This window comes from Pseudobacillus wudalianchiensis (assembly GCF_001685015.1).
Taxonomy (GTDB): domain Bacteria; phylum Bacillota; class Bacilli; order Bacillales; family Domibacillaceae; genus Pseudobacillus; species Pseudobacillus wudalianchiensis.
In genome coordinates, this window is record NZ_MAYT01000031.1 from 112396 (window position 1) to 168866 (window position 56471).

Here is a 56471-nt window from a genome sequence, read left to right on the forward strand (position 1 = left end):
ATCGGTGAAATGGACCAAACGAATGGAACATTGAAAAAAATTACCGGCCAATCTTCGGTCCTAGTTCGCGCTCCATTCGGCAGTTCTCCTTATTTAAAACAGCCTTTTCGTGATGCGATGGCTAAAAGAGGCTACAAGTTATGGGATTGGGATATAGATAGTGAGGACTGGAAGTATAATGCTAGTTCCAAAGCCCGAGTTTTACAAAATATCCAAGCTGGAATTGCTCAGCAAAAGAAGAGAGGCGACCAGCACGTTGTGATTTTATTGCACGAGAAAAAAATCACTGCAGAAATGCTTCCGCAAATTCTTGATTATTTAAAGAAGCAAGGCTATCAATTTCAAGCCTATTCCCCATCCGCTCATGTCGTACAAAACTTTTGGAAGGATACGAGATTATAAAAAAATTCTGAAAATACAGTTGATTTTACTGTGCATTCACGTATAATAGAATTAAATTGAATAGTTATAACTAGGGGAGTCCAATGAGCTGGGCTGAGAAAGAAACGCATTGAAGTTTCTTGACTCTTGGGACCTGATCTGGTTCATACCAGCGTGGGGAAGTTAGAACAATTTCTTGTGTAATGACTACTTCTGCATACATATTAGCCGGGTCCATCCATTTATTGGACACCGGCTTTTTTGTGTATGTACATCCATTACTTTTCCACATGTTATGCATCCATCTCGTCCTAAAACGATTAAAACGTTAAAAGGGAGAGATTTTTTTATGTCTACGTCTTCATTAAGCGAAAAAAACATTTCCATCATGTCTAGCTTTACCGGAAGCAAAAAAGTGTATATTCAAGGCTCACGTCCAGATGTAAGAGTGCCGATGCGTGAAATTGAATTAAGCCCAACGACTGGTACATTTGGAGAAGAGAAAAATCCGCCAATACGTGTCTATGATACGAGCGGTCCGTATACAGATCCTGATTATTCTATTGATATTACGAAAGGACTGCCAGCTATTCGCAGCCCGTGGATTCAAGAGCGTAATGACACCGAGGGGTATCGAGGAAGAGAGATTAAGCCCGAAGACAATGGCTACAAGGAGCAAAATGACCCGCGGGCTAATCATCAAGTGTTCCCTGGCTTAAAGCGTCAGCCGCTGCGCGCAAAGAAAGGAAAAAATGTCACACAGCTTCACTATGCTAAAAAGGGCATCATCACCCCTGAGATGGAGTTCATCGCTTTAAGGGAAAATATGTCACCTGAATTTGTGCGTCAAGAAGTAGCAAGAGGCCGGGCGATTATTCCGGCAAATATTAATCACCCTGAAATTGAACCAATGATTATCGGTCGTAATTTTCATGTGAAAATCAATGCAAATATTGGCAACTCTGCTGTTTCTTCTTCTATTGAAGAAGAAGTAGAGAAAATGACATGGGCGACTCGATGGGGAGCCGATAATATTATGGATCTGTCTACAGGGAAGAATATTCATACGACGCGTGAATGGATTATCCGTAATTCTCCTGTTCCGGTTGGAACCGTTCCTATTTACCAGGCACTTGAAAAAGTGAACGGTGTAGCAGAAGATCTCACGTGGGAAGTATACCGGGATACATTGATTGAGCAGGCAGAGCAGGGAGTAGATTATTTTACTATTCATGCAGGTGTTCTTTTACGTTACGTTCCGTTAACAGCTAAGCGTGTAACGGGTATTGTTTCCCGCGGTGGCTCTATCATGGCACAATGGTGTTTATATCACCACAAAGAAAACTTTTTATATACTCACTTTGAAGAGATTTGCGAGATTATGAAAACATACGATATTTCCTTCTCTTTAGGGGATGGATTGCGTCCGGGGTCCATCGCGGATGCGAATGATGAAGCGCAATTTGCTGAATTGGAGACACTCGGCGAGCTAACGAAAGTCGCTTGGGAGCATGATGTTCAAGTAATGGTAGAAGGTCCAGGTCACGTGCCTATGCACTTGATTAAAGAAAATATGGACAAGCAGCTTGAAGTTTGCCAGGAGGCTCCGTTTTATACATTGGGTCCATTGACGACTGATATTGCTCCTGGTTATGACCATATTACTTCTGCGATTGGAGCGGCCATGATTGGTTGGTACGGCACTGCCATGCTTTGCTATGTTACGCCAAAGGAGCATTTGGGATTGCCGAATCGGGATGACGTGCGCACGGGTGTAGTCACGTATAAGATTGCCGCACATGCTGCTGATCTAGCTAAAGGGCATCCAGGCGCTCGCAAGAGAGATGACGCTTTATCAAAGGCACGATTTGAGTTCCGCTGGAGAGACCAATTTAATTTATCTCTAGATCCAGAGCGAGCTTTGGAATATCATGACGAAACGCTGCCTGCGGAAGGGGCAAAAACGGCTCATTTCTGCTCGATGTGCGGGCCGAAGTTTTGCAGCATGAGAATTTCACAAGATATTCGCAATTATGCAAAGGAAAATGAATTGGATACAGCTGAAGCGATCACAAAAGGAATGAATGAGAAGGCGGAAGAATTCAAAAAAGCTGGCAGCCGCATTTATCAATAGCGATCAGGAGGGATAGAGATGAATATTCATAAAATTGAAGAGGAAATCGACCAACTAAAAGCAAAGCTTCTGTTCCTGCAAAATCGTGTAAGAGTGATTCAACAAAACTGTGATCATCGTTTTAAAGGCGATCAATATTATGAAACTTGTATGAAATGCAAGAAAGTGAATGTGCTGTATTATTAATAGTCTAGATGGAGAGGACAAATTTTTGAGCGGCCGGGTGATTCCGGTCGTTTTTTTAGGATGAGAGAAGACTTTATGAGAGGGGGCTATGCGGGTGGGCACCGCACAGCCGTGTGCATATTATTCTTTCTGATGAGAGAACAGCAACGGGACAAGTATGCTGCTCACGTATTCATCATATTTTAATTGAGAATGAATGTCAACTATAATTGATAATGATTTTCAAATTCAACAAGTGGATGATGGTTGAAAAAGGATATAATCTTTTGCTTAAATATTTTATTTTTAAAATATTTAGACTTTTATATTGTAATAATAGATGATAATGGCTTAATAAAAAACACTTCTACAAAGATGGTGGCAAGGTGAAAGTCAGTTTATTTATTACGTGTCTAGTAGATATATTCTACACAAATGTTGGAAAGAGCGTGGTACAGGTATTAGAGAGAGCCGGCTGCCAATTATCATTCCCCGAAGGGCAGGTATGCTGTGGACAGCCTGCTTATAACAGCGGATATGTGGAAGATTCGAAGGCTGCCATGAAAAATATGATCCACACATTTGAAGAAGCAGAATATGTAGTCGCGCCTTCAGGATCATGCGCGGCCATGTTTAAAGAGTATCCGCATATTCTTGGAGGCGATCCTTTTTGGGAATTGAAGGTAAGGGAGCTTGCGGCCAAAATCTATGAATTTACTGAATTTCTGGTAGATATATTAAAAGTGGAAAATATCGGAGCGAAACTAAATGGAAAAGCAACGTACCATCCTTCTTGTCATACCTGTATTAACTTTATAACGGGGCCAAGTAACTCTGCTGATATTGAAATGAACCTTGTCATCGGTGTACACAGACCTGTAAAAACCGCGTACATTCTGATCCATGATTGTTAAACGTTTAGAAAACTGCTGTTTGTTTAGTATGGGCAGCAGTTTTTGGATTTCTGTAATGAAGTTTGAAAATTTTAATTTTTCCCTTTTTTATCGTTGCACCAATTGAAAGGTTGGGTTATATTAGTAATAGAAATAATGAATGAGCATTCATTCAAAGATGTGAAGGGGGAAAATCATGTTGGTTCAGCATATTCAAAAAGCTGCCGTTTTAGGTTCAGGCGTAATGGGTTCAGGCATTGCTGCTCATTTGGCGAATATCGGCATTCCGACTTTATTATTAGATATTATTCCGCGAGAGCTCACAAAAGAAGAGGAAGCGAAAGGTTTTACGCTAAACGATCCAGAAATCAGAGATAAATACGCTGCCGGCGCTTTAAAAAAGCTGTTAAAACAAAAGCCTGCTCCGCTCACATCCAAGGAAAATCTACAGTTTATTACAGCGGGAAATTTAGAGGATGATCTAGAAAAGTTGAAGGACGTTGACTGGATCATCGAGGTTGTCATAGAAAATTTAAATGTGAAAAAGCAAGTGTTTGAAACGATAGAGAAACACCGTAAACCGGGCAGTATTATTAGCTCCAACACATCGGGTATATCCATCGAGGCGATGGCAGAAGGACGTTCAGAAGAGTTCCGCCGTCATTTTCTTGGTACACACTTCTTTAACCCGCCGCGTTACTTGAAGCTGCTCGAAATTATTCCAACGAAGGATACTGCTCCAGAAGTTCTCGAATATATGAAGGCATTTAGTGAAGATATTCTCGGCAAAGGAGTGGTCATCGCTAAAGATACTCCTAACTTTATTGCCAATCGGATTGGAACGTACGGCTTATTGAAAACGGTTCAAGAAATGACGACTTCGGGACTATCAGCCGGTGAAGTAGATTCGATTACCGGCCCATTGATTGGCCGTCCTAAAAGTGCGACATTCCGCACGCTCGATGTAGTCGGTCTTGACACTTTTATTCATGTGGCTAACAACGTCTATGAACAGGTGGAGGGCGAAGAAAAGCAAGTATTCGACGTACCTGAATTTATGAAGAAAATGTGTGATAACGGCTGGATTGGTGCTAAAAGTGGTCAAGGCTTCTTTAAAAAGGAAGGTAAAACAATTTTGGAGCTTAACCCGGAAACAATGGAGTACGGTGAGCGTAAAAAAATGAAAACGGCTTCAATCGAACTGGCGAAGCAGCAAAAAGGTTTATCAGCAAAATGGAAAACATTGATCTATAGCGATGACAAAGCTGGCCATTTCTTATGGAGGATTATCGCACCAGTATTAGTCTATTCAGCTCGTCTGACAGGTGAGATTGCTGATGATATTGTCTCCATTGACCGAGCGATGAAATGGGGATTTGGCTGGGAGCAAGGACCTTTTGAAATATGGGATGCGATCGGTTTACAGTCCTCCCTGCAGAAGATGGAAGCAGAAGGATTAGCTGTTCCATCCTGGGTGAAAGAAATGGCTGCAAGTGGCCATGTCTCATTCTATAAAGAAGAAAATGGTGAAACATACTTTTATCATAACGGCGACTATCAGAAAGTCCCAGTCAGTGAAAAAGTGATCGATTTAAAAAAGCTGAAGAAGCAAGGGAAAGTTCTTAAAAAGAACAGTGGAGCAAGCTTAATTGACATTGGGGACGACATTGTTCTACTAGAATTTCATTCACCGAACAATGCCATTGGAGCAGATATCGTTCAAATGATCAATTACGCGGTAGAGGAAACAGAGAAACATTATAAAGGCCTTGTCATTGGCAATCAAGGGAAGAACTTCTGTGTCGGCGCTAATCTAGCCATGATTTTGCTGGAGGCACAGGACGACAACCTTTGGGAAATAGAAATGGTCGTAAGAGGCTTCCAGCAGGCGATGATGAAGGTGAAGTATTCGAGTAAACCAGTCGTGGCGGCTCCGTTTTCTATGACGCTTGGCGGCGGTGCAGAGGTTTGTCTGCCGGCAGCACATATACAGGCAAGTTCAGAAACATACATGGGCCTTGTAGAAGTTGGAGTCGGACTTATCCCAGGCGGCGGTGGAAATAAGGAGCTGTACATTAAACATTTAGAGAAGATGGTGAATGGTGTGCAAGTTGATTTACAGGCAGTCGCCAACAAGGTATTTGAAACGATTGCCATGGCTAAAACGTCGACATCAGCGGCGGAAGCAAGAGAGAATAACTTTTTATCAAAAGCAGACGGTATCAGCACCAATAGTGACCACCTGCTTCATGATGCAAAACAGGCGGCTTTGTATCTCTATGAAAATGGTTATCGGGCGCCAAGAAGAAAGAAAGTCCCAGTTGTAGGGGAAACAGGCTATGCTGCTTTGCTTTTAGGAGCGCGTTCCATGTTGAAATCAGGCTTTATTTCCGAACATGACTTTAAAATTGCCTCCAAACTGGCCTATGTGATCGCTGGAGGAAAGCTGCCATTTGGAACAGAGGTGGAGGAAGACTATTTACTTGATCTTGAACGGGAAGCGTTCCTGAGCTTAATCGCCGAGTCGAAATCACAGCAGCGTATGCAGCATATGCTCGTTAAAGGCAAGCCATTGCGTAACTAATCAACTCTTTTATTCTATAGATGAAAAAGCAAAGGGGAGAAAGCTGATGAAAGAAGCGGTGATCGTTGCCGGTGCCAGAACACCGGTCGGGCGCGCAAAAAAAGGCACACTTGCCACGGTTCGCCCAGATGATTTAGGTGCGATTGCAGTGAAGGAAACCGTCAAGCGCGCAGGGAACTATGAAGGGGAAATTGATGACTTAATTATGGGTTGTTCCATGCCAGAAGCAGAGCAAGGGCTGAATATGGCGCGCAACATCGGGGCACTTGCTGGTCTTTCTTATACTGTGCCAGCTGTCACCATTAATCGTTATTGTTCCTCGGGATTGCAAGCTATTGCATATGCGTCAGAGCGGATTATGGTGGGGCAGGCAGAGACCATTATTGCGGGGGGAGCAGAATCTATGAGTCTCGTGCCGGTCATGGGTCACGTTGTCCGTCCGAATCTTCGCATCGCTGAAGAAATGCCCGAATATTATATGAGCATGGGGCATACAGCGGAAGAGGTAGCGAAGAAATATGGCATCACACGTGAAGAACAGGATGCTTTTGCTGTTCGAAGCCATCAACGTGCTGCACAGGCGATTGCAGAAGGGAAATTTGCTGATGAAACGGTTCCGGTAGAAGTAACGCTTCGCCACATAGGACCGGATCGTAAGCTTGTAGAAAAGAAGATACAGTTTATACAAGATGAAGGGGTTCGTCCGGGAACGAATATGGAGGTGCTGTCCAAACTGCGTCCGGCTTTCTCTGCAACAGGCACCGTTACCGCAGGGAACTCCTCGCAAACAAGCGATGGTGCAGCAGCCGTTATGGTAATGGAACGGGAAAAGGCAGAAGCGCTCGGCCTAAAGCCGATGGCGAAATTTCGATCATTTGCTGTTGGCGGCGTGCCGCCAGAAATCATGGGAGTCGGACCGGTGGTGGCTATTCCAAAAGCGTTGAAGTTTGCTGGCCTGATACTTTCTGATATTGGGCTCATTGAATTGAATGAAGCCTTTGCTTCACAGTCTATCCAAGTCATTAGGGAAATGGGGCTTGATGAAGAGAAGGTAAATGTCAACGGTGGGGCTATTGCTCTTGGACACCCGCTTGGCTGTTCGGGGGCCAAATTAACATTAACACTACTGCACGAAATGAAACGTCGTGGGGAACAGTTTGGGATGGTCTCCATGTGCATTGGCGGGGGTATGGGAGCAGCCGGCGTATTCGAGCTCTTATAAAAGAAACGAACAAAAGGGAATGGGAGGAATTATACATGGCAAAACAAACAGAAAGACAGGCCGTCAAAGGTGGAGCGTTTTTAATTGAAGATGTCACGTGTGATCAAGTATTTACACCAGAGGACTTTTCTGATGAGCAAAAAATGATTGCCAAAACAACGGAGGAATATGTAAATAACAGTGTGATGCCGCAAGTTCCTTATTTAGAGAAGCACGAATTTGACCGTTCTGTAAAGCTTTTGCAAGAAGCAGGAGAACTCGGGCTATTGAGTGCCGATGTTCCGGAAGAATACGGCGGATTGAACTTAGATAAAGTCAGCTCCGCTTTAATCGCCGAAAAAATGGCGGTTGCCGGCGGCTTCTCTATTACTCACGGAGCTCACGTTGGCATTGGTTCGCTGCCGATTGTGCTGTTCGGCAATGAAGAACAAAAGCAAAAATACTTGCCAGCATTAGCTACTGGTGAAAAAATTGCTGCCTACGCATTGACAGAACCAGGATCAGGTTCCGATGCACTCGGCGCTAAGACAACAGCTAAGTTAAATGAAGCAGGTACGCACTATGTATTAAATGGAGAAAAGCAATGGATTACGAACTCGGCTTTTGCGGATGTGTTTGTTGTCTATGCTAAAATCGACGGCGATAAATTCTCTGCTTTTATCGTAGAGAAAGATTTTCCGGGTGTGTCAACAGGGGCAGAGGAAGATAAAATGGGCATTAAAAGTTCATCAACGCGGACACTTATTTTACAGGATGCAGAAGTGCCGAAAGGGAACTTGCTTGGAGAAGCAGGCAGAGGCCATGTGATCGCATTTAACATTTTAAATATCGGCCGCTATAAATTGGGAGTCGGTACGGTAGGAAGTGCCAAACGAGCATTAGACATTTCACTAAAGTATGCAAATGGACGCCAACAGTTTAAGACACCAATTTCCTCTTTCAATCTCATTAAGGAAAAGTTTGCTAACATGGCTTCCAAAATTTATGCGAGTGAAAGTGCTATTTATCGCACAGTCGGATATTTTGAAGACCGGATGAGCCAGCTTTCAGAAGAAGAGCAAAAGGACGGCTTAGCCATTGCCGCTTCCATCGCTGAATATGCCATTGAATGTTCATTAGGAAAGTTCTTCGGCTCGGAAGTACTTGATTATGTAGTAGATGAAGGAGTGCAAATCCACGGCGGCTACGGTTTTATGGAAGAGTATGAAATTGCCAGAATGTATCGTGATTCCCGAATTAACCGCATCTTTGAGGGGACCAATGAAATTAATCGTTTACTCGTGCCAGGCACGTACGTCCGTAAAGCCTTTAAAGGTGAATTGCCGTTATTGGAAAAAGCACAGGAGCTGCAAAACGAGGTAATGATGCTGATGCCGGAAGAAGTTGGTACAGAAGCACTTGAACAGGAAAAGTATTTAGTCAAGAATGCTAAGAAAATTGGCTTGCTTGCCGCGGGCTTAGCCGTTCAAAAGTACGGAAAAGCGCTTGAGAAAGAACAGGAAGTACTCGCCAATATTGCTGATATTGTGAACAATATTTATGCAATGGAGTCGGCTGTTCTCCGCACGGAAAAAGCCATTGCCAAGGCTGGCGAAGCAAAAGCGAAGCAAAAGCTTCTATATACTCAAATTTTTTGCCAAGAAGCATTTAATCAAATTGAGGCTGATGCAAAAGAAACACTTATTGCCGTTGAAGAAGGCGATACGCTGCGTATGATGATCTCTGTTCTACGGAAATTAACGAGGCACACGCCGATTAATGTGATTGCGAAAAAGCGTGAAGCAGCCGATCGGTTGATTCAGACAGAGAAATATACAGTATAAGATATTATGGAACAGAGTGCCCTAAAAATTCTTTTTTAGGGCACTCTGCTATTTAAACTAGCTTGCTTAAGAAGAAAGAAGCAATTGAAAAGTAGACGACGAGTGAGAAGATGTCGTTGATCGTTGTGATCAGAGGTCCCGAAGCGACAGCAGGGTCAAGATTGAACTTATAAAGTACAAGCGGGACGATCGTGCCGGCGAGGGTGCCGAGGATGAGTGTAAGTAAAAGAGAGCTGCCGACAACAATTCCAAGATGCATATTCCCTTGCCAAATAAAGGCGATCAGCGAAATGAGCAGGCCGCATGTGACTCCAATTATTAAGCTGACACGAAACTCGCGGAAGATTAACCGTGTCACTACTTTTGGGTTAATATCTTGTTCCGCCAAACCCCTGACTACGACCGCCAAGGACTGGGTACCCGTATTACCGGTCATTCCGGCAATAAGCGGCATAAAGAAAGCGAGGGCCACTACTTTTTCAAGGGTGTCTTCAAATCCAGCGATAATGCTTCCAGACACAAGCCCAATAAAAAGAAGAGCAATCAGCCAAGGAAGCCGCCGTTTGGCAGCGGTGACAGGCTTTGTGTCAAAGTCGATTTCTTTATTTACAGCGGACAATTTACCGATATCTTCATTGGCCTCTTGAATGACGATTTGCATCATATCGTCAAACGTAATCACTCCCAGCAGCCTTTCTTGATCGTCTAATACAGGAATGGCACTAAAATCATAGCGTTTGAGCAGCTTATTAATTTCCGCTCTTTTGGCCGTATAAGGAACTGAAATAATTTGCTTTAGCATAATGTCCTTCACTAAGTCATCTGGCTGGGCGATCACAAGATCTCGATAAGAGACAGTACCAGCCAGCCGGTTATTTTTGTCCAGCACATAAATAATAAATAATGTTTCAGAATACATGGCATGGACTCTTGCTTTTTCGACCGCAGCCGCAACCGTATCTTCAAGCTGCACAGACAAGTATCGATTGGTCATCATACTGCCAGCTGTATCCCGCTCATAGCTCATCATTTGCTTTAAGTATTGAGCTTCAGTATCATTAATTTCTGATAGAAAGCGATCCAGATCCGCTTTAGGAAAATGGCGTAAAAGAGAAGAAAGAATGTCTGTGTCTAAAAGAGCAAGTACTTTATTAGCTCTGGCAGGCCCAATCTTTCCGAGCAATTCCAGCTGTTTTAGTTGGTTGAACTTTGGGAGCATGCTGGCGATAGAGGCTTCATTCAGGTGCTCAAGCATGGAAGCTCGATGTTTTTCAGGAAGGTTCTGGAAAATGAAAGCTAAGTCATAGGGCTTCTTAGTCGTAAACATCTCGTTGATTTTGTCATATTTTTCTTCTTTTAGCTTTTCAATAACGAACAGTGCATCCTCCTGTATTTTTTTCATGATTAACACCTCCGTCATCAAGCCTATTCCCTAGAAAGGAATACAAAAACCATTTATGGATGATTTTACATGACAGTTCCTTGTTTAAATGAGAAAAAGGGCTTTGTCTTTTATTGAAAAAGAAGGTATATTTTAATAAAAGAGGCAGGGAATTTGAAGCTCATGTCGAAAAGATGTTAATGGCGGATGCTGTGCAAATAGGAGGCTGATGAAGAAATGACATTAACATTTTACTGGTATCCGAAGTGCGGGACATGCCGTAAAGCAAAGAAATGGCTGGAAGAGCATAATATCCATGTTCAAGAGATACATATCGTGGAGCAGCCGCCTTCAAAAGAAAAGCTGGAAGAACTATACAAGAGAAGCGGTCTTGAATTAAAGAAATTTTTTAATACGAGCGGACAGAAATACAGAGAGCTTGGGTTAAAAGACAAAGTAAGCACGGCTTCTGATGAAGAATTATTAGAACTGCTTGCTTCCGACGGCATGCTTATTAAGCGGCCGCTCACAACGGATGGCGAGAAGGTTACCGTTGGTTTTAAAGAAGAAGAATTTAAAAAACAATGGTTGTAAAGGATGCGTAAAGCTTATTTTCTTGCTTTATGCCTTTATAATAAGTAAAGTTTTAATTGAAATTAGGTAATGGAGGGATTTGGATGAGTACACCAAAAGAATTGCGTTATTCAGAAGAGCACGAATGGGTAAAAACAGAAGGGGAAAAAGTTCGTATTGGTATTACACACTTTGCGCAATCAGAACTTGGCGATATCGTATTCGTTGAGCTTCCGTCTGTAGGCGATGAAGTAAAAGCTGATGAGCCATTCGGCAGCGTTGAATCTGTAAAGACAGTTTCTGAGCTGTATGCTCCTGTCAGTGGAAAAGTCGTTGAAGTCAATGAAGACCTTGATGATAATCCAGAATTCGTGAATGAATCACCATATGAAAAAGCATGGATGATCGTTGTCGAATTATCTGATGCTTCTCAGCTTGACAACTTAATGACAGCTGAGCAATATGACGAAATGACACAAGAAGACTAATAACCAAAGAACACTTCCTTAACTGGAAGTGTTCTTTTGCAATTTCTTAATAAATAAAGGACAATAGTGTTGCGAGGCAGATATTCAGACGGTGGAGGGATGTTCATGCGTATGGAGAAAACCATCATTGTAGAAGGCGCTTCCGATCGGAAGAAAATAAAGGAAATTGTGAATGAGCCGGTAGATATCATTTGTACGAATGGAACCATTGGCCTAAGCCGGCTGGATGAACTGATTGAAAGCTTATACGGACAAGACGTATATATTCTCGTTGATGCCGATCGAGCAGGAGAAAAACTCCGTAAGCAATTTATTCGTGAATTGCCTGAAGCGCGACATCTGTACATTGATCGTGTCTATAAAGAAGTGGCTACGGCTCCTTACCGTCACCTGGCATCTGTGTTGCTCGGCGCCAATATTGATGTGCATGGAGAGTTTTTACAAAAGGATGGATGACATGCAGAGGGAACAAGACATAAATGAAATGATCAAGTCGAAACGCTTAGCAGCTGTTTACGCCTATACACCGCTGTGTGGAACGTGTCAGCTGGCTGGAAAAATGGTAGACGTTGCAGAAAAAGTAGTACCCCCATTTACATGGTTTCGTTTTGACGTCAATTATCATGAAGGCTTTGCTATTCAATACGCTATTGAAAGCGTCCCGTGCCTGCTTATTTTTAAAGAAGGGGAATTAATGGAGAAGATTTATGCTTTTCAGTCGGTTCCTCATCTATATGAAAAGCTGAACCAGTATACTTGATCAACTAAATAGCATATAAAAATCTGAGTTGCTTTCTAGATGAAAGCAGCTCTTTTTTGACGAAATATGCGATGGGAGCGGCATACTTTGTCGAGCGATTCATAAAGGATATTTCCTTTTCTGTTTGAAGTTTATAGATAAAGTGAACAGAGGGGGAAATAACATGAAAGAGAACTTGCTGGCTATGCAGGCTGCTTGTCGAGATAGAACGCATATTTGGCCGCTGCTTCCGCTTCAACCCGTCCATGTGCTTTTAGAGGGAGAAGGCGAGAGTTGGCTGCTTGTGATTAGTGATCAGGGGATGCAACTGTCAAATAGTCACACCGATCATTGGCACTTACGGTTAAGAGGAGGAGTAGAACCTCTTTTAGAAGGGCGGGGACAGCTGCGTCTTTATGAACGAATGGGAGCGGTGGAAGTGGCAGGGTTTTATCGTGTAAAGCTTTGGTTTGAATCATTTCTTTGGCTTTGCCGTCCTTATTATGAAACATCTGGAACAGCGTAAAAACATTTTTCTGCAGATGATTGACAATTTTCGAGAAATAATGATAAAATCAAATCCATTGAGAAGGACATATTATATACGACTCTTATCAAGAGAGGTGGAGGGACGTGCCCGATGAAGCCCGGCAACCGTCAACGGTGAAATGCTTGTTGAAAAGGTGCCAATTCACACAAAGCTTCGTGCTTTGGGAGATGAGAGAAAGGAACTGTTAAAGCACACCTTTCTGCTCATTTTGCAGAAAGGTTTTTATTTTTTCTGGTGGAATGGAGGAAAACCGCCGCATGATTTCAATAGAGAATGTAAAGAAAATCTTTTCCACAAGAAATGGGAAAGTGACGGCAGTAGATGATATTAACTTAGCGATAGATAAAGGCGAGATTTTTGGTGTAATTGGGTATAGTGGTGCTGGAAAAAGTACGCTGATCCGAATGCTGAACGGATTAGAAACACCCTCTTCCGGTTCAGTGGTTGTAGGTGGACGCGAAATATCAAAAATCCGGGGAGGAGAACTGCGCCAGGCACGCCAGGAGATTGGCATGATTTTTCAGCATTTTAATCTTCTTTGGTCAAGAACTGTGCGAGAGAACATCGCCTTTCCATTAGAGATTTCCGGAGTGCCTAAAGCAGAGCGGCTAAAGAAAGTAGACGAGCTGATTAAATTGGTTGGTCTTGAAGGCAGAGAAGATTCCTATCCTTCTCAGTTAAGCGGCGGCCAGAAGCAGCGTGTCGGTATTGCTCGGGCATTGGCGAATGATCCGAAGGTCCTTTTATGTGACGAAGCGACATCAGCGCTTGATCCGCAAACGACAGATGCGATTTTAGACCTGCTCGTTGATATTAATAAGCGTCTTGGGTTAACGATCGTCTTGATTACGCATGAAATGCACGTCATCCGCAAGATATGCCATCGAGTTGCTGTAATGGAAGCGGGGCGTGTCGTCGAAATGGGCCCGGTATTGAATGTTTTTAAATCACCGGAGCAGCCGATTACGCAACGATTTGTCCAGCAAGTAACGGAACTTGAAGAATCAAAAGAAACCATCGATCACTTGCTTGAGCAGTTCCCCGAAGGAAAAGTAGTCAAGCTCACTTTTATCGGAGAAAGCGCAGAGCAGCCGATTATTACTAATTTAATACGTCAATTTAACATAGCGGTAAACATCGTTCAAGGAAAAGTATCTCAAACGCAAAATGGTGCCTATGGCTCACTATTTGTTCATTTAACAGGAGACCAGGCAGAAGTGGAACGAGCGGTGGCTTACCTCGAAAAGCAGGAAGTCAGCTCGGAGGTGATTAGTCATGCTTGAACAATGGCTCCCTAATGTAGATTGGGAAAAGATGTGGGAAGCGACCACTGAAACGCTTTATATGACAAGTATATCCGTACTCGCTACGTTTATCCTTGGTATATTGCTTGGCCTGCTGCTGTTTTTAACAGCTAAGGGAAACATTTGGCAGAACAAGGTGGTTTATGGCGTTGTTTCAGCTTTTGTCAATATTTTCCGTTCGATTCCTTTTATTATATTAATTGTTTTATTAATTCCTTTTACAAAGGCTTTAGTCGGAACGATGATTGGTGAAAATGCTGCCTTGCCAGCTCTTATTATTGGCGCTGCCCCTTTTTACGCGCGGATGGTAGAAATTGGTCTGCGGGAAATTGATAAAGGCGTCATTGAAGCAGCAAGAGCAATGGGAGCAAAAACGAGCACCATCATCTTTAAGGTGCTGCTTCCAGAATCGATGCCGGCACTTGTTTCTGGTATTACTGTTACAGCTATTGCTCTAGTTGGATATACAGCAATGGCTGGAGTAATCGGCGCTGGCGGTCTTGGAAATCTTGCTTATCTTGATGGTTTCCAGCGCAGCCGCAATGATGTAACACTTGTTGCTACGATTGTTATTTTAATTATTGTGTTTGTAGTCCAATTAATTGGTGATTTAATCACTAATAAATTAGATAAAAGATAAATTTACAAGGGGGAAGAAAAATGAAAAAGTGGTTAATTGGTTTATTAACAGCGCTTGCTGTGTTTGCCCTGGCTGCTTGTGGCGGGGGCTCAGACGATAAGAAAGACGAGAAAGCAAAAGAAGGCGGCAAAGAAGATAAAGAAATCATCGTGGGCGCTTCTAATGTGCCGCACGCTGTCATTTTAGAAGAAGCTAAGCCGCTGCTTGAGAAGAAAGGCTACACGTTAAAGGTTGAAACGTTCCAAGATTATATCTTGCCAAATAAGTCATTAGAAGAGGGAGACCTGGATGCAAACTACTTCCAGCATATTCCTTACCTTGAGTCTCAGAAGAAAGAGCATGGCTATGATTTCGTAAACGCTGGCGGTATTCATATTGAGCCAATTGGTGTTTATTCTAAAAAATACAAAAGCCTAGAGGAACTTCCAAAAGGTGCCACAATTTTAATGAGCAGCTCTGTAGCAGACCATGGCCGTATTTTAACAATGCTTGAAAAAGAAGGTCTTATTAAGTTAAAAGATGGCGTTAAGAAAGAAGAAGCAACAATTGAAGATATTGCAGAAAACAAAAAAGATTTGAAGTTTGACTATAACTATGAAGCTGCTTTCCTTCCACAAGCTTATAACAATGGAGAAGGCGACGCGGTTCTAATCAACTCTAACTATGCAATCGATGCTGGCTTAAACCCGTTAAAAGATTCAATTGCGATTGAAGACAAAGATTCACCATATGTGAACGTCATTGCAGTTCGTAAAGGTGACGAAAACAAAGAAAAAATCAAAGCTCTTGTAGAAGTTCTTCACTCAAAAGAAATCCAAGATTTCATTTTGAAAGAGTGGGGCGGAGCGGTCGTACCAGTTAATAAATAAGAATAGAAGGCCTGCAGGTGATCCTGCAGGCTTTTTTATGTTTAGCTGCACATCTTTCTCCTTCTTTGAATAAAGCTTTTTTAGTTGCTGCATATTAAAAAAGATAAAAAATGAGGAGGCAATTCCATGGAAAAAGAAGTAATGACATCAACAGAGGCAGCATTGCTTGAATATAAAGAGGGACTAGGTGTATTCACAAAAAAAATGCCAGGGCTTGCTGGGCATTTTAATGCATTTACAGCAGAATGTTTTAAAGAGGGAGCAATCGCCCAAAAGGAAAAGCAGTTAATTGCTCTCGGAATCAGCGTCTATTCACAGGATGAATATTGTATTATTTACCATGTGAAAGGTTGTCTCGACCAAGGCTGCAGCGAACAAGAGATATTTGAAGCGCTCGGTGTAGCGGCAGCTTTCGGTGGCGGAGCAGCAATGAGCCAGGCAGTAACCCTTGTTCAAGAAGCGATGGATGAATTAAAAACACAGCATTAAAAAAGGGTATTGGTCATGTTTAAATAAACTTAACGATTAATAGGGGAAATTTTAGAAAATTAAGAATTGAGAAGGATAGGGTTTAAATTTTGAGAATGAGGCTATATAAAAGTCAGGAAGCACGTAAAATCACGCGTGAGCAGGTAAGAAGAGCATATATGCCTTTTGTGAAAAACTATAAAGCCTGTTACGATGGTTCCTGTAAGAAAAAATCTCATTCTAAAAATTGAAAGGATTGATTCCCCATTAACTCGTTAAACTCACTGAATTTGCAGTACACGGAAAGTATGGAAAAGGCTATGCATGGATCCCATGGAGTTGGATATGAAGTGTACCGCCAAAATCATGAAGTGAGAATGAATGTTGAACGTCAACGTCAAGAGGAATATGTGGAGAGCAGACGTATTGTTGCTGATCATAACCGTAAAATTACAAATCATATTTCATAATTAGGTTCTATAAAAGGTGAATGTTGTTCTTTAATAGTTGATTGTAGCGGAAGGCGGCGAATCCAGCGAGAAAAGCGCGTCCTGGTGAGACCAGACCCCTGCAAGAGCACACGCTAGGAGGAGGCTCAAGGACCACCCGCTGCGAAAATCAACAACCGCATATAAAAGATCCTGTAATTAAAATGTATATACGCAAACGAGGAAGAGCTGGCATTGATGCTGGCTCTTTTATTGTAGAGAGAACTTCCCGAACTGATTTAACTTTTGAAGAGTTTAAATGGAAAGCGGACATAAATATGGAGTTTTTTGGTTAGCTTTAAAAAAGAGAAACAGCTTGTAAATAAGATAAATGAACGAGGGAGAAGCTAAAAGAAATGGCTACCATTCCTCTTGATTTCATATAAAGGATGGACTATCATCAAATATCCGGAACAATTCCTTCAGACCGGTTGAATATAATTTTCATTTGTTATAAGATTGTAATGAGAATAAACTGAGAATGACAATAAAAATCGAGCATTTTCGATGATGACGGAGGTATGAGCATGACAGCTTCAACATTAAAGATTACAGATTTACACGTATCGATTGACGGAAAAGAGATTTTAAAGGGTGTAAATCTTGAGATAAAAGGTGGAGAGTTCCACGCAATCATGGGTCCAAACGGAACAGGAAAATCTACTTTATCTGCAGCTATTATGGGTCATCCTAAATATGAGGTTACAAGTGGAAGCATTGAACTAGACGGAGAAAACGTTCTTGAAATGGAAGTGGACGAGCGTGCACGTGCCGGTCTTTTCCTTGCTATGCAATATCCAAGTGAAATTAGCGGGGTAACGAATGCTGATTTCCTTCGCTCAGCTATTAACAGCCGCCGTGAAGAGGGCAATGAAATTTCTTTAATGAAATTTATCCGTGAAATGGATGCTAAAATGGATCTGTTAGAAATGGATCAGGACATGGCGCAGCGTTATTTAAATGAAGGCTTCTCTGGTGGAGAGAAAAAACGCAACGAAATTTTACAATTAATGATGATCAAGCCTAAAATTGCGATCCTAGATGAAATTGACTCAGGTCTTGATATTGATGCTTTAAAAGTAGTAGCAAAAGGAATCAACGAAATGCGCAGTGAAGAATTTGGCTGCTTAATGATCACTCACTATCAGCGTCTCCTTAACTACATCACTCCAGATCACGTACACGTAATGATGCAAGGACGCGTCGTTAAATCAGGCGGATCCGAACTGGCACAACGCCTAGAAGCTGAAGGATACGACTGGATCAAACAAGAACTCGGCATCGAAGACGAAACCGTAAGTCAGTAACATAGAAAAGCGAAAGGCGCTCGCCAGCGCGATAGCAGATTGGAGCTCTTGACGAGGAGTCGCTTTTCAGACTCCGACAGAGAGAGCGAAATCAGCATACGCGCTAGCGCCTGTAGCTGGACAAAATAGAAAAGCGTAGCCGACTGTACTGCCCCGACAAGCATAAGACGAAATGGCGAAGTGGCGTTCTTCAGTCATACAGCCAGATCGGCTTATGACCTCGAGGGGCAAGGAGGCGAAGCTGGACAAATAAAGAAAAGCTCCAGGCGCTCACCAGCGCCTGGAGCATGATAAGAAAAGTGTAGCCGCCTATCGGTTGCGATAAGCAAATGACAGGCTGTTAGAGCGGAGATTTTGCGATATAGCCGAAGCGGCTTTCTCTATCGATAAATGAAAGTTGGATAACTAGGAGGACGGACATGACTGTAGAAACAAACCTACCAGTAGACCAAGAGTATATTCGCTCTTTTTCAACAGAAAAAGGCGAGGGACAATGGCTAGCAGATTTGCGACTGGCAGCTCTTGAAAAAGCGGAAGAATTGCCGCTGCCAAAACCAGACAAAACGAAGATTACGAACTGGAACTTTACTCAATTCCCGTCTCACGTGGTAACAAGCGAGCCGTTTGCTTCTCTTGAAGAACTTCCAGAAGAAGTAAAGTCCTTGATTAACCTGGAAAAAGCGGATAAAAACCTTTATGTTCAGCGTAACCAAACGCCCGCTTATCTTTCTATTTCAAAGGAACTAGCAGAACAGGGAGTCATTTTTACAGATATCGCTACAGCTGTTCGCGACCATAGTGATCTCGTTCAAAAATATTTTATGACGAGCGTCGTCAAACCTGATGAACATAAATTGACGGCTCTGCATGCAGCTTTAATGAACGGCGGAGCTTTTCTATATGTGCCGAAGAATGTTGAAGTGAAAGAGCCGATTCAAGCTGTATATATTCAAGATAATGCTGAAGCGGCTTTATTTAATCACGTACTCGTTGTAGCAGATGACAACAGTGCCGTGACGTATGTAGAGAACTACGTATCGACTGTTTCAGTTGAAAATGGGATCGTTAACATCGTAGCAGAAGTTGTAGCTGGCACGAATGCCAAAGTGGTTTATGGAGCTGTTGATAACTTAGCTAGCGGTGTAACGACATACGTGAACCGTCGTGGAATTACTGGCCGTGATGCTCGCATTGAATGGGCACTGGGCATGATGAATGATGGCGATACAATCTCTGAAAACGTCACAAATTTAATCGGAGACGGCTCTTTTGCAGATACGAAGCAAGTAGTCGTTGGCCGAGGCAGCCAGTCTCAGAATTTCACAACAAAAGTTGTTCATTTCGGGAAACATACAGAAGGCTATATTTTAAAGCACGGAGTAATGAAAGAGGCAGCCAAGTCGATCTTTAACGGTATTGGTAAAATCGAGCATGGCGCTTCTAAATCAAATGCCGAGCAGGAATCACGCGTATTAATGCTCAGCGAGAAAGCGCGCGGTGACGCTAACCCGATTCTTCTTATTGACGAAGACGATGTAACAGCTGGCCATGCGGCTTCTGTTGGCCGTGTAGATCCTTTGCAGCTTTATTATTTAATGAGCCGCGGAATCAGCCAACAAGAAGCAGAACGCTTAATTATTCATGGATTCTTGGCGCCGGTAGTTGAAAAAATGCCAATCGAAGGCGTGAAAAAGCAGTTAACTGAGGTTATTGAAAGGAAAGTACGCTAATGAACGCGAAGGAAATTAAACAATATTTCCCTATCCTTGACCAAGAAGTGAACGGCCATCCACTTGTTTATTTAGATAGTGCAGCGACTTCTCAAAAGCCTGTACAGGTCATTGAAGCGCTTAATAAATATTACCGGGAAGACAATTCCAACGTTCACCGAGGAGTCCACACACTCGGAAATCGGGCAACGGATGCTTATGAAGGCGCACGCGATAAAGTGCGTAAATTCATTCATGCAAAAGCTCGTGAAGAAATTGTATTCACCCGCGGAACAACAACGTCTATTAACACTATTGCTCAAAGCTACGGGCGAGCGAATGTGAACGAAGGCGACGAAATCGTGATTACGTACATGGAACATCATAGTAACGTCATTCCATGGCAGCAGCTGGCTAAAGAAAAAGGGGCCGTGCTAAAATATGTACCACTTCAGGACAATGGAACGGTTTCACTTGAAGATGTAAGGGAAATGGTTACTGAAAAGACGAAAATTGTTTCCATCATGATGGTGTCTAACGTTCTCGGTACGATTAATCCGATTAAAGAAATTGCAGAAATTGCCCATGAAAAAGGGGCCGTCATGGTCGTAGACGGCGCGCAGACTGCTCCGCATATGAAAATAGACGTTCAGGATTTAAACTGTGATTTTCTTGCTTTCTCAGGGCATAAAATGTGCGGACCGACAGGCATTGGCGTGATGTACGGCAAAAAAGAACATCTTGAAAAGATGGAACCGATCGAATTTGGCGGCGAAATGATTGATTTTGTTGGATTGTATGAATCAACTTGGAAAGAGCTTCCTTGGAAGTTTGAAGGCGGAACACCGATTATCGCAGGAGCGATCGGTCTTGGAGCAGCCATTGATTTTCTCGAAGAAATTGGACTTGATGAAATTGAGCAATACGAACATCGTTTAGCTGATTACGCGATGGAACAGCTTAGCACCATTGAAGGCATGACAATTTATGGACCGCTTGCCGGTGAAAAACGCGCCGGACTCGTTACATTCAACTTGGACGATGTGCATCCACATGATGTGGCGACTGTGCTTGATGCGGAAGGAATTGCAGTTCGTGCAGGTCATCACTGTGCACAGCCACTCATGAAATGGCTAGATGTTTCGGCAACAGCGAGAGCCAGTTTCTATCTGTATAATACAGAAGAAGACATAGATAAGCTCGTTCAAGGACTCGTTAAAACAAAGGAGTATTTCAGCGATGTCTTTTAATAATTTAGACCAGCTTTACCGCCAAGTCATCATGGATCATTATAAAAATCCACGCAATAAAGGGCAAATAGAAGATGGAACGTTAACCATTGATATGAACAACCCGACTTGTGGAGACCGTATTCATCTAACAATGAATGTAGAAGATGGAAAGGTGTCAGAAGCAAAGTTCGATGGGGAAGGGTGTTCCATCTCCATGGCCTCTGCTTCGATGATGACACAAGCGATCAAAGGCAAAGACGTAGAAACGGCCTTACGACTTTCAAAAACCTTTTCAGAGATGATGCAAGGAAATGATTACCCGGACGACTTAGATCTTGGTGATATTGAAGCGTTACAAGGGGTAGCTAAATTCCCTGCCCGTATAAAATGTGCCACACTTTCATGGAAAGCCATGGAAAAAGGCTTAACTGAGAAGGAATAATAAAACTACAGGAGGAATGAAACATGGCTAAAAAAATGCCGGAGATCGGGGATTACAAATACGGCTTTAGAGATAAAGATGTTTCAGTGTATCGCTCAGAGCGCGGCTTAACACGTGAAATTGTTGAAGAAATCTCTAAGTTAAAAGACGAGCCAGAGTGGATGCTGGACTTCCGCTTGAAGTCACTAGAGCATTTCTACAATATGCCTATGCCACAATGGGGCGGGGATTTATCGGCTCTTAACTTTGACGAAATTAATTACTATGTCAAACCATCTGAGCGTGCTGAGCGCTCATGGGATGAAGTACCAGAAGAAATCAAGCAAACGTTTGATAAGCTGGGCATTCCGGAAGCAGAGCAAAAGTACTTGGCCGGTGTTTCTGCGCAATATGAATCTGAAGTAGTGTATCACAACATGAAAGAAGATTTAGAAGCACTTGGAATTGTTTTTAAAGATACAGACTCTGCTTTAAAGGAAAACGAAGATATTTTCCGTAAGTATTGGGCAACGGTTATTCCCCCAACTGATAATAAATTTGCCGCACTAAACTCAGCTGTTTGGTCAGGCGGTTCCTTTATCTATGTACCACCAGGCGTGAAAGTAGATACGCCGCTGCAAGCTTATTTCCGTATTAACTCTGAGAACATGGGGCAATTCGAGCGTACGCTAATTATTGCGGATGAAGGGTCTTCTGTTCACTATGTAGAAGGTTGTACAGCACCAGTTTACACAACAAACTCATTGCACAGCGCGGTTGTTGAGATTGTGATTCGCAAAGATGCTTATTGCCGTTACACAACGATCCAAAACTGGGCGAACAACGTATATAACCTCGTAACAAAGCGTGCAGTATGTGAAGAAAACGCAACGATGGAATGGATCGATGGAAATATCGGTTCTAAGTTAACGATGAAATACCCAGCGGTTATCTTAAAAGGTGAAGGAGCGCGTGGCTTAACCCTATCCATTGCGATTGCTGGTAAAGGCCAGCACCAGGATGCTGGTGCCAAAATGATCCACTTAGCGCCGAATACATCTTCCACTATCGTATCCAAATCGATTTCGAAGCATGGCGGAAAAGTAACCTACCGCGGTATTGTTCACTTCGGCCGCAAAGCAGACGGTGCACGCTCTAACATCGAGTGTGATACACTCATCATGGATAATCAGTCGACGTCTGATACAATTCCATACAATGAAATCTTAAATGATAACATTTCACTTGAGCATGAAGCGAAAGTGTCTAAAGTATCTGAAGAGCAATTGTTCTATTTAATGAGCCGCGGCGTTTCCGAGGAAGAAGCGACAGAAATGATCGTTATGGGCTTTATTGAGCCATTTACAAAAGAACTTCCAATGGAATACGCGGTTGAAATGAACCGTTTGATTAAGTTCGAAATGGAAGGGTCTATCGGTTAATTGTTCATCTGGAAGGGCAGCCCACGGGCTGCCCTTTTTTCTTCATTGTAAAGAGCTGAGAAGCAGAGGGCATGAACAATCAACAGCCAATAGTTTAGTTTCTAACGTCAAGTGGATAATAATTAAGGAATAGTCTTTATATGCTAAAATAAGAGCGAGGTGGATGCCGATGTTATACGTAGGTGTGACGGGATGGGGCGATCATGACACGCTATATAAAAGCGGGATTGCTGCTCGTGATAAATTAAAGGAGTATGGAGCTCACTTTCCAACGGTGGAAGTGGATGCAAGCTTTTATGCCGTACAGCCATTACGCAATATGAAAAAATGGGTCGAGGAGACGCCAGAGAGCTTTCAATTCGTTGTGAAAGCCTATCAGGGCATGACTGGACACGAACGGGGGGAAATCCCTTTTGAATCGAAGGAAGAGATGTTTCAGGCGTTTATCGAGTCGCTTGTACCAATGAAAGAGGCTGGAAAGCTGGCGATGGTACTGTTTCAGTTTCCGCCATGGTTTGATTGCCAGCGCAAAAATGTCGAGTATTTACGCTACTGTAAAGAACGGATGGGCGATGCGCCGCTTGCTGTTGAATTTCGCCATCAATCATGGTATTCGCCAGCTTTTCTTGAAAAGACGATTACTTTTTTAAAAGATGAAAAATGGATTCATACAGTTTGCGATGAACCCCAGGCAGGGGAAGGCTCTATTCCTATCATTTTACAAGCAACCGATCCGGAGAAAACACTCGTACGTTTACATGGCCGTAATAAACAGGGATGGCAAAAGCAGGGCAATAAAAATTGGCGTGAAGTTCGCTACTTATACCGTTATAATGAAAATGAATTAAATCAGTGGGTCGAATTTACTAAGAAACTGCAGCAGCAAAGCAAGCATGTCTACATGCTGTTCAACAATAACTCTGGTGGTGACGCCGCGGATAATGCTAAGCAGTTTATTCAGTTGGCCGGCTTAACCTATGAGAATTTGGCCTCGCGCCAGCTAGATCTGTTTTAAGGAGGGCCAGCTAATGGAGTGGATTGTACTAATAGCCATCGGTTTTGCAGCTGGCTCACTTGGAGCACTTGCGGGGCTTGGAGGAGGTATCGTCATTGTTCCCTCTCTTCTCTTTTTAGGGACATCGACGGCATTATTGACGACTATTTCCCCCCAACAGGCAGTCGGCACATCACTCGTCATTATGATTTTCACGGGTCTGTCTTCTACACTGGCTTATATGAAATATAAGACCGTTGATTATAAAAGCGGTCTGCTTTTTTTCATCGGAAGCGGGCCCGGAGGAATTGTCGGTGCCATTGTGAATAAAGAGTTAAGCACTCATTCGTTTTATGTTTATTTTGGTATCTTTATGATTGTGATGGCGATTGTTTTAATCTTTCGCTCGAAAATAAAGCCGCTGCCATCAAGGAGGACGAAGGGGATTACCCGAGAGTTTATAGAGAGGGACGGCAAGGTCTATACATATAGCTTTCAATCAGGGACAGCCATCTGTATTGCTTTTATTGTAGGGTTTTGTTCGGGCATTTTCGGTATTGGCGGAGGAGCGCTCATGGTGCCTGCGATGATTTTATTATTTGCGTTCCCGCCGCATGTAGCGGTAGCGACATCGATGTTTATGATCTTTTTATCAGCGATGGTCAGCTCAGTGACGCACGTCGCATTAGGAAATGTTCTCTGGCTGTACGCTGTCTTACTCGTTCCAGGCGCCTGGATTGGAGCGAAGTTTGGTGCTTTTTTAAATACGAGGCTGCAATCTAATGCCTTAGTGATGGTATTGCGGATTATTTTAATCCTTATGGGCATTCGATTAATTTATGAAGGGCTGGCTTAATACAGAAGGAGGGGGAGAGTTTGAAAGAGACCATCCATATTTATCATACGAACGATCTTCATAGTCATTTTGAGAATTGGCCGCGTATTCATCGTTTTCTGAAGGCCCGGAAAAGATGGCATGAAGAAGAAGGCGAAAATGTGTTGATCTTTGATATTGGCGATCATGTGGATCGGTCGCATTCGATGACGGAAGGATCGCTTGGCAAGCGGAATATTGAGCTGTTGAACGAGGCTGGCTATGACGCCGTTACAATCGGAAATAATGAGGGAATCACCTTGCCGAAAGAAGGGCTCGATAGGTTATACGATAATGCTCAATTCCCTGTTGTGCTTGCTAATCTTTATGATCAGATCGGTGAGCGTCCAAAGTGGGCTCAGCCTTTTCATTTTTTTCACTTATCTAATGGGATGACGTTGGGGCTCACGGGTGCTACTGCTTTTTTTTCAGGGGCTTATGAGCAGCTTGGCTGGAAGTTGTCCCAGCCACTTGATGAATTAGAGGAGCAGGTAAAAGAAATAGGCCTGACATCTGATATCGTCGTCGTTCTTTCCCATTTAGGGATTTATGAGGATGAAAAAATGGCCTACTCTCTCCCAGAGGTAGACGTTGTACTAGGTGCCCATACACATCATCTGCTTCATGAGGGAAAGGAAGTAGAAGGGACGCTGCTGGCGGCAGCTGGACGGTTTGGATATCACGTTGGGCATGTCATGATCGAAGTCGACACAGAAACGAAGCAAATCATCGGAAAACGAGCACGTGTGTACAATACAGCAGAAGAGTTGCCAGCTCCAGCAGATGAACAGCAGGAGATTGAAGAGTACGAGCAGGAAGGGAAGCAGATGCTTAGTCAACCAGTGGTCTCTTTGTCTCAGCCGCTGAAGAGTGACTGGTTTGCCCCTTCTGAATTGCCCCAGCTGCTTTGCGAAGCCCTAAGAGAATGGTGCAAGGCAGACGGTGCCTTGCTAAACGCTGGTCTTTTTCTCGGGGGTCTTCCGACGGGAACCGTTACGAAATACGACATTCACCGAATGCTTCCTCATCCGATTAATCCTTGTCTTATTGAAGTGTCAGGGGCGGAATTAAAGGAAGTGTTAAAACAGACAACAGACGACAAGTGGCCCCATTTAACGATTAAGGGGCTTGGTTTTAGAGGGAAAGTGATGGGACGTTTTGTATATGATCGTTTAGAAGTAGACATCAATCGTTATCGCTTTACGATTGATGGTAAAGAGATCATTAATGACCGACAGTATAAGCTGGCGACATTAGACATGTTTGCCTATGGACAGTTTTTTCCACAGCTTTATCGGTCGCCGTCCAAAAAACATTTTATGCCTGAATTTTTGCGTGATGTGATGGAATGGAAATTGCTTCATCACGAATTTGACCTTGAAGAATAAAACTTTGTTGCATGATCCTTTCTTTTTTTAGCATACATTAGCTAAGAAGGAGGGATTTTTTTGGCTGCACAAAAAAGGTGGAGATCGAAAAGAGGGCCACTCCCTCTTCGTTATGTATTTCTGATTACGCTTGTCTTATTTACCTTTTCGACTGCTGCTAGTTTATGGATCATTAATAAAAACGTCAAGCCGACATTGATTGGCTACGCTCATGCTGAAACGAAAAAGATTGCGGCCCTGGTCATCAATAAAGCCATTAATAAAAAGGTCGCCAGTGTAATGGATATTAATGACATTATCGAAAGTGATCCAAATAATCCATCAACTACAAAGCTGAATGCAAAGATTATTAATAGAGTCATGGCCGAAACAACGAATTTGGTTCAGTTAAACTTAAAAGAGGCCGAACGCGGCAATCTGCAGGCATTGGAATTGTTGTCTGACGTGGAGATTGAAACAGATCAGGAAGATAAAACGGAAGGGATTGTATATTACGTTCCGCTTGGGCAAGTCACCAACAACGTTTTATTAGGAAACCTTGGTCCCAAAATCCCGATTCGTTTTCATGCTATCGGTGAGGTAACGTCTAATGTAAAATCGAATGTAAAGCCATACGGTATTAACAATGCCTATGTAGAAGTCTTTATTGAAGTAGAAGTAAACGTACAAATTATTGTGCCATTTGCTACTGATATGACCACCGTTATACAGGATATTCCGGTAGCGATTGGGATGATTCATGGCGATGTGCCCGAGTTTTATAATAGCGGCGGGAGCATGACACCTGCTATTGAGCTGCCATCAAAGAAGTAGGGAGGGGAAATAGCAAAATAACAGCTTTCCACACGTCCTTTATGTCAAAAAGCCGGCTAGCTACTCAGGAGCCGGCTCTTTCCCATTGTCTTAAGTGCGGATAAGGATCAAAGGACCACTCTGTGCGTCCATTGTCTTTATACATTCCGTAGTGGAGGTGAGGAGGGAATTTTCCAGAAGTACCAGGTGGCCCGTACCCTGTACTCCCAACTCCACCGATTACGGTACCGGGTTTAACGACTTGTCCTAGCTGTAAGTCTTTTGCAAAGCCATTTAAGTGGGCGTAATAGTGGTACGTATTGTTAATGTCACGGATACCGATTCGCCAGCCGCCATAACGATTCCAACCTTTCATTTCAACAATGCCGTAAGAAGTAGAGCGGACAGGAACACCATAATCAGCAAAAATATCAGTCCCTTCGTGAATGCGGCGTCCACCCCATCCTCGTGCATCCCCCCATGTATTTTTAAATGTGTAATTGAAGCGGCGGGGAAGAGGAAATGCTTTTTCTTGAAGGTCAAGCTTTCCAAATGCTTTATACATCCTAGCATTGCCTATAATGATACTAACGGCTTTGTCTCGCCCGTAATAGCGCCAGAGGGCAATCTTAATGTTATCATGATCTGTTCCATACGCTAGCAAATATTTGCCAACAGCAGCAAGGACATCTTCTCCATTTAACCGATCAGCTTTTTGGTCACCATTTCCATCTGTCCCTAACCCTTGAAAAGCTGTAATCGTAGCTGGATTCATATCTTCTTGATTAGGATTTAAGGGTCCAGCCCATTTACTTTCAGGAATATAAATAGAAACCGTATCAGGTTCAGGCAAGTCTTTGCGGACAAAGCGTAAATTTCTCTCATATTGATCCATACCAGCGAAATAATACCAAGGAATAGACGTAGCAGCTTCCATTTTCTTGAACAGCTCTATTCGTGTCTTGTACATTTTTTCATCTTTTTTTGGGTCAGCTGCTTCAACAGGAAGGACCATTAAAGAAAAAATAATAAATAAGAGCCAAAGCGATTTTTGCAATATAATTCTCTCCCTTTTAGCGTTCTTGATTTATTTTGTGGAATTCTGTTTGTTTCATGCAGAAAAACGTCTAAAAAACATGAAAAGGGCTAGAATTGTGTTAGAATATGGACTGTGGTACAGTGGCTAGAGAATTGTTTTTCTTTTGGAAAATCAGCTATTTGGTCGAAGAAGAATGATGGGAGATGAAGAGATGGGTAAGAAAGAGGAACATTTACGCAAACCAGATTGGTTGAAAATAAAATTAAATACAAATGAAAACTATACAGGCTTAAAAAAGATGATGAGGGAGAAAAACCTCCACACAGTATGTGAAGAAGCGAAATGCCCTAACATTCATGAGTGTTGGGCGGTACGCCGGACAGCTACGTTCATGATTCTTGGAGATGTGTGTACTCGTGCTTGCCGTTTTTGTGCAGTCAAAACAGGCTTGCCGACTGAACTGGATTGGGCAGAACCGGAACGGGTAGCAGATTCTGTTCAGCTAATGAATTTGAAGCATGTTGTCGTAACAGCTGTGGCTCGTGATGATTTAAAAGATGGCGGTGCTGCTGTTTTTGCAGAAACAGTGCGGGCGATCCGACGCAAGAATCCGTTTACTTCTATTGAAGTCCTTCCTTCCGATATGGGAGGAGTAGAAGAGAATTTAAAAATGCTGATGGATGCACGGCCAGACATCTTAAATCACAATATTGAAACAGTCAAGCGCTTAAGCCCGAGAGTTCGTGCCCGTGCTACATACGAACGCTCCCTTGAATTTTTAAGAAGAGCAAAAGAAATGCAGCCTGATATTCCAACAAAATCAAGTATTATGATCGGTCTTGGAGAAACAAAGGAAGAAATCATCGAAGCGATGGATGACCTTCGTACAAACAATGTAGACATTGTGACACTTGGACAATATTTACAGCCTTCAAAGAAACATTTAAAGGTACAAAAATATTACCATCCAGACGAATTCGCAGAACTTCGTGAAATTGCCATGTCAAAAGGCTTTAGCCATTGCGAAGCCGGCCCGCTTGTCCGCTCCTCTTACCATGCGGACGAACAAGTAAACTCAGCAGCAAAAACCAAACAAGAACTAGGCGAAAAAGAAACACTCGAAGCGTGATAAAGAAAAGCGGAGCCGACTGTTCTGTCCCGACAAGCATAAGACGAAATGGCGAAGTGGCGCTCTTCAGCCACACAGCCAGATCGGCTTATGACCTCGAGGGACAAGGAGGCGCAGCTGGACAAAGAGAAAAGCGGAAGGCGCTCGATCAGTGCGATAGGAGGTTGGAGGAATTTCTGTGGGAGTCGCTCTTTGACTCCTGCAGAAATTTCGAAACCGCCGTACGCACTAACGCCTGCAGCTGGACAAACTAAAAGCACCCGGTCTCTAACGGTATCAAAGATTGATGCGAAGAGAGAAACCGGGTGTTTTTAGTTAACTGCCTCCGTTAGTAAAAGGGTTAGCTCGACCAGGTGTATGATCTTGATCGTCTGGTCCATTCGTCCAGTTTGTGCCTGGTGTACCTGTTGTTTGCGGAGTTCCAGTATTTTGTGAAGTGCCTGATTCGTTGCCATTCATTCCTTTATTGCCAGTCGTTCCGTTGTTGCCATTCATTCCATTTGTTCCGTTCATTCCGCCATTTTGATTATTTCTTCTATCCGCTTTTGTATAGCCTTGAGGCGAGTTTTGCTTCATTAGTTTTACAGTACGGCCGATAGAATCACGAGCTACGTCCATGCCGCCATTTGTTTGTGCAATATTTTCAATATCACGGCGTAAGTCGGTATCATCGGTCATGTACACATGGTACCAGCGCGGCACAACGCTTAAGGCTGTTCTTTTTACCTGTTCGGCTACTCCTCTGCGGTCTTTAGCATCTTTAGCATCGGTATTATAAGCGATTAATACTTCCTGATCTGTCACGAGTACAGAGGCATCATTCACCTTTGGAAGATCAAGACTCAATCGACCAATTGTGTCTGCTGTCCGTTCCCGGTCAAGAACATGCATGTTTCGGTAAGAAACAGATTGTCCTCGAACAGTTCCTTTTTGGTGGCGGACATAACCGAAGCCATCTTGTCTATTGTTGGTCATGAGGCCGCCTCTATCAGAACGGTCGTTTCTGTCCATTCCGCCAATTCTGCCATCTACGCCATTTCCACGATCTCCGTTATACATATCGTACCGGTCACGGTCATATCGGTCAGCAACGTTTATCGTATTACGGTCCCGATTGTTACCATCGCCGGCAAGGTTGTTTGTATCATTTGCATTACAGCCAGCCATCATTAAAAAACTGGCAACTCCCACAGTTAACAATGGTTTTTTCATGTTAACACCCCCTCAACACGTAGATTGCCCGTTTTTGCTTATTTTTTTCTTAGTAATTACTGGCTGATCGGCTATAATAAAGGAAGAAGAAAGGAATGAGGAGAGATGATTTGCATTCAAAATCATTGCTATGAGGTCATTGAAGAACGAAGCGATGGCTTTAATGAAGAGGTATTCCGAGAACGCTACAGCGACATCTTAACGAAATATGACTACATCGTCGGGGATTGGGGATACGGTCAGCTTCGTCTAAAAGGGTTCTATGAAGATACGAACCAGAAAGCGACATTTGATTCAAAAATTAGCACGCTAAAAGAGTACTTATATGAATACTGTAATTTTGGCTGTGCCTATTTCGTTGCTAAAAAAGTTCAAAAATAAAATCGAGCAAGATTACTCGATTTTATTTTTTGTCTTATGCTGCTTTGAAAGATAAGCTTCTGATTGGAAAAGCAATGAGAAAACCCCTATCATTCGCCGTCTTACATCGAGCCTTTTGCTCGATTTTTTATGTGTTAGGAGGGATATCCTGATATTCTCTTTCCTGATCTTTTTCTTTGTCATCATTAATAGGATGAGCTCCTGGGAATCGACGCGGCATCCCTTGATGAAGTGATCTATTTTCGTAAGTCGACGGTGTATAAAATTGCTGACCTTCTTCCCAAGGCGTAGATTTATTTTCCACGGGCTCGTCTTTTCCACGCGGTGCTCCGTAAGGGCCTTCCGGCGTTTGTTCCACTGTTAAAAAGTGACGCATTTTCTCCACATTAGAAAAATCGGTATATTCTTCATCATTAAAGAACATAATCATTACCTCCAGCTGCTTTATGATCATACAGCTTCAAATACCTCATTCTGCCTGCTAAAGCCCAATGAAGTGATAAAGCTTTCATTATTAGCATGCCCGGCAGCGCTTTGACTATGCTTTAAATGACTTCATATAAAAAGTCACGGAGCTCGGCTGCTTCCTCTTCAGTCAGCTTAAATGCATGCTCAAGATACCCTGGTTCTTCTAAATCATCCCGACCGATAATGGCAAAGCGGCTGCCTTGAATATCCAAAACAATACGCTTTCCAAAATAACGATCCGTCTGCATTAAAGCGAGATCAAAGCGTTGGTGCTCTCCCATGAAGCTAACATATCGTGTTTTCGTTGGTTCAGTTTCATCGTAAAGAAAAAATCTTTCTGTCATAGCGTGTCACTCCTGTCTATTTGTTTCGATTGTACCATGATTCACCTGGGACGAAGATGTGTTTTGTTTATAGATTCATGATAAAATAAAGAGGAAATCAAAGAAAGTTAAGAGAAGAGGTGCCCGTCGTGTATTTTGTGGATCGGGGGAAAATTGAAGAAATTCTAAAGTATATGGAGGCCAAGCTGTCTGTCTTTGCTGAACAGCCACAATGGGAAGCGGCCATTGAACAGGCGGCTTTAGAACGAATCGCTCATATCGTGATTGAATCTATGCTCGATGTTGGCAATGCCATGATTGATGGCTTTATTATGAGGGATCCGGGCAGCTATGAGGATATTGTTGATATCCTAGAGGATGAACAGGTTATTGAAAAAGAAGCGGCCGCTTCGTTAAAAGCTGTTGTAGCCTTAAGAAAAATGCTCGTTCAGCACTACACCACTGTTGATTACAAGGAAGTAAAGCGAGTGTTTGAAGAGAATTTTTCTGCGCTGGAACAGTTTCCAGCACAAGTAAGAGCTTATTTAACAAATGAATTAGGACCAGTTTCTGCATTTAAGCCATAACCATTTCGCGCTTTCATTATGAAAGCGTTTTTTGTTCATAAGGAGGAAACATGAAGACATATAAAGGATACTTGATTGACTTAGATGGTACGATGTATCGAGGTACAGAAGAAATAAAAGAAGCGCGTCATTTTATTAGCCGTTTAAAAGAAAAAAATATTCCTTATTTATTTGTTACTAACAATTCATCGCGTACACCAGCTCAAGTAGCAGAAAAGCTGAACCGATTTCACATTCCTACTGAGCCTGAGCAAGTATTCACAGCGGCCATAGCCACAGCTAACTATATTTTTGAGAGGCATAAACAAGCTGCTATTTATATGATTGGGGAAGAAGGGCTTCGTTCGGCATTGAAGGAAAAAGGGTTTACCCTCGTGGAACATGAGCAGCCAGATGTTGTTGTATGCGGGATTGATCGCCATATCCACTATGAAAAATTAGCGGTGGCCTGTCTTGCAGTGAGAAATGGCGCTGCATTCGTCTCGACAAACGGGGATATTGCTATTCCTACTGAGCGCGGTCTTCTTCCAGGCAACGGTGCTCTCACGTCGGTCATCGCCGTGTCAACAGAAACAGCTCCTACTTTTATCGGGAAGCCAGAAGCGATTATTATGGAACAAGCCCTCCAAGTACTTGGCACAACGAAAGAAGAAACATTAATGGTTGGTGACAATTATCAGACTGACATTTTGGCGGGGATCCGGGCGGGGATCGACACATTGCTTGTTCATACGGGCGTAACAAGGAAGGAACATCTCGCTGGAGTAGCAGAGCAGCCGGTTTATACAAAAAATAATCTTGATGAGTGGGAAATATAGAATGAGCCGTGTGACAGGCAGTCAAGACCGGTAAATGAAAAGAAATGGCTCGTAAGTTGCTTCTTATGGTCGGTACATCAATAAGAATCATCTGTACAAGATACAAGACACAAAACACCCGGTTTAGCATGAGGCTAAACCGGGTGTTTGTTTGTTATTCTGTGTTGGCCGCCTTATGAGCAAGACGGCTAGAGGCAGCTGCTGCGATAGCGCCTACGATATCATCGAGGAATGTGTGAACCTTACCAGTAGATTTATCATTCAAGTGCTCTAAAATGCCAGGCTTCACCTTATCAATGTATCCGTAGTTGGTAAAGCCGATTGATCCATAGACATTCACAATGGCAAGCGCTAGAATTTCATCCACACCATACAGGCTTTCATCGCTCGCAATGATAGATTGCAACGGCTCATCGAGCTGGCCTTGCTCCGCCAGCACGTCGAGCTGTATACCCGTTAAAATGGCATTTTGCACCTCGCGCTTTTGTAATACTTTTTCTATATTTTTTTTACATTCTTCTATTTCAAGATTGGGATGGTACTTTTTTTGCAAAAACATTACTAACTCAGCGATATCATCTACTGTTACTCCTCTTTCACCGAGCCAGCGGCGTGCCGTTTTTTCGGACATGCTCATTACTGATTTGTCTTCGAGAGTCATACGATCACCTTTTTCTCTAATATGTTAATAATGAATATTTTCCCTGTAATAAGAATTCCAGGTGAGACAAAGAAATTCCTTTTTTTTATTAAAAAAGTACTCTGTTACCTATATACCCTTAAGCTGTAAAGACTATTCAATGAAAATGAAGAAGAGGAGGAGGGAAAGCAAATGGATGGCAAGCAAATATTAATGAAGCATTTTAATATACAGGCAGAACGGGCACCATTTCGCTCAGAAGCAATGTGTTATGAAAGAGATGGGTTACTTTATCATATTATGGACGTTACCAAGAAGGAACAACAATATTTATATGAGCTTCATCAAATGTCCCGGCACATGGTGCAGCAGGGGGAAAAGAGAACGGCTGTATTTTTGCCTGCTGTAAACGGCCGATTTTTAATAACAGAAGAAAATAAAGATTTCGTTGTGCTTGTAAGCAAGCGGCCATCTTCGATGAAAGCTGTCACTGGCAGAAAGCTGGCGCATTTTCATTTAAGGGGTCAATCTCTTTCTTTTCAAATAAACTCAGCAAGCGAATTAGGCAAATGGAGAGAAAAGTGGGAGCAGCGGCTAGAAAATCTAGAAAAAGGTGTTAGTCAGTTAGTAAGAGAACAAGACGATCCTTTTGCGCGTCTGATCGTGGAGGCCTTTCCTTATTATATGGGATTAACAGAAAATGCCCTGCAGTATGCAGCTGATACGGATATTGATGCCCCCCCGCAACAATGGGATTCAGGGACTATTTGTCATTCTTTATTTAATGAACAGGCTTGGTTAAGGGAGCCTGCTGTTCATGTGCCGTTCAATTGGGTATTTGATTATCCTGCACGAGATATAGCGGAATGGATACGGTCTGAATATTGGAGAGGCTCTTTGTTTTACCGTACACGTTTTATGGACTTTATTAGGCAGTACGAGCAAGTTAGGCCGCTATCTTCCTTTTCCTGGCGATTGATTTATGCCCGTCTATTATTTCCGGCCCATTATTTTGATTGCGTAGAAAATTATTTTTCCGCTGCTTCCTTCCACCGAAGAAAAGAAAACGAAGAAATATTAAAGAAATACACGGCAAGTTCACATGAGTATGAGCAGTTTTTAGGGTTCTTTTATGAGCAAGCAGGACTGCCAGCTAATCAGTTAAATATGCCGATTATTAGCTGGCTCAGATAATCTTTTGCCGAAAAAGGAGCATTTATCTGAATTATGCTAAAATGAAAAGGTGAATAATAGAAGAAAGCAGGTGGAGATTTGAAGCCGCTCGTATATGTAACTCGAAAGCTTCCGGAAGAAATTGTAGCAAGATTAAAGGAGAATTATGAAGTCGACATGTGGTCAAAGGAGGACGTGCAAGTTCCTCGAGAAGTGTTGCTAGAAAAGGTACAAGAGGCAGATGCTCTTTTAACGGTAATTTCAGACCGTATGGATGAAGAAGTATTTGCAGCAGGAAAGAATTTGAAAGTCGTTGCGAATATGGCTGTTGGTTATGACAACATTGATTTGGATTCAGCGAGCCGTCATAATGTAGCTATCTGCAATACGCCGGATGTATTGACCGATACAACAGCTGATTTGGCCTTTGCCCTACTCTTAGCGACAGCCCGCCGGATGATTGAAGCAGCAGAGTTTGTGAAACAAGGCGAGTGGAAAAGCTGGTCGCCCATGCTTTTAGCTGGTACAGATGTTCATCATAAGACAATCGGTATTGTTGGTATGGGGAAAATAGGAACAGTCGTTGCCAAACGGGCTGCCGGTTTTGATATGGAAATCATTTATCATAACCGTAACCGCCATGAAGTAGCCGAGGAAATGCTCGGCGCTCGTTATTGCTCATTAGATGAATTGCTCGGGGAAGCTGATTTTGTTGTTTGTCTTGCTCCGCTGACAAAGGAAACAAAAGGCATGTTCCAGCGTGAACAATTCCAAAAAATGAAGAAAGACGCTATTTTTATCAATGCAAGCCGAGGGCCGATTGTGAATGAAGAAGCGTTGTATGAGGCACTTCAAGCAGGGGATATTGCGGCGGCTGGTCTTGATGTATTTAATGAAGAACCAATTGGTGCAGATCATCCTCTTCTTCAATTGAAAAACGTGGTTGCTTTACCTCACATTGGCAGCGCTACGAAAGAAACTCGGATTGCTATGATGGAAACATGCTGTGATAACTTAGAGGCCATCTTTGCGGATCGGGCTCCCAAAACCCTCGTTAACAAAGATTTTTTAAGCTATAGAAGATAGAAACAGCTACAGTGAGAGAACAGGGAAGATTTTACAACCCGAACGATCCTTTTACTTAATTAGAGATACATAAAAAGCAGAGGCTCCACATGTTGGAATCTCTGCTTTTTTATTTATCAGCTAAATGTAAAGCTTGTTTACCGCTTAGATTAAAATACTTGCTCTACTTCAACGACACCCGGCACTTCTTCTAAAAGGGCACGCTCAATTCCCGCTTTAAGGGTAATAGTGGAGCTTGGGCATGATCCGCATGCGCCAAGAAGGCGAAGTTTCACAATGCCATCCTCTATGTCTACTAGTTCACAGTCGCCGCCGTCACGAAGCAAAAATGGGCGTAATTTATCTAATACTTCTCGTACTTGCATTTCCATTTGTTGTTCTTCCACTATGATACACTCCTTTCTCATTCTCTCTTTTATTATAATGATTATAATGAGAAAAATCCATCTATTGATAAAGATTTGATCAATGGGAATTCTTATTTCTTTAGTATGAATTTTTCGTTAAAATAAAGATAATAAGGGAAGGGGGAGGAATGATGGAAAAGAAAGTCGAAATTACCATTTATGGAACAGAACAGCTTTGTCCGAGCTGCGTAAATCTGCCGTCTTCTAAAGAAACGTATGAGTGGCTTGAAGCGGCTATTTCAAGAAAATATCCGAACCAGCCGTTTACTATCAGCTATGTAGATATCCAGTCACCACCGGATGATGAGAAGAAAAAAGCATTTGCGGAAAGAGTCATTGAGGAAGATATGTTCTATCCTGTTGTGCTGTTAGAGGATAAGATCGTCGGAGAAGGAAATCCAAAGTTAAAAACGATTTACCTTGAAATGGAGAAGTACGGGTACACAGCTGTTCATGAGTAAGTCATGGATGACTTAAATAAGTCATCCATGACTTACTAAAAGACTGTCTATTCTTAATAATGTAAGTATTAACGCCTTTTTAAATGTTGGCATGCTTTTTGCATATAAGATCAGTGTAGAAATTATTTTTTAGAAAAGGGGTAAGAACATCATGACAAGAAAATTTGCGAAAGTTAACGGCAGCCTTCCAGGCGAAAAGGCAAAGAAATTATTAGAGAGAAGACAAAATGCTGTCCCAAAAGGCGTATCAAACGGTGTACCGACTTTTGCTGAAAAAGCGGAAGGCGCATTAATCCATGATGTTGATGGCAATACATTTATCGATTTTGTTGGTGCCATTGGTGTAATGAATGTTGGTCACTGCCATCCAAAAGTGACAGAAGCACTTCACAAACAAGTTGATCAATATATTCATCCTGGCTTTAACGTAATGATGTATGAGCCATATATTGAGTTAGCAGAAAAGTTAGCAGCGATTGCTCCTGGAGACCATGAGAAAGAAGTAATCTTTTTCAACAGCGGTGCGGAAGCAGTAGAAAACGCGGTCAAAATCGCTCGTAAGTATACGAAGCGTCCAGGCGTTGTTTCCTTCTCCCGCGGGTACCATGGCCGTACACTATTAACAATGACAATGACAAGCAAAGTAAAACCTTATAAATATGAATTTGGTCCATTCGCTCCAGAAGTATACAAAGCACCTTATCCATACGCTTACCGTCGTCCAGAAGGTGTAACAGAAGAGCAGTACGAAGATATGATTATTGAACAATTCCGTGACTTCTTTATCAACGATGCAGCACCAGAAACAATTGCCGCTGTTGTGATGGAGCCGGTACAAGGTGAAGGTGGATTTATCGTTCCATCTAAGCGCTTTGTTCAAGCTGTTTATGAAGAGTGTCAAAAACATGGCATTATCTTTATCGCAGATGAAATCCAAGCTGGTTTTGCACGTACTGGCCGCTACTTCGGTATTGAGCACTTTGATGTTGTGCCTGACTTAATCACTGTTTCAAAATCAATGGCAGCAGGATTGCCAATCAGTGGTGTTATTGGCCGCAAGGAAATTATGGATGCTTCTACTCCAGGAGAACTTGGCGGAACATATTCTGGAAGCCCGCTTGCTTGTGCAGCCGGACTAGCAGTTCTTGATATTATTGAAGAAGAAAACCTAAATGAGCGCGGAACAAAATTGGGCGAGACTGTCGTGAACCGTTTCCGTCAGCTTGCTGAGAAGTATGAAGAAGTCGGTGATGTTCGTGGACTTGGCTCTATGTGCGCAATGGAATTAGTAAAAGACCGTCAAACGAAAGAGCCTAACAAAGAACTAACAAACTTGCTTATTAAAGAAGCAAACGATCGCGGCTTGCTGTTAATGAGTGCAGGAGCTTACGGCAACGTATTGCGTCTCTTAATGCCGCTTGTTATTACAGATGAGCAAGCAGAAGAAGGATTAGATATTTTAGAAGACGCATTAGAAGCAGCCGTTGCTCAACTAGCTGTTCAAGCATAAATTCTAACAGGGAAAAACGACATGCTTATCTCTCGGGATAATTTTTGCTATAATGGAGGCAATTATTACCCGAGAGGAAGCTTGTCATGAACCCATCTCATGATCCTGTACGTGACGAATTATTTGATATTTTTGAATCATCTTTTGATGAAATTTTAGTAACAGATGCAAAGGGTGTTGTCATTCGCGTCAATGCTACCTGCAGAAAAAACTATGAACAGATAGCTGGCGGATTAGTCGGCAAGCATGTCAAGGACTTGGAGAAGATGGGGATCTTTTACCCCTCTGCTACTTTAAAAGTCATTGAAAGCTTACAGCCGATAGAGCTGTTTCAAGTCTCGAATACTGGCCGCTACTTTCATGTACGCACAAAGCCTGTTTTTCATTCAGATGGTTCTTTAAAAAGTGTGATCAGTTACTCGCGCGATTTAACAGAGCTTATGCAGCTGCGCAATAAAATTGAAGAAATGGAAGACGAACTGGCTACATATAAGAAAGAATTGAAAGAGCCGCTTGAATTCGAAGGTCTTATCTCTAAAAGTGAACAGATGGATAAAATTATGCTTCTTGTCCGCAAGATTGCCCGAGTCAATTCAACTGTGCTACTGCTTGGTGAAACAGGTGTCGGAAAAAGCAAGATCGTTCGCCTCATTCATCAATTAAGCAATAGACGGGATCAGCCGCTTAACGAGATTAACTGTGCGGCGCTGCCAGAACAGCTGATTGAATCCGAATTATTTGGCTACGAAGGCGGAACATTTACCGGTGCTTTTCGAGAAGGAAAAAAGGGGCTAATTGAATTATCCAATCATGGCACTTTGTTTTTAGATGAGGTAGGAGAACTGCCGCTTGCTGCTCAAGGAAAATTACTGCACGTTTTGCAAGAAAAACAAATTCGTCCGGTTGGCGGCCGGAGCCCCATTTCTTTGGATATCCGTATTATTGCTGCCACGAATAAAGATTTAAAAAACATGGTAGGCAGAGGCAGTTTTCGCAGAGATTTATATTATCGTCTCAATGTTGTGCCTATTCATGTTCCGCCGCTCCGGGAACGAAAAGAAGACATCGTTCCGCTCACCTACCATTTTTTAGATTACTTTAACCAATTATATGAAAGTAATGTCCGCTTCTCGCCGAAAGTGCTGCAGGCTTTTCTCGGTTTTGAATGGAAAGGAAACATTCGAGAACTTGAAAACATGGTAGAACGGCTTGTTGTAACAGGAGATGAAGTCGTTACTCTAAATGACCTGCCAACCGATATGTTGGAGCAGGAAATAACGGAGGCAGGGACGACTCTTCCGGAAGTGATTGAAGAAGTGGAAAGAAAGATGATTGTCCAGGCCTATAACAAAGATAAATCAACATACAAAATTGCGAAAATGCTCGGGATCAGTCAATCATCAGCCGTAAGGAAGGTCAGGAAGTATATTGAAGAAGAAAGAGATTAATAGAACAAGAGGAGGAGAAAAGAATGAAAAACTGGAAGATTTATATTAATGGCGAGTGGGTAGAAGCAGAAAAAACTATTGAAGTCATCAATCCAGCTACAAAAGAAGTGATCGCAACCATTCCAGATGGCGGCACAGCAGAAGCAGAGCGTGCAGCGGATGCAGCTTATGAAGCATTAAAAGGCTGGTCAAAGCTAACAGCTAATGAGCGTGCTGACTATTTAATGAAATGGTATCACTTGATTGATGCAAATAAAGAAGAAATCGGCAAGCTAATGACACAAGAACAAGGTAAGCCACTGCCAGAAGCAATTGGCGAAGTTAGCTATGCCAATAGCTTTATTTCTTGGTATGCAGAAGAAGGAAAGCGCATTTACGGCGAAACAATTCCTGCTTCTCATCCGAACAAGCGTCTATTCGTTCAAAAAGAGCCAGTAGGGGTTATCGCTGCCATCACTCCATGGAACTTCCCAGCGGCGATGATTACAAGAAAAGTAGGCCCTGCTTTAGCGGCTGGCTGTACAGCGATGATCAAGCCTGCTACTCAAACTCCTCTAACAGCGATTCGTCTTGTAGAACTAGCAGAGGAAGCTGGAATTCCTAAAGGTGTTATCAACATTGTAACTGGAAGCGCACGTCAAATTAGTGAAGCGTGGATGAAGGATGGCCGTGTACGGAAAGTATCGTTCACTGGTTCTACAGAAGTCGGGAAAACATTAATGCGCGGAGCAGCTGATACAGTAAAGAAAATTTCTCTTGAGCTTGGCGGCCACGCACCTTTTATCGTAACGGCTAACGCTAATATTGAGAAAGCAGCTCAGAACTTAATCGCTTCTAAATATCGTAATGCTGGCCAAACATGCGTATGTGCGAATAGAGTCTATGTACATGAGGCCGTCGAAGCAGAATTTGCGGAAGCATTTAAGCAAGAAGTTGCGAAGTTAAAAGTAGGAAACGGATTAGAAGAAGGCGTAACGATTGGTCCTTTAATTGATGAGCAGGCAGTCGATAAAGTAGTGAGCCAAATCGAAGATGCTAAACAAAAAGGTGCTAAAGTGATTGCGGGCGGCAGCACAGTTGAAGGAGCAAATGGTTATTTCCTTGAGCCAACAGTTGTCACAAACGTTACAGATGACATGCTGTGTATGAATGAAGAAACATTTGGCCCGCTTGCGCCAATCGCTACGTATAAAACGACAGAAGAAGTGATCGAGCGTGCTAATAACTCACCATATGGCTTGGCTGCTTACGTATTCAGCGAAAACATCACTGAAGCCATTACAATTGCAGAAGGGCTTGAATACGGCATTATCGGCTTGAACGACGGCCTTCCGTCCGTTGCCCAAGCTCCATTTGGCGGTTATAAAGAGAGCGGCCTTGGCCGTGAAGGCAGCCATTTCGGAATTGACGAATATTTAGAAATTAAATATATTTCTTTAGGCCTTTAATAACATTTTAAGACATCCGGGTTTCCCGGATGTCTTTTTTTATTCGATAATACCTGTATTCACAATATTTGTTTCTACTTCAACGTGAATGGGAACATTCGGATAAAGATTTTCCCATGAAGATTTAGGGAAATGGCGGAAATGACTTCGCACCCTCTCGCCAACACCAAGGGAATCTGTTCGTAATGTCTGCAGCTTGCGGATTAATTTTTCTGCCTTTGTTGTCATCTCTTTTCTCCATTCTTTTTCAACAGCATGGACTTTTGCTTTCGTATGTAAGGTAAGTCCGTAACCTTCCTGGACCTTTCCTCTCAAGGTGACATAAATGGTCACTCGTGGTTTTGCCGCTGTGCCTGATACACTGTATTGCACTTTAGATTGAAGATTTTCGATCGCGATGTAGGCATTTTTGTATTTAATTTCATATATTCCATGCTTAAATTTCTCATGAAGCATTTTAAAAGTATAGCCGTCCTGAACGGAGAGTTCGTCTACATATTTGTCATCCTTAAAAAGTGCCAGGCCCATATAGCGGATGTGGTCGTCTCGCTGCTTAATAATAGGCAAGAACGGTTCTTGGCCAAATCCGTCGAGCTGTGCTAAGAAAGTGTGCAGTTCCGTTTCTGGGGCCAGCCGGCTGATGCTTTCTTCAAGTAAATCTGAGAGATAGCGGGAAGTAACTTGGGAATTGGAATAGTCAGCAGTCAAGAGCTTTTCTGTGCTGCCATCAACGACAGCAAGCTTAATATCCCTTCCAATATACGTGCTGCGGCCAAGAGGATCAATCAGATGTTTGACTCCATGCTTGGCTACTTCTTTGTTAATTAAAAAGCTTTGCAAACGGCCCGCTCCTAGATTTCTTTGGGCTTCTCGTTGGTTCTGCTGTCTAATATTATGGATCGTATGCCCGGACGCTGTAAAAGAAGCGTTAATGGGCTTCACATCTTGGCCTTGAGGATAAAAAGGGGCATCTGTTGTTCCTCTTAACGTATCTTTATCTACATAATCATAACCCGTAGCTGTAATAATCTGAATGTCTTCCAGTACTTTTGTCTCCAAATTATAATTAAAGAGTAAAATAGCAGCAATAACAGTCCAGAATAAAGCTTTTTTCATTCGCTTCGCCTCATTTTTTTACTAATTAATTGATAAAGATAAACAAAAGGAACATAAGCAAAAACGATATAAAAGCTTATCCAGTCCACAAAGGTATTAAATTGCCTAATTTGAATCCCATTTTCAATAAGAGTGGAGGCAAAAACAGTGAGAAAGAGAAGAGGCATAACCATCTTTCTTTGCTGGATAGAAAACAATTGCTTCAATGCACGAGTGGCAGCCCACAAATACAGACACAAGTTTGGCAGCATGACAAACAACCAGATGGAAACCCCAACATATTCAAACCTTTCAAGAAAAGGGAAATCAACAATTTTCCACAAGGTTAAAGTAGGCCAGATTGTTTTTTCCAATTGACCTTCACTGAAATATACAATGGGAACCATTGTGGCAGCTAAATAAACAAATGTTGTAAAAGCAGTGCCGAATTGAGCCCACTTGTGAGAACGCTGTCCTTGTTTTATAAAAGGATAACAAAAAAGAATCACTTCAAATCCGGAAAAGATGATGGCCATTTGTTTTGTCCCCTCAAGGATCTCTATTGTTGAATGCTCCATAACCGGAAGTAAATAAGAAAATTGAGCATTTGCCAGCGGAAAGAGCAATGAAAGCAGCAAAGGGATAGTAAAAAAGAAGCTGAGTAAACATAAACCGACAATAACCCGAAACCCCCCCATCACATAAAGGTAGACAAGGATAGATAAAAGGATTCCCATATACCATGTTTGCAATTCGGGGAACATCCAGACTTGAATAACTTCAATATAAGCCCGCATTATAACAACAAATATAACCATTAAATAAGTGGCTAGTAATAAGGTTAACAATCCTCCTAGCCATTTCCCGAATAGCTCTCGATGGATAACGGTTATGTCATTATTTCCTTTGATAACAATTTGATAAGTCATCCATAAAATAAGATGGATAGCTGCCCCCGCAATCAAAACAGAAATCCAAGCATCGTGGCCAGCTTCTTTTACAATAGTACGTGCGAAGCTGAAAACAACTACTCCCAGTTGCATGCTATGGACAATATAAAAAGCAAGATAGGGAGAAACTTTCTTATCTTCAGACGGCAACGGCAGCATGCAACCACCTCCATTGAAAACTATTCATCAATATCCTTAGAATCCTTTTGTGAAGAGTGCTGTTGAAGTTTTAGAACATTTTGGGGGTGCATGAATAGCGGACGTGTTGCTTGTCTATTAAAAGGCAAACGAACGAGCGCGTCCTTCATATCTGTCAGGCGCAGTGGATAAACCGGCTCCAAAAAAGGACGACCAAGTGATGTTAATTTAAACAAATGAGCTAGGACCATAGCAGAACATACTGCCACCCCTAAGAGTCCGAGAAGCTGGGCAAAGAGCAAAAAAGGAAAACGAATTAGCCGAATAGCATTGCTCACTTGATAGACAGGTGTTGTAAAAGAAGCTAAGGCACTTAGGGCGACAACGATAAGTAGTACATTACTCGTTAAACCGGCTTGCACAGCAGCTGTTCCAATGACAATACCTCCCACGATACCAATTGTCTGGCCAACTTTTGTTGGCAGACGGGCTCCCGCTTCCCTGAGCAATTCAATGGTCAATTCCAGCACAATAGCCTCTAGAATTGGAGGGAACGGAATGCCTCCCCTTGAGGACACTAATGCAGTCAACAAGTCCTGTGGGATTACCTCGTAATGGTAAGTTAAGATGGCAACATACAAAGGGGTTGATAAAACAGAAAAAGTAACCGCAAATAAACGGATTAACCGAAAAACTGAACCTAAGCTCCAGACAATGAGATAGTCTTCATACGCCGAGAAAAACTCAACAAGTGCAGTAGGACCAGTTAAGGCACTAGGGGAACCGTCCACAAGAATTGCTACCTTCCCTTCCATTAACACGCTTGCCGTCCGATCAGGGCGTTCTGTATCCACCAGTTGGGGAAAAGGAGAATTGCCGTTATCAGCGATCATTTGGCTAATAAAAGAGGTATCGATAAGTTGATCATAGTTAATATCGTTAATGCGCTGGATAACAGTATTAACGTTTTCTTCATCGGCAATTCCTTTAATATAGGCAACAGCTACCCGGGTTTTAGATAGTTTGCCGACAGTTAATTCTTTTACTTGAAAGTCAGGTATAGGAATCCTTTTCCTAATAAGATTGATATTAGTATCTAGAGATTCTACAAATGCTTCTTTCGGTCCAACGACGGAATATTCAGTTTCAGGAATAGAAATTTGACGCTTTTCCATCTTAGAAGCCGAAATAAGCAGGCAGGAGGGCTGTGCTTCCTGTTTGTAAATAAGAATATTTCCGAGCATTACTCTTTGTTGAATGGAGGAAACATCAGTTGTAAGCATGATATTTTCTACATGAACGGCATCTTTTATTTCTTCTAAAGAAGTAAATTTACTTCCTTTTAGAATACTAAGGACATCTTGATGAACTATATTCTGGTCTACTAGTGTTTGAAAATAAGAAATATAAAAAGGGGAATCTTCATCTAACTTAAAGCTCATAAAATCTGCCGATTCACTACATTGGCTGATTAGCTTGCCGACATCACTGCGCTTAAAAGCAACAGGGCCTGGTCTATTTCTTTTTATCATCCTTTCTGTCCCCTTTCACACAAATAAACACCCTTATTATGTCCAAAAGAGGAAAGGATTATAATGAAAAAGTGGCAAATATAAAAAAGAACTACCGCAATATATTCAACCTATCGCGATAGTTCTAAAATTAATATTATCCGTTATGATAGCGATACATCCAAAGTACACCTGACTTTAAGAAGCGGGCTACACGGCCTGTGATGGCTCGGTCAGCTACAAAGCCGAAGCCTTGCTTTTTACCTAATGAACCGAGGATGCCTTTTAGTTTAATTTCCGGCAGTTCTTCTGGAAGAGGTTCACCTTTCCAGCGTTTTAAGAGAACTTGAACAATTTGTTCTGCTTGTTCTTCAGCCAGCTGAGCGCTTGGAGCGTGCGGAAGGCTGGCGCAGTCGCCGACAACATAGACATGCTCGTCGTTCGGCAGGTTATGATATTGGGAGAGCTTCACACGGCCGGAGCGGTCTTTTTCGACCGGCATCTCACGAACAACGTGGTTTGGCTGGATACCAGCTGTCCAGACCACTGCATTCATTGGGTAGGCCTCGTCATGATTATAGATTGTATGCGGCTCAACTTTTGTGATGTTTGCGTTATTAACCACTTCTACTCCGTGGTCAACGAACCATTTATGAATGTATTTACTTAAACGTTCCGGGAAATCCTTCAAAATACGGTGGCCGCGGTCAAATAAAATGATTTCAAGATCTGGGCGGCTTTCGCGAAGCTCACTAGCCAATTCAATTCCGCTTAGCCCGGCTCCGACAATGCCCACTTTTGAGCCAGCTGGCATGTTGGACAGCGTTTGGTAGGTCTTTCTTGACTTATCAATCGATTGGATGCTGTGTGTATATTCTGCAGCCCCAGGCACATTATGGTAAGTGTCTTCACAGCCAAGCCCAATCACAAGGTCATCATAGGCAAGAGGCTCTTTATCCTTAATGAAAACTTGCTTGTTTTCTAAATCAACACTTGTTACTTCACCAAACAGCAAGTTCAAGCGAGAGTGCTCAGGAAAACTAACACGTACCTCCTGGTCAGAGATCGTTCCGGCTGCTAAAGCATAGTACTCGGTTTTTAAAGAGTGGTATGGAAACTTATCTACTAATGTAATGGTGACATCTTCAGGCAATTGGTTTGGAAGCAGCCTGAGCAACACACGCATGTTGCCATAACCGCCGCCAAGCAATACTAAATTCTTCATCTGGATTTTCCTTTCTGTACAATATGTATTGAAACTTTAGGGTTTTTCAATCGATTGTGAAAGTAATCACAACTTTTTTATCTGCCACCCTGAGTATATCTAAATACAGCGTTTTTCACAACTGAGTTGAGAGATTTTCGTTTTAAAGTTTTCTGCTTTTCTCGGAAAGGAAAGGATAGTAAAATAAAAAGCAGAGGTGAACAAAGGATGAAACCGATTATTGAGTTTTGCATCAGCAATTTAGCGAATGGTGCGCAAAAAGCGCTTGAAATATTAGAGCGAGATTCTAACCTTGATGTAATTGAATATGGCTGTCTCGGTTATTGTACAAGATGTGCCGAAGGCTTGTACGCACTAGTCAACGGAGAGCCCGTAGACGGAGAGACACCAGAAGAGCTGGTTGACAATATATATGAATATTTGGAAGAGAATCCAATGTTCTAATCAAAAAAGAAGGAGGCTTGAACAGATGGTTGTTCAGAAGCTCCTTCTTTTTTATTTTCCATGTTTGCTTTAAATTAAACGGCGCTTGCTTCACTTTTTTTCATCTCATCACGCAATTCATACCAGCGATCTCTTGCCATTTCGATGATGTGCTTTTCTCTAGAGCCGCGCTGTTTTTCGAGTACTTTAGAGAAGTACTTTACAGCTTCGTTTCCATGACCAAGCCGTACATGTAACTCTGCCAGCAGATACATGACCTTGACATCTGACATAGGCGTTAAAGTCAAATCTTCATTTAAATAAGCTTGTTCATACTGCTCGGCTGCTACTGCGAGAAAACGCTGTTCTTCTTCTCTTGCCGCTAAGTCCCGGTAAAACCAGGCGATACGGAGAGCTAATCCTGCTAGAGTTAAGTGTTTTTCTTTTTTTAGAAAACCGGAATAGAAGGCTAGCTTATAACTATTGATCGCTTCATGAACCGTCCTAGATTGACCGTAATCTTGGGAAACCCAGTTGTCTGTGATTTTTTCTTTTAAAATATTCTTTGTACCAGGGGCAAAATATTTAGAGAAATCATCTGTAAAAGAATAGCCGCATTGTGGACAGACTTTTACGTTGTAAAGTGACGGATTCAATGTAGGATCTTCATAATTCGGTTTTAAATCTGTGTCCTGTCCTACAACTTTAGCAAAGCGATTTCTCAATTTCATGGACGAAAATTTTTGCTCACATAGAGGACATGTTTCTTGTTTTGCGTAAAGAGGAGAAAGGTTTTCCATATTAACTGCCTCCTGACTAAAAATATAAGTCGTTCTACTTATGATGTTATTGTTAATTATACCGTTTTTATGTAAAAAGAACTACGCCTATAGAACTTTTTGATGAATTTTTAATGACGGCTAGAAGCGAATTGGTTGAGAAGGTGTTTTTTCACGTATATACTAATAGTAAGAACAAAAGAATGGAGGGGTCCCCTTGCAAGAACAAGAAGTAGTGAAAGTTACAGAAGCAGCTGCTTTTCAGATAAAAGAAATGATGAAGCAAAACGAAGAAGAAGGAGCTACTCTGCGTGTGACAGTGCATGGTGGAGGATGCAGTGGTTTATCTTATGGCATGGGATTTGACCGTGACATTAAGGAAGACGACATTAAGCTTAATCAACACGGAATTGATATTGCTGTTGATCCAGAAAGTGCACCAATTTTGAATGGAACAGTCATTGACTATAAACAATCTTTAATGGGCGGCGGATTTACGATCGACAATCCGAATGCGATCGCTTCCTGCGGCTGTGGTTCTTCCTTCCGTACAGCAGTAAATGCGGGCAAGCCGGAGAATTGTTAATATTAGGATGATACAGGTATAAGTGATTGTTTTATGTATGAGAAAGAAAAGCTTGAGTAAAATAGTCGCAGGTAAAGCGGTTTAAGTTGATGAATATCGACTTCTTTTAACGGGATACAAAAATCGTTAAAAGAGGTCGTTTTTTATGGCTTTAAAATAAAAGAAGGAGATTGATCGTTCATAAGGAATTATTTTGTGGAGTGTATACATAAATAAAGGGGGACAACTTGGATATGTTACTGAAAGAGAGTGCGCAGCAGTTTCAAAATAAATTAATAGAAATGGGCCATACAAATAAAGTGATAGAATTGCCGGATAGTGCCCGGACTGCACAAGAAGCTGCTGATGCTATTGGCTGTGAGGTTGCCCATATTGCAAAGTCTATTATTTTCAATCTTAAAAGATCGAATCAACCTTTATTAGTTGTCGCCAGCGGAATCAATCGAATTAATGAAAAGCATATCGGAACCTATCTAAATGAAAAACTAGGAAAAGCAGATGCTGATTTTGTTCGGGAGCATACCGGATTCGTCATTGGCGGTGTGCCGCCTTTAGGACATGTAAAACCAATTTTGACTCTCATTGATGAAGATTTATTTCAGTATCAGAAAATTTGGGCTGCTGCCGGACATCCTAAAGCCGTATTTCAATTAACACCAGAAGAGCTGATCCAAATGACAAAAGGGCAAGTCACTTGCGTAAAATAGCGTCGGCTCAATTTTTAGTCGCTGTTATGCTACGGGGGAATGAAAATGAACGTTAAAAAAGTTTTCATCATTTCTCTTATCATGATAGCCATAGGTGGAATGCTTTTTTCGGCTTTATTTAGAAATGGGCTGATATTGGATATGGCGGGTATTCATCTAAACAGTTTATTCATCAAGAAGATAACCGTAGAGGAAAAGTATGCACGGGTTGATCGAAATGATAATGGTGTGGCAGATCCGATTGACGTAGTACAGGCAGCTAGAAAAGAAGCAGAAAATCGAACGGTGTACAAAAGTGCCTATTACGAAGGAGGATACCCGCCAGACGGAGAAGGGGTGTGCACGGATATTATATGGAGAGGGTTCATGGGAGCTCATATTAAGTTAAAAGATTTAATGGATCAGGATATTCAACGTCATCCTCATCTATATCCGCGGGCGAAAGAGAAACCCGATCCTAATATTGATTTTCGAAGGGTTCCTAATCAACATGTCTTTTTTCAACGACTTGCACAGTCTTTAACGACTGACATTGTTCCGGGTGATCGGGAGAACCTAGCAGAATGGCAGCCAGGAGACATTGTGGTTTATTTGGATGGTCCAGACCACATTGGCATTATTTCTGATAAACGAACAAAAGATGGAGTCCCTTACTTCATTCACAATACACCGCCTTTTGCCTCGGAAATTAAATTAACCTCTTATGACTCTCCTATAGCCGGCCATTTTCGCTGGAATTATTGAAGCTATTTTGACATCAATGAAAAGAACCTGCTTATAGGATTAAACAGAGCTAGCGTTTGCTGCTTTTGCGGGTGTGCCGATAATCAAACACTTCATGGGGAACATTTAGTTTATGATGATTAGTGAGGACTGTATCTTCATCGGTCCATTTAATAACAGCCTGTTCCTCATGATGATTCCAATAAATACTTTTCGGCTTTCTATTCTCCGTGTTGAAATGTAATTCTCCGCGGACAGCAAAATCTGCAGTAGCTCCTCCGCTCGTCATATAGGCTTTCACTGTATACTCTCCGTTAGGAGACTCCGCCTCCGAAATGAATTCTCCCTTTGGTAACCGGTTCATATCAAAAAAAGCCCAATAGACCCCATATCCTAACAATACAAGAATTATGAAAGGAATAATAATTTGTTTTTTCGCAATCCTTTTCCCCCTTCATACAATATTCCCGCTTGTTTTCTTATCATTTTTACCCCATTGATCTTTTAGGTAAATAAAAAGGATAGTTAGTCGTCTAACGGACTAACTATCCTGTAAATGGTTATCTTTCATTTAATCAAGCGGCTGATTTTTTTGCTCATTCTTATATTCTAGTTAACGCTTTGTTTATGGGGGTGTAGCCGCTAATAATTTCGAATACTTTTCCTTCCGTTTCCTTCATTGTCAATGATTCAACAAGTACATGGGCCACATCTTCACGTGGAATCGTGCCGCCCATCGGAGAGAAGCGTGTAGCTAATTCAATCATCCCTGTGCCAGGGTCATCCGTTAATCCGCCAGGGCGTACGATTGTAAAATTTAAACCGCTTTTAATTAAATATTCATCTGCGGCCTTTTTTGCTTCTAAATAAGGTACGAGAGAGGCCGGTGCTTCTTCTATTGTATCGGCTCCCATCGAACTAAGCATGATAAAGCGTTCAATTCCTTTTTCCTTTGCGAAATCCACTGTTTTCTTGGCGCCTTCCTGATCAACTGCAATCGTTTTGTCATGACCGGTAGATGAACCGGAACCTGCTGCAAAAATAACAGCATTGACATCATTTAAGGCAAAGCTAAAGTCTTGTTCTAAATCAGCTAGAATCGCCTTTGCACCTAACCTTTCCATTTCATCTGTCTGTTCTGCTTTGCGGATCATAGCTCGAACGAGATGCTGATTGCTTTCAGCTAGCTGCTTGACAATTTTTTTACCGGTTAATCCTCCTGCGCCGATAACGAGTACGTTCAAAAAGATCACCCTTTTCTTAAAGACATTTATTAAATAGTGTACCCTTATAAAGGTAAAAAAAACGGAAGTTACTATACTGAAAAGCAATTAAATGAAATCGGTTAAATGGGTTGAAAAACCATTATAAAAAGAATATTATTGAGGTAGATATGCCTTTGTTAAAACTTCATGACAATTTCTATTGTGTTTTTTTACAACTATTCGTGAAAAAAATCACATTTTCAACGAACAAGTGGCAGACTACTAAATATTCAAGCGAAATAATCGCAAAATATGTGCAGAAGGTGGCAGGGAACAGTATGAGAAAAACAAAAATTGTTGTTCTAGGTGCAGGTTACGGCGGATTAATGACAGTTACTCGGCTTCAAAAAGCATTAGGACAAGAGGAAGCAGATATCGTTCTTGTAAATAAGAATGATTACCACTATGAAACAACTTGGCTGCATGAAGCATCTGCAGGCACGCTTCACCATGATCGTGTTCGTTATGACATTAACAATGTCATCAACCGCAGCAAAGTAGAATTCATCCGTGCGGAAGTACAGGACATTAAAACGGATGAAAAGAAAGTCATTTTAAATACTGGCGAGATTGACTATGACTACTTAGTATTTGCGCTAGGCGGCGAATCAGAAACATTTGGCATTCAAGGCCTAAAAGAATATGCCTTCACGATTTCCAACGTAAACGCAGCTCGCCAAATCCGTGAGCATATTGATTATCAATTTGCTACATATGCAACAGAGTTAGAAAAACAAGAAGAGCGCTTAACAATCGTTGTCGGCGGTGCGGGTTTCACAGGCATCGAGTTTCTTGGTGAGCTTGTTAACCGTGTACCTGAGCTTTGCCGCGAATACGACATTGATTATGCAAAAGTACGTATTTACTGCGTAGAAGCCGCACCAATGGTTCTTCCTGGATTCGATCCTGAGCTTGTTCAGTACGCTGTAGCTCAGCTTGAGAAAAAAGGCGTTGAATTCAAAATTGGTACAGCGATTAAAGAAGCTACAGAAGATGGCATTAAAGTGGCTAAAGGCGACGATATCGAAGAAATCAAAGCAGGCACAGTTATCTGGGCAGCAGGGGTTCGCGGAAACAGCATTATTGAAAAAGCAGGAATTGATAATATGCGCGCTCGCGTGAAAGTAAATCCTGACCTACGCGCTCCAGGCCATGATAATATTTTCGTTATCGGTGATTCTTCACTCGTTATTAATGAAGAAATCAATCGTCCATATCCTCCAACAGCTCAAATTGCTATGCAGCAAGGAGAAGTGTGTGCTCGCAATATCGTGAAACTTGTTCGCGGCAGCGAGGGAGAGTTAGAAACGTTCAAGCCAGACATTAAAGGAACTGTATGTTCTTTAGGCGATGATGATGCGATTGGCGTGGTCTTCGGCAAAAAACTAACAGGTACTAAAGCTTCCTTTATGAAGAAAATGATCGACAACCGTGCTTTACTTATGATCGGCGGTCCATCACTTGTACTTAAAAAAGGTAAATTTAACTTTATTTAAGGATATAATGAGAGAGGCCAGCTAAAAGCTGGCCTCTCATGCTGTTGATAAACATCCGCTTTATTCGTTGTTTCCTTACCGTGGTGCTCATGGCCCTCTTGTAGTTACTCCAATCTTCGCGAGGTACTGCGATTCGAAAGCCAAACGTTTTCAACTAGCTTGCAACATGGACAATAGACTTTGCTTACACTCTAAAGGCAGCTTCCAGCTGGTTTTTATTTTGTTTCCACTTGCTGTTTGCCTTTGCAGCTCGGGCACGTCTCTGAACCGCCTAATAAAAGTTGAAAATAGCCTTGGCCTCCACAATAACTACATGGCTTTGTTTTTGTTTGAACAGACATAAAACGCCTCCTAATTAATAGAATTTTCAGATAATATATCATGTTCCTCCTAGCCAATCAATCTCCTTTTTCGCTTAAACTCATATCAAAGGAAGAACAGCTTTAACGTGCCGGGGACTGACCCCAACTCGTATGGTTGACGTTTTAGGTAGAATTGAGTACACTATTCAATAGTGATTTAGGGGGGAAACAGAAATGCATGTAGCCGTTTTACTTGTTTCGGTTTTGCTGTTTTTCGTGCTTTTTTTTGGCATCGGATTTTTGCTGAATATGCTGCTTCGAATGACTTGGATTATGGCGATTCTTTATCCGCTGGTGACGATTGCAATTGTGGATGGAATCAGCACATTTGACTATATTTTTAATGCAAGTGAAGCATTTAATACGTTAGGAACGAGAGCAGTTTCTTTAAAGCTGCCAGATATTATTATTCTAGCAAGTGGTTTTATCGGTGCGCTGACATCTGGTGTCACGATGAGGGTCTTGCGTCAAAAAGGATACCAAATGTTTTAACGGCCGATTGAGCGGCCGTTTTTTGTTTTTCAAATACAATTATTTTATGATCAAATAGGGCTATATTATGATTCAAAATTGTAATTTTTCATTCAAACTTGGTTCTTTATTATTTACCAAACTGCCCTTTTCGAGAAAGAGAGAATCTAGTTTAAGAGATTGAAATGCCTCCGGATGAACCATTTTCGCTAGCTTCTCTAAGCCAATGATGAGGCGTGGCGATGGCCGGCAGAAAAATTTTTCCTCCATTACAGCTATGCGCTGCTCTTTCACGGCTGTAAGTTCTCCCCATCCCGGCCGCTTCAATACAATAGCCGGATTGATCTTTTCAGTTTGAACTCCTACCCAAGAAAGCAAAATAAAGTCCGGATTTCTCTTTTTTACGTCTTCCCAATCAGTTTGGAAATTAGCTGTGTCTTGATCGGCAAATACATTATAAGCGCCAGCCAGCTCGCTCATTTCTGTTAGCCAATTCACTTTCCCAGGGGTAAAAACAGGTTTAGGCCACCATTCCCAATAAAGGGAAGGGCGTTTCTCAATCGACGAAGCAAGCGAGTGAAATTGTGCCAGCTGCGTCCGATAACGCTCAGCACCCAGTTTTCCTTGTTCTGAAACGCCGCATGCTTTTCCTATTTCTTCAATTGATTCTCCAATATCCGCTAATGACTGCGGGTTAGTGACAATATGAGGAATACCTCGGGCTTGCAATTTTTCTACATTTTTCTCCATGCCTGGAACACTTAATGAGGCAATGACTAAATCCGGCTGCAGAGCTTCCACTTTCCCCATATCAATATCAAGATCAGGACCGAGCCGAGGCAAGTGACGAACGTCAGCCGGCCAGTCAGAATAATCATCCACACCGATAAGCTGAGAAGTTAAACCGAGAAATTCTATTACTTCTGTATTACTTGGACAAATAGAAATAAGTCTCATTAAAACGCCTCCTTTTCTTCAATAGTAACAGATTCTCTCGTGTAAAAGAGCTGTTTAAAGATTCTTCTCTTTCCGTTTATTCAACCGCCATCGTGGAAAAGGGGAATTAAGTTTAGTATCCAACAGTGATTGGTCATATCACAAGTCTATTATTGGATTGAGAGATGCATACTTAAGCTGAAGGATGAATAAATCGAAAAGGGTGTGGCAAATGAAGGTAGCTGAATTAGTTGTGAAGTGCCTTGAAAATGAAGGAGTTGACTATATTTTTGGTGTGCCAGGGGAAGAAAATTTGGATATCATGGATGCACTTCTTGATTCAAGTATTGAATTTATTGTTACGAGGCATGAGGCAAGTGCAGCATTTATGGCTGGTACGTATGGAAGACTTACAGGCAAGCCGGGTGTCTGTTTGTCAACATTGGGGCCAGGAGCTACGAACCTATTGACCGGTGTGGCCAACGCCAATATGGATCATTGCCCATTGGTAGCGATAACCGGACAGGCAGGCCTGGATCGCCAGCATAAAGAGTCCCATCAATATTACGATTTAGTTTCTGTATACAAGCCTGTTACGAAGTGGAACACCCAAATCAAGACAGGAGAAATCGTTCCAGAGGTTGTCCGGAAAGCATTTAGAGTCGCTACTCAGGAAAAGTCAGGGGCAACCCATATTGATCTTCCAGAAGATATTGCTGGCATGGAGGTAGACGAAGCACCGTTAAATCTGATGGACCATACTTTAGCAGAAGCGAGTGAACGGGTTATTAGAGAAGCGGTTAATTTGATAGAACAAGCAGAGCATCCGCTTATTCTAGCTGGAAATGGAATTGCAAGAGGAAATGCGGCAGCCAGCTTACGCACGTTCGTTGAAAAAACATCTATTCCAGTTGTTCACACCTTTATGGGGAAAGGCGCCTTGCCTTGGAACAACGAACTCAGCCTGTTAACAGCAGGCATGGCGGGGAAAGATTACATTACATGTGGATTTACAAAAGCGGATTTAATCATCGCTATAGGATTTGATATGGCTGAATATCCTCCAGAAAATTGGAACCCCGATGGAGCTGTGCCTATTTTGCATATCGACACACAGGAAGCAGAAACGGACGCTTGTTATCCTGTGAAATTAAATGTGCTTGGGAATATCGATGAGAATTTAAAAGAACTAAGCTCTGCTCTATCATTCACAGAAAGAAATAATGGCTGGGTTTTAGAAGTTCGTCAGGAGGCACTGGCTGAATTAGAAGAATATAAAGACAGCCAAGCTTTCCCTGTAAAACCACAAAAAATTCTTTCGGATGTGCGGTCAGCTTTAGGTGAAGAAGATATTCTAATTTCTGATGTTGGCGCTCACAAAATGTGGATAGCGCGAATGTATCATACGTATGAGCCAAATACATGCTTAATCTCAAATGGATTAGCCTCCATGGGAGTGTCTGTTCCTGGAGCGATCGCCGCTAAGATGGTCTATCCGGATCGTAATGTGGTGGCGATATGCGGGGATGGCTCGCTCCAAATGTCCAGTGCTGAACTGGAAACGGCTAAGAGATTAAATTTGCCGATTGTTATTTTGCTTTGGAGAGACGGTGGATACGGGTTAATAGAGTGGAAGCAGCTTAAAAAATTCAAACGATCATCGAACATTAAGTTCGGCAATCCGGACTTTATCCAGCTGGCCAAGTCATACGGGTTTGAAGCAATCGAAATAAAAAAAGCTGAACAGCTGAAGCCGGCTATTGAAGAGGCAATTTCCCTAAAAAAGCCTGTATTGATCGACTGTCCGGTAGATTACAGTGAGAATATGAAGCTAACTGAAAAACTAGGCGATCTGCTTTGCTAGTATGGATCATGTTGATGCACTAAACAGATTGAATTTCCACTATTCCAACTCCTACTAGGGAAGACATTCGTTCCTTCAAAATCTTTCCTGTATAATGGAAATGGAGGTGTAAGGATGTTCAGTGTAAAAAAACAATCTTTTTATGATCAGAAAGAAGAAGTTTTACTTATCGGCCTTTATGACCGTCCTCTCAAGTTTGAAGGAGAACTCGCTAAGCTGGATGAGGCAATGGATGGACAACTAACTGAACTTGTGAAAGAAGGGGACATTTCTGCAAAGCTAGGTGAAACAGCTGTCATTCCTGTGCTAGGGAGAATTCCTGTTAAAAGGCTTCTTTTTATCGGGCTCGGCAAAGAAAAGGAAGCAGATTTTCATGAACTCAAAGAAGCGATCGGTACAGCCGCACAGAAAATGAACAAAATAAAGCTCAGCTCTGCAGCAGTCGCCCTCGATAGCTTTGTATGTGAAGCGATTGAGTATGACGAGGCTGCACAGGCTTTTACTGAAGCGTACGGTCTTGCTTCCTATCAGTTTAAAGGGTACAAGCAGCCTTCTAATGAGCCAGAGCAATGGATTGAACAAATTACAGTGTACACCGAAGCAGACTTAGAAGAGGTGAAAGCTGCTCTTCATGTTGGTTACGTGCTTAGTCAGGGAACGAATTCTGCCCGTACATTGGCAAATACACCAGCGAATCTAATGACTGCAGCTGACTTAGCAGAACACGCGAAGCAATTAGCTGACAAGTATGGTTTTGAAATTGAAATTCTTGAGAAGGAAGACATGGAGAAGCTCGGCATGGGTGCCTTGTTAGCTGTTAATAAAGGTTCCGTAGCGCCTCCTAAAATGATTACATTAAAATATCAGCCAAGGGAAGAGTGGGAAGATGTCCTTGGTTTTGTTGGAAAAGGAATTACTTTTGATACTGGCGGCTATTCTCTCAAGCCGA

At 42.2% G+C, this 56471-nt stretch carries 61 protein-coding genes, 1 pseudogene and 2 riboswitches (2 of these 64 only partly in view); of the genes and pseudogenes, 45 read left to right on the top strand and 17 right to left on the bottom strand.

The features are described from left to right. The 7 genes and pseudogenes from A8F95_RS21845 to A8F95_RS19990 all read left to right on the top strand — a co-directional run. On the top strand, window positions 1-402 hold the end of the coding sequence (locus tag A8F95_RS21845; protein ID WP_077247470.1) for a polysaccharide deacetylase family protein. The gene continues 741 nt to the left of window position 1, outside the view; only the last 402 of its 1143 coding nucleotides appear in the window; its start codon lies off the left edge, out of view; it ends in the stop codon at window positions 400-402. Between the two features lie 62 nt (window positions 403-464). Then, window positions 465-579, top strand: a riboswitch (TPP riboswitch). Window positions 580-730: 151 nt separating this feature from the next. Further along, entirely contained in the window at window positions 731-2515 is a 1785-nt protein-coding gene (gene thiC / locus A8F95_RS19965) for a phosphomethylpyrimidine synthase ThiC (protein WP_065412160.1), read from the top strand. An 18-nt stretch (window positions 2516-2533) separates the two neighbouring features. After that, window positions 2534-2701 carry a serine protease gene (locus A8F95_RS19970; RefSeq protein ID WP_065412161.1) on the top strand — a complete coding sequence of 56 codons (168 nt, stop codon included), beginning with the start codon at window positions 2534-2536 and terminating at the stop codon, window positions 2699-2701. Between the two features lie 365 nt (window positions 2702-3066). Then, a pseudogene (locus tag A8F95_RS23445) lies at window positions 3067-3591 on the top strand ((Fe-S)-binding protein); the annotation flags it as partial. Window positions 3592-3769: 178 nt separating this feature from the next. Continuing rightward, window positions 3770-6157, top strand: coding sequence for a 3-hydroxyacyl-CoA dehydrogenase/enoyl-CoA hydratase family protein (locus tag A8F95_RS19980; RefSeq protein WP_065412162.1), 2388 nt, complete (start codon window positions 3770-3772; stop codon window positions 6155-6157). Between the two features lie 46 nt (window positions 6158-6203). Further along, window positions 6204-7379, top strand: a complete 1176-nt coding sequence (locus tag A8F95_RS19985; RefSeq protein ID WP_065412163.1) for an acetyl-CoA C-acetyltransferase — start codon at window positions 6204-6206, stop codon at window positions 7377-7379. 35 nt (window positions 7380-7414) lie between these two features. Next, window positions 7415-9202 carry an acyl-CoA dehydrogenase family protein gene (locus tag A8F95_RS19990; RefSeq protein WP_065412164.1) on the top strand — a complete coding sequence of 596 codons (1788 nt, stop codon included), beginning with the start codon at window positions 7415-7417 and terminating at the stop codon, window positions 9200-9202. 52 nt (window positions 9203-9254) lie between these two features. On the opposite strand, the gene mgtE is transcribed toward A8F95_RS19990, so the two are convergent. Then, window positions 9255-10604: a magnesium transporter gene (mgtE, locus tag A8F95_RS19995; RefSeq protein ID WP_065412165.1), complete on the bottom strand. Its 1350-nt coding sequence runs from the start codon at window positions 10602-10604 to the stop codon at window positions 9255-9257. Between the two features lie 216 nt (window positions 10605-10820). Here mgtE and A8F95_RS20000 point away from each other — a divergent pair, with 216 nt between their 5' ends. The 11 genes from A8F95_RS20000 to sufC all read left to right on the top strand — a co-directional run bounded on the left by A8F95_RS20000 (window position 10821) and on the right by sufC (window position 18009). Continuing rightward, window positions 10821-11177, top strand: a complete 357-nt coding sequence (locus A8F95_RS20000; protein WP_065412166.1) for an arsenate reductase family protein — start codon at window positions 10821-10823, stop codon at window positions 11175-11177. A gap of 83 nt (window positions 11178-11260) precedes the next feature. After that, on the top strand, window positions 11261-11644 hold the full coding sequence (gcvH, locus tag A8F95_RS20005) for a glycine cleavage system protein GcvH (protein ID WP_065412167.1): 384 nt from the start codon (window positions 11261-11263) through the stop codon (window positions 11642-11644). 105 nt (window positions 11645-11749) lie between these two features. Further along, window positions 11750-12100 carry a toprim domain-containing protein gene (locus A8F95_RS20010; protein ID WP_065412168.1) on the top strand — a complete coding sequence of 117 codons (351 nt, stop codon included), beginning with the start codon at window positions 11750-11752 and terminating at the stop codon, window positions 12098-12100. Between the two features lies 1 nt (window position 12101). After that, window positions 12102-12404, top strand: a complete 303-nt coding sequence (locus A8F95_RS20015) for a thioredoxin family protein (protein WP_245671456.1) — start codon at window positions 12102-12104, stop codon at window positions 12402-12404. Between the two features lie 163 nt (window positions 12405-12567). Next, window positions 12568-12909 carry a hypothetical protein gene (locus A8F95_RS20020; RefSeq protein WP_065412170.1) on the top strand — a complete coding sequence of 114 codons (342 nt, stop codon included), beginning with the start codon at window positions 12568-12570 and terminating at the stop codon, window positions 12907-12909. 82 nt (window positions 12910-12991) lie between these two features. Then, a riboswitch (SAM riboswitch) is annotated at window positions 12992-13107 on the top strand. An 83-nt stretch (window positions 13108-13190) separates the two neighbouring features. Continuing rightward, the gene (locus A8F95_RS20025; protein ID WP_065412171.1) at window positions 13191-14216 is read left to right on the top strand and encodes a methionine ABC transporter ATP-binding protein; all 1026 of its coding nucleotides are present in this window, start codon (window positions 13191-13193) and stop codon (window positions 14214-14216) included. Beyond that, window positions 14209-14877 (top strand): methionine ABC transporter permease, encoded by a 669-nt coding sequence (locus A8F95_RS20030; RefSeq protein ID WP_065412172.1) that lies wholly within the window; start codon window positions 14209-14211, stop codon window positions 14875-14877. The genes A8F95_RS20025 and A8F95_RS20030 overlap by 8 nt, the downstream gene beginning before the upstream one ends. A 20-nt stretch (window positions 14878-14897) precedes the next feature. Next, on the top strand, window positions 14898-15746 hold the full coding sequence (locus A8F95_RS20035) for a MetQ/NlpA family ABC transporter substrate-binding protein (protein ID WP_065412173.1): 849 nt from the start codon (window positions 14898-14900) through the stop codon (window positions 15744-15746). 126 nt (window positions 15747-15872) lie between these two features. Further along, window positions 15873-16235 (top strand): carboxymuconolactone decarboxylase family protein, encoded by a 363-nt coding sequence (locus tag A8F95_RS20040; RefSeq protein WP_049664129.1) that lies wholly within the window; start codon window positions 15873-15875, stop codon window positions 16233-16235. Between the two features lie 299 nt (window positions 16236-16534). Further along, window positions 16535-16684 (top strand): YuzK family famiily protein, encoded by a 150-nt coding sequence (locus A8F95_RS21980; protein ID WP_176713767.1) that lies wholly within the window; start codon window positions 16535-16537, stop codon window positions 16682-16684. Window positions 16685-17229: 545 nt separating this feature from the next. Continuing rightward, window positions 17230-18009 carry a Fe-S cluster assembly ATPase SufC gene (gene sufC, locus A8F95_RS20045; RefSeq protein WP_065412174.1) on the top strand — a complete coding sequence of 260 codons (780 nt, stop codon included), beginning with the start codon at window positions 17230-17232 and terminating at the stop codon, window positions 18007-18009. Between the two features lie 66 nt (window positions 18010-18075). Here the strand turns inward: sufC and A8F95_RS23275 are convergent, their stop codons facing one another. Continuing rightward, window positions 18076-18207, bottom strand: coding sequence for a hypothetical protein (locus tag A8F95_RS23275; protein ID WP_281181802.1), 132 nt, complete (start codon window positions 18205-18207; stop codon window positions 18076-18078). A 221-nt stretch (window positions 18208-18428) separates the two neighbouring features. Here A8F95_RS23275 and sufD point away from each other — a divergent pair, with 221 nt between their 5' ends. From sufD to yunB, 8 genes are all read left to right on the top strand, one after another. After that, window positions 18429-19739, top strand: a complete 1311-nt coding sequence (gene sufD, locus A8F95_RS20050; RefSeq protein WP_065412175.1) for a Fe-S cluster assembly protein SufD — start codon at window positions 18429-18431, stop codon at window positions 19737-19739. Further along, window positions 19739-20968 carry a cysteine desulfurase gene (locus A8F95_RS20055; protein WP_065412176.1) on the top strand — a complete coding sequence of 410 codons (1230 nt, stop codon included), beginning with the start codon at window positions 19739-19741 and terminating at the stop codon, window positions 20966-20968. Before sufD ends, A8F95_RS20055 begins: the two co-directional genes overlap by 1 nt. Next, window positions 20958-21392 (top strand): Fe-S cluster assembly sulfur transfer protein SufU, encoded by a 435-nt coding sequence (gene sufU, locus A8F95_RS20060; protein WP_049664110.1) that lies wholly within the window; start codon window positions 20958-20960, stop codon window positions 21390-21392. The genes A8F95_RS20055 and sufU overlap by 11 nt, the downstream gene beginning before the upstream one ends. Window positions 21393-21415: 23 nt before the next feature. Then, entirely contained in the window at window positions 21416-22813 is a 1398-nt protein-coding gene (gene sufB / locus A8F95_RS20065) for a Fe-S cluster assembly protein SufB (protein ID WP_065412177.1), read from the top strand. Window positions 22814-22982: 169 nt separating this feature from the next. After that, window positions 22983-23828: a DUF72 domain-containing protein gene (locus A8F95_RS20070; RefSeq protein ID WP_065412178.1), complete on the top strand. Its 846-nt coding sequence runs from the start codon at window positions 22983-22985 to the stop codon at window positions 23826-23828. Between the two features lie 13 nt (window positions 23829-23841). Beyond that, window positions 23842-24663: a sulfite exporter TauE/SafE family protein gene (locus tag A8F95_RS20075; protein ID WP_065412179.1), complete on the top strand. Its 822-nt coding sequence runs from the start codon at window positions 23842-23844 to the stop codon at window positions 24661-24663. Between the two features lie 20 nt (window positions 24664-24683). Beyond that, the gene (locus A8F95_RS20080) at window positions 24684-26069 is read left to right on the top strand and encodes a bifunctional metallophosphatase/5'-nucleotidase (RefSeq protein WP_065412180.1); all 1386 of its coding nucleotides are present in this window, start codon (window positions 24684-24686) and stop codon (window positions 26067-26069) included. Between the two features lie 60 nt (window positions 26070-26129). Next, window positions 26130-26882, top strand: a complete 753-nt coding sequence (gene yunB / locus A8F95_RS20085) for a sporulation protein YunB (protein WP_065412181.1) — start codon at window positions 26130-26132, stop codon at window positions 26880-26882. A gap of 64 nt (window positions 26883-26946) precedes the next feature. Here the strand turns inward: yunB and A8F95_RS20090 are convergent, their stop codons facing one another. Next, window positions 26947-27876, bottom strand: coding sequence for a M23 family metallopeptidase (locus A8F95_RS20090; protein WP_065412238.1), 930 nt, complete (start codon window positions 27874-27876; stop codon window positions 26947-26949). 235 nt (window positions 27877-28111) lie between these two features. Between A8F95_RS20090 and lipA the strand changes: the two genes are divergently transcribed. Together lipA and A8F95_RS22205 are read left to right on the top strand one after the other, a co-directional pair. Next, on the top strand, window positions 28112-29029 hold the full coding sequence (lipA, locus tag A8F95_RS20095; RefSeq protein WP_065412182.1) for a lipoyl synthase: 918 nt from the start codon (window positions 28112-28114) through the stop codon (window positions 29027-29029). Between the two features lie 48 nt (window positions 29030-29077). Continuing rightward, on the top strand, window positions 29078-29344 hold the full coding sequence (locus A8F95_RS22205; RefSeq protein ID WP_141676307.1) for a hypothetical protein: 267 nt from the start codon (window positions 29078-29080) through the stop codon (window positions 29342-29344). Here A8F95_RS22205 and A8F95_RS20100 read toward each other — a convergent pair whose 3' ends face one another. Beyond that, window positions 29345-30241 carry a YhcN/YlaJ family sporulation lipoprotein gene (locus A8F95_RS20100; protein WP_065412183.1) on the bottom strand — a complete coding sequence of 299 codons (897 nt, stop codon included), beginning with the start codon at window positions 30239-30241 and terminating at the stop codon, window positions 29345-29347. It lies immediately after the preceding gene. A 105-nt stretch (window positions 30242-30346) separates the two neighbouring features. Here A8F95_RS20100 and A8F95_RS20105 point away from each other — a divergent pair, with 105 nt between their 5' ends. After that, window positions 30347-30622, top strand: a complete 276-nt coding sequence (locus tag A8F95_RS20105) for a YutD family protein (protein ID WP_065412184.1) — start codon at window positions 30347-30349, stop codon at window positions 30620-30622. A gap of 127 nt (window positions 30623-30749) precedes the next feature. Here the strand turns inward: A8F95_RS20105 and A8F95_RS20110 are convergent, their stop codons facing one another. Continuing rightward, window positions 30750-31046 carry a cytosolic protein gene (locus A8F95_RS20110; protein WP_065412185.1) on the bottom strand — a complete coding sequence of 99 codons (297 nt, stop codon included), beginning with the start codon at window positions 31044-31046 and terminating at the stop codon, window positions 30750-30752. 121 nt (window positions 31047-31167) lie between these two features. Beyond that, entirely contained in the window at window positions 31168-31434 is a 267-nt protein-coding gene (locus A8F95_RS20115) for a DUF3055 domain-containing protein (RefSeq protein ID WP_065412186.1), read from the bottom strand. A 128-nt stretch (window positions 31435-31562) separates the two neighbouring features. Here A8F95_RS20115 and A8F95_RS20120 point away from each other — a divergent pair, with 128 nt between their 5' ends. Further along, complete coding sequence (locus tag A8F95_RS20120; RefSeq protein WP_065412187.1) at window positions 31563-32000, top strand: DUF86 domain-containing protein; 438 nt, start codon at window positions 31563-31565, stop codon at window positions 31998-32000. 50 nt (window positions 32001-32050) lie between these two features. After that, window positions 32051-32818, top strand: coding sequence for a TIGR01457 family HAD-type hydrolase (locus tag A8F95_RS20125; protein ID WP_065412188.1), 768 nt, complete (start codon window positions 32051-32053; stop codon window positions 32816-32818). Between the two features lie 154 nt (window positions 32819-32972). Here A8F95_RS20125 and A8F95_RS20130 read toward each other — a convergent pair whose 3' ends face one another. After that, window positions 32973-33455: a phosphatidylglycerophosphatase A family protein gene (locus A8F95_RS20130; RefSeq protein ID WP_425415038.1), complete on the bottom strand. Its 483-nt coding sequence runs from the start codon at window positions 33453-33455 to the stop codon at window positions 32973-32975. Window positions 33456-33650: 195 nt separating this feature from the next. On the opposite strand from A8F95_RS20130, the gene yutH reads away from it, so the two are divergent. Then, a complete protein-coding gene (gene yutH, locus A8F95_RS20135) occupies window positions 33651-34652 on the top strand; it encodes a spore coat putative kinase YutH (protein WP_065412190.1) in 1002 nt (333 codons plus the stop codon). 78 nt (window positions 34653-34730) lie between these two features. Continuing rightward, entirely contained in the window at window positions 34731-35717 is a 987-nt protein-coding gene (locus A8F95_RS20140) for a 2-hydroxyacid dehydrogenase (protein ID WP_065412191.1), read from the top strand. Window positions 35718-35866: 149 nt separating this feature from the next. On the opposite strand, the gene A8F95_RS20145 is transcribed toward A8F95_RS20140, so the two are convergent. Next, entirely contained in the window at window positions 35867-36088 is a 222-nt protein-coding gene (locus A8F95_RS20145; RefSeq protein ID WP_425415039.1) for a NifU family protein, read from the bottom strand. Window positions 36089-36252: 164 nt separating this feature from the next. Here A8F95_RS20145 and A8F95_RS20150 point away from each other — a divergent pair, with 164 nt between their 5' ends. The 4 genes from A8F95_RS20150 (at window position 36253) to A8F95_RS20165 (ending at window position 40991) form a co-directional block, all read left to right on the top strand. Next, window positions 36253-36585, top strand: a complete 333-nt coding sequence (locus tag A8F95_RS20150) for a YuzD family protein (protein WP_176713772.1) — start codon at window positions 36253-36255, stop codon at window positions 36583-36585. 148 nt (window positions 36586-36733) lie between these two features. Next, window positions 36734-38095 (top strand): 4-aminobutyrate--2-oxoglutarate transaminase, encoded by a 1362-nt coding sequence (gene gabT, locus A8F95_RS20155; protein ID WP_176713778.1) that lies wholly within the window; start codon window positions 36734-36736, stop codon window positions 38093-38095. A gap of 86 nt (window positions 38096-38181) precedes the next feature. Further along, the gene (locus A8F95_RS20160; protein ID WP_065412193.1) at window positions 38182-39543 is read left to right on the top strand and encodes a sigma-54 interaction domain-containing protein; all 1362 of its coding nucleotides are present in this window, start codon (window positions 38182-38184) and stop codon (window positions 39541-39543) included. Window positions 39544-39581: 38 nt separating this feature from the next. Then, entirely contained in the window at window positions 39582-40991 is a 1410-nt protein-coding gene (locus A8F95_RS20165) for an NAD-dependent succinate-semialdehyde dehydrogenase (protein WP_425415041.1), read from the top strand. Window positions 40992-41030: 39 nt separating this feature from the next. On the opposite strand, the gene A8F95_RS20170 is transcribed toward A8F95_RS20165, so the two are convergent. The 4 genes from A8F95_RS20170 to A8F95_RS20185 all read right to left on the bottom strand — a co-directional run bounded on the left by A8F95_RS20170 (window position 41031) and on the right by A8F95_RS20185 (window position 45910). Then, a complete protein-coding gene (locus tag A8F95_RS20170; RefSeq protein WP_065412195.1) occupies window positions 41031-42107 on the bottom strand; it encodes a Ger(x)C family spore germination protein in 1077 nt (358 codons plus the stop codon). Beyond that, window positions 42104-43195, bottom strand: coding sequence for a GerAB/ArcD/ProY family transporter (locus A8F95_RS20175; RefSeq protein ID WP_065412196.1), 1092 nt, complete (start codon window positions 43193-43195; stop codon window positions 42104-42106). Before A8F95_RS20175 ends, A8F95_RS20170 begins: the two co-directional genes overlap by 4 nt. A gap of 20 nt (window positions 43196-43215) precedes the next feature. After that, a complete protein-coding gene (locus tag A8F95_RS20180; protein WP_065412197.1) occupies window positions 43216-44706 on the bottom strand; it encodes a spore germination protein in 1491 nt (496 codons plus the stop codon). 136 nt (window positions 44707-44842) lie between these two features. After that, complete coding sequence (locus A8F95_RS20185; RefSeq protein WP_049664031.1) at window positions 44843-45910, bottom strand: NAD(P)/FAD-dependent oxidoreductase; 1068 nt, start codon at window positions 45908-45910, stop codon at window positions 44843-44845. Window positions 45911-46117: 207 nt separating this feature from the next. Between A8F95_RS20185 and A8F95_RS20190 the strand changes: the two genes are divergently transcribed. Continuing rightward, a complete protein-coding gene (locus A8F95_RS20190; RefSeq protein ID WP_049664029.1) occupies window positions 46118-46354 on the top strand; it encodes a YuzB family protein in 237 nt (78 codons plus the stop codon). A 74-nt stretch (window positions 46355-46428) separates the two neighbouring features. Here the strand turns inward: A8F95_RS20190 and A8F95_RS20195 are convergent, their stop codons facing one another. Continuing rightward, window positions 46429-47133, bottom strand: coding sequence for a DUF2225 domain-containing protein (locus A8F95_RS20195; RefSeq protein WP_065412198.1), 705 nt, complete (start codon window positions 47131-47133; stop codon window positions 46429-46431). Window positions 47134-47329: 196 nt separating this feature from the next. Between A8F95_RS20195 and A8F95_RS20200 the strand changes: the two genes are divergently transcribed. The 3 genes from A8F95_RS20200 (at window position 47330) to A8F95_RS20210 (ending at window position 49149) form a co-directional block, all read left to right on the top strand. Then, window positions 47330-47698 carry a HesB/IscA family protein gene (locus tag A8F95_RS20200; RefSeq protein ID WP_077247472.1) on the top strand — a complete coding sequence of 123 codons (369 nt, stop codon included), beginning with the start codon at window positions 47330-47332 and terminating at the stop codon, window positions 47696-47698. A 233-nt stretch (window positions 47699-47931) separates the two neighbouring features. Next, window positions 47932-48405, top strand: a complete 474-nt coding sequence (locus A8F95_RS20205; RefSeq protein ID WP_065412199.1) for a YbaK/EbsC family protein — start codon at window positions 47932-47934, stop codon at window positions 48403-48405. A 45-nt stretch (window positions 48406-48450) separates the two neighbouring features. Beyond that, the gene (locus tag A8F95_RS20210) at window positions 48451-49149 is read left to right on the top strand and encodes a DUF1287 domain-containing protein (RefSeq protein ID WP_245671458.1); all 699 of its coding nucleotides are present in this window, start codon (window positions 48451-48453) and stop codon (window positions 49147-49149) included. 49 nt (window positions 49150-49198) lie between these two features. Here the strand turns inward: A8F95_RS20210 and A8F95_RS20215 are convergent, their stop codons facing one another. Beyond that, window positions 49199-49570: a DUF5412 family protein gene (locus tag A8F95_RS20215; RefSeq protein ID WP_065412201.1), complete on the bottom strand. Its 372-nt coding sequence runs from the start codon at window positions 49568-49570 to the stop codon at window positions 49199-49201. A 160-nt stretch (window positions 49571-49730) separates the two neighbouring features. Then, a complete protein-coding gene (locus tag A8F95_RS20220; protein ID WP_065412202.1) occupies window positions 49731-50372 on the bottom strand; it encodes an SDR family oxidoreductase in 642 nt (213 codons plus the stop codon). 299 nt (window positions 50373-50671) lie between these two features. Between A8F95_RS20220 and A8F95_RS20225 the strand changes: the two genes are divergently transcribed. Then, on the top strand, window positions 50672-51889 hold the full coding sequence (locus A8F95_RS20225) for an NAD(P)/FAD-dependent oxidoreductase (protein ID WP_065412203.1): 1218 nt from the start codon (window positions 50672-50674) through the stop codon (window positions 51887-51889). A 215-nt stretch (window positions 51890-52104) separates the two neighbouring features. On the opposite strand, the gene A8F95_RS22750 is transcribed toward A8F95_RS20225, so the two are convergent. Then, window positions 52105-52230, bottom strand: a complete 126-nt coding sequence (locus A8F95_RS22750; protein WP_176713773.1) for a YuiA family protein — start codon at window positions 52228-52230, stop codon at window positions 52105-52107. A 195-nt stretch (window positions 52231-52425) separates the two neighbouring features. On the opposite strand from A8F95_RS22750, the gene A8F95_RS20230 reads away from it, so the two are divergent. After that, complete coding sequence (locus tag A8F95_RS20230) at window positions 52426-52743, top strand: YuiB family protein (protein ID WP_049664015.1); 318 nt, start codon at window positions 52426-52428, stop codon at window positions 52741-52743. A 72-nt stretch (window positions 52744-52815) separates the two neighbouring features. Here A8F95_RS20230 and A8F95_RS20235 read toward each other — a convergent pair whose 3' ends face one another. Further along, on the bottom strand, window positions 52816-53679 hold the full coding sequence (locus A8F95_RS20235) for a cobalamin-binding protein (RefSeq protein ID WP_065412204.1): 864 nt from the start codon (window positions 53677-53679) through the stop codon (window positions 52816-52818). Window positions 53680-53863: 184 nt separating this feature from the next. On the opposite strand from A8F95_RS20235, the gene A8F95_RS20240 reads away from it, so the two are divergent. Further along, window positions 53864-55522 carry an acetolactate synthase large subunit gene (locus A8F95_RS20240; protein ID WP_245671463.1) on the top strand — a complete coding sequence of 553 codons (1659 nt, stop codon included), beginning with the start codon at window positions 53864-53866 and terminating at the stop codon, window positions 55520-55522. Window positions 55523-55636: 114 nt separating this feature from the next. Further along, window positions 55637-56471, top strand: partial view of a leucyl aminopeptidase gene (locus A8F95_RS20245; RefSeq protein ID WP_065412206.1) — the 5' portion only. It continues 665 nt past the right edge of the window; the window shows 835 of its 1500 coding nt (coding positions 1-835); the start codon lies at window positions 55637-55639; the stop codon falls past the right edge of the window.

Bases quoted from the DNA above. Each gene is read 5' to 3' on its own strand.
- gcvH (WP_065412167.1), top strand. From the start codon at position 11,261: ATGAGTACACCAAAAGAATTGCGTTATTCAGAAGAGCACGAATGGGTA.
- A8F95_RS20160 (WP_065412193.1), top strand. From the start codon at position 38,182: ATGAACCCATCTCATGATCCTGTACGTGACGAATTATTTGATATTTTT.
- A8F95_RS20195 (WP_065412198.1), bottom strand. From the start codon at position 47,133: ATGGAAAACCTTTCTCCTCTTTACGCAAAACAAGAAACATGTCCTCTA.
- yutH (WP_065412190.1), top strand. From the start codon at position 33,651: ATGGATGGCAAGCAAATATTAATGAAGCATTTTAATATACAGGCAGAA.
- thiC (WP_065412160.1), top strand. From the start codon at position 731: ATGTCTACGTCTTCATTAAGCGAAAAAAACATTTCCATCATGTCTAGC.
- A8F95_RS20205 (WP_065412199.1), top strand. From the start codon at position 47,932: ATGTTACTGAAAGAGAGTGCGCAGCAGTTTCAAAATAAATTAATAGAA.
- A8F95_RS20125 (WP_065412188.1), top strand. From the start codon at position 32,051: ATGAAGACATATAAAGGATACTTGATTGACTTAGATGGTACGATGTAT.
- A8F95_RS20040 (WP_049664129.1), top strand. From the start codon at position 15,873: ATGGAAAAAGAAGTAATGACATCAACAGAGGCAGCATTGCTTGAATAT.
- A8F95_RS20225 (WP_065412203.1), top strand. From the start codon at position 50,672: ATGAGAAAAACAAAAATTGTTGTTCTAGGTGCAGGTTACGGCGGATTA.
- A8F95_RS20180 (WP_065412197.1), bottom strand. From the start codon at position 44,706: ATGATAAAAAGAAATAGACCAGGCCCTGTTGCTTTTAAGCGCAGTGAT.
- A8F95_RS20035 (WP_065412173.1), top strand. From the start codon at position 14,898: ATGAAAAAGTGGTTAATTGGTTTATTAACAGCGCTTGCTGTGTTTGCC.
- sufD (WP_065412175.1), top strand. From the start codon at position 18,429: ATGACTGTAGAAACAAACCTACCAGTAGACCAAGAGTATATTCGCTCT.
- A8F95_RS20210 (WP_245671458.1), top strand. From the start codon at position 48,451: ATGAACGTTAAAAAAGTTTTCATCATTTCTCTTATCATGATAGCCATA.
- A8F95_RS20015 (WP_245671456.1), top strand. From the start codon at position 12,102: ATGCAGAGGGAACAAGACATAAATGAAATGATCAAGTCGAAACGCTTA.
- A8F95_RS19970 (WP_065412161.1), top strand. From the start codon at position 2,534: ATGAATATTCATAAAATTGAAGAGGAAATCGACCAACTAAAAGCAAAG.
- A8F95_RS20130 (WP_425415038.1), bottom strand. From the start codon at position 33,455: ATGAGCATGTCCGAAAAAACGGCACGCCGCTGGCTCGGTGAAAGAGGA.
- A8F95_RS20070 (WP_065412178.1), top strand. From the start codon at position 22,983: ATGTTATACGTAGGTGTGACGGGATGGGGCGATCATGACACGCTATAT.
- A8F95_RS20240 (WP_245671463.1), top strand. From the start codon at position 53,864: ATGAATAAATCGAAAAGGGTGTGGCAAATGAAGGTAGCTGAATTAGTT.
- A8F95_RS20075 (WP_065412179.1), top strand. From the start codon at position 23,842: ATGGAGTGGATTGTACTAATAGCCATCGGTTTTGCAGCTGGCTCACTT.
- sufC (WP_065412174.1), top strand. From the start codon at position 17,230: ATGACAGCTTCAACATTAAAGATTACAGATTTACACGTATCGATTGAC.
- A8F95_RS22750 (WP_176713773.1), bottom strand. From the start codon at position 52,230: ATGTCTGTTCAAACAAAAACAAAGCCATGTAGTTATTGTGGAGGCCAA.
- A8F95_RS19980 (WP_065412162.1), top strand. From the start codon at position 3,770: ATGTTGGTTCAGCATATTCAAAAAGCTGCCGTTTTAGGTTCAGGCGTA.
- lipA (WP_065412182.1), top strand. From the start codon at position 28,112: ATGGGTAAGAAAGAGGAACATTTACGCAAACCAGATTGGTTGAAAATA.
- A8F95_RS20010 (WP_065412168.1), top strand. From the start codon at position 11,750: ATGCGTATGGAGAAAACCATCATTGTAGAAGGCGCTTCCGATCGGAAG.
- mgtE (WP_065412165.1), bottom strand. From the start codon at position 10,604: ATGAAAAAAATACAGGAGGATGCACTGTTCGTTATTGAAAAGCTAAAA.
- A8F95_RS20175 (WP_065412196.1), bottom strand. From the start codon at position 43,195: ATGCTGCCGTTGCCGTCTGAAGATAAGAAAGTTTCTCCCTATCTTGCT.
- A8F95_RS23275 (WP_281181802.1), bottom strand. From the start codon at position 18,207: ATGACTGAAGAACGCCACTTCGCCATTTCGTCTTATGCTTGTCGGGGC.
- A8F95_RS20055 (WP_065412176.1), top strand. From the start codon at position 19,739: ATGAACGCGAAGGAAATTAAACAATATTTCCCTATCCTTGACCAAGAA.
- A8F95_RS22205 (WP_141676307.1), top strand. From the start codon at position 29,078: ATGGCGAAGTGGCGCTCTTCAGCCACACAGCCAGATCGGCTTATGACC.
- A8F95_RS20115 (WP_065412186.1), bottom strand. From the start codon at position 31,434: ATGACAGAAAGATTTTTTCTTTACGATGAAACTGAACCAACGAAAACA.
- A8F95_RS20150 (WP_176713772.1), top strand. From the start codon at position 36,253: ATGATGGAAAAGAAAGTCGAAATTACCATTTATGGAACAGAACAGCTT.
- A8F95_RS20230 (WP_049664015.1), top strand. From the start codon at position 52,426: ATGCATGTAGCCGTTTTACTTGTTTCGGTTTTGCTGTTTTTCGTGCTT.
- A8F95_RS20190 (WP_049664029.1), top strand. From the start codon at position 46,118: ATGAAACCGATTATTGAGTTTTGCATCAGCAATTTAGCGAATGGTGCG.
- A8F95_RS19990 (WP_065412164.1), top strand. From the start codon at position 7,415: ATGGCAAAACAAACAGAAAGACAGGCCGTCAAAGGTGGAGCGTTTTTA.
- A8F95_RS20235 (WP_065412204.1), bottom strand. From the start codon at position 53,679: ATGAGACTTATTTCTATTTGTCCAAGTAATACAGAAGTAATAGAATTT.
- A8F95_RS20025 (WP_065412171.1), top strand. From the start codon at position 13,191: ATGATTTCAATAGAGAATGTAAAGAAAATCTTTTCCACAAGAAATGGG.
- A8F95_RS20110 (WP_065412185.1), bottom strand. From the start codon at position 31,046: ATGTTCTTTAATGATGAAGAATATACCGATTTTTCTAATGTGGAGAAA.
- A8F95_RS20170 (WP_065412195.1), bottom strand. From the start codon at position 42,107: ATGAAAAAAGCTTTATTCTGGACTGTTATTGCTGCTATTTTACTCTTT.
- A8F95_RS20185 (WP_049664031.1), bottom strand. From the start codon at position 45,910: ATGAAGAATTTAGTATTGCTTGGCGGCGGTTATGGCAACATGCGTGTG.
- A8F95_RS20105 (WP_065412184.1), top strand. From the start codon at position 30,347: ATGATTTGCATTCAAAATCATTGCTATGAGGTCATTGAAGAACGAAGC.
- A8F95_RS19985 (WP_065412163.1), top strand. From the start codon at position 6,204: ATGAAAGAAGCGGTGATCGTTGCCGGTGCCAGAACACCGGTCGGGCGC.
- A8F95_RS21980 (WP_176713767.1), top strand. From the start codon at position 16,535: ATGCATGGATCCCATGGAGTTGGATATGAAGTGTACCGCCAAAATCAT.
- sufB (WP_065412177.1), top strand. From the start codon at position 21,416: ATGGCTAAAAAAATGCCGGAGATCGGGGATTACAAATACGGCTTTAGA.
- A8F95_RS20030 (WP_065412172.1), top strand. From the start codon at position 14,209: ATGCTTGAACAATGGCTCCCTAATGTAGATTGGGAAAAGATGTGGGAA.
- sufU (WP_049664110.1), top strand. From the start codon at position 20,958: ATGTCTTTTAATAATTTAGACCAGCTTTACCGCCAAGTCATCATGGAT.
- A8F95_RS20100 (WP_065412183.1), bottom strand. From the start codon at position 30,241: ATGAAAAAACCATTGTTAACTGTGGGAGTTGCCAGTTTTTTAATGATG.
- A8F95_RS20000 (WP_065412166.1), top strand. From the start codon at position 10,821: ATGACATTAACATTTTACTGGTATCCGAAGTGCGGGACATGCCGTAAA.
- A8F95_RS20020 (WP_065412170.1), top strand. From the start codon at position 12,568: ATGAAAGAGAACTTGCTGGCTATGCAGGCTGCTTGTCGAGATAGAACG.
- A8F95_RS20090 (WP_065412238.1), bottom strand. From the start codon at position 27,876: ATGGTCCTTCCTGTTGAAGCAGCTGACCCAAAAAAAGATGAAAAAATG.
- A8F95_RS20145 (WP_425415039.1), bottom strand. From the start codon at position 36,088: ATGGAAATGCAAGTACGAGAAGTATTAGATAAATTACGCCCATTTTTG.